At 53.5% G+C, this 57,671-nt stretch carries 49 protein-coding genes and 2 tRNA genes (2 of these 51 only partly in view); 6 read left to right on the forward strand and 45 right to left on the reverse strand.

Annotated features, from left to right (window positions below; genetic code table 11):
• Both H6507_04865 and H6507_04870 read left to right on the forward strand, forming a co-directional pair.
• On the forward strand, positions 1-714 hold the end of the coding sequence (locus H6507_04865) for an MFS transporter (GenBank protein MCB9368420.1). 945 nt of this gene lie to the left of the window's left edge; the window shows 714 of its 1,659 coding nt (coding positions 946-1,659); the start codon falls outside the window, past its left edge; it ends in the stop codon at positions 712-714.
• Between the two features lie 28 nt (positions 715-742).
• Entirely contained in the window at positions 743-1,954 is a 1,212-nt protein-coding gene (locus H6507_04870) for an aminotransferase class I/II-fold pyridoxal phosphate-dependent enzyme (protein ID MCB9368421.1), read from the forward strand.
• A gap of 69 nt (positions 1,955-2,023) precedes the next feature.
• On the opposite strand, the gene H6507_04875 is transcribed toward H6507_04870, so the two are convergent.
• The 17 genes from H6507_04875 to H6507_04955 form a co-directional block, all read right to left on the reverse strand.
• Positions 2,024-3,451, reverse strand: coding sequence for an NADH-quinone oxidoreductase subunit N (locus H6507_04875; protein ID MCB9368422.1), 1,428 nt, complete (start codon positions 3,449-3,451; stop codon positions 2,024-2,026).
• A complete protein-coding gene (locus H6507_04880; GenBank protein MCB9368423.1) occupies positions 3,448-4,962 on the reverse strand; it encodes an NADH-quinone oxidoreductase subunit M in 1,515 nt (504 codons plus the stop codon). The genes H6507_04875 and H6507_04880 overlap by 4 nt, the downstream gene beginning before the upstream one ends.
• Positions 4,963-4,965: 3 nt before the next feature.
• On the reverse strand, positions 4,966-6,885 hold the full coding sequence (gene nuoL, locus H6507_04885; protein ID MCB9368424.1) for an NADH-quinone oxidoreductase subunit L: 1,920 nt from the start codon (positions 6,883-6,885) through the stop codon (positions 4,966-4,968).
• Positions 6,885-7,190: an NADH-quinone oxidoreductase subunit NuoK gene (gene nuoK / locus H6507_04890; protein MCB9368425.1), complete on the reverse strand. Its 306-nt coding sequence runs from the start codon at positions 7,188-7,190 to the stop codon at positions 6,885-6,887. The genes nuoL and nuoK overlap by 1 nt, the downstream gene beginning before the upstream one ends.
• Positions 7,180-7,698, reverse strand: coding sequence for an NADH-quinone oxidoreductase subunit J (locus tag H6507_04895; GenBank protein MCB9368426.1), 519 nt, complete (start codon positions 7,696-7,698; stop codon positions 7,180-7,182). The genes nuoK and H6507_04895 overlap by 11 nt, the downstream gene beginning before the upstream one ends.
• Before the next feature lie 212 nt (positions 7,699-7,910).
• On the reverse strand, positions 7,911-8,873 hold the full coding sequence (gene lpxK / locus H6507_04900; protein ID MCB9368427.1) for a tetraacyldisaccharide 4'-kinase: 963 nt from the start codon (positions 8,871-8,873) through the stop codon (positions 7,911-7,913).
• Positions 8,873-9,331: a transcriptional repressor NrdR gene (nrdR, locus tag H6507_04905; protein ID MCB9368428.1), complete on the reverse strand. Its 459-nt coding sequence runs from the start codon at positions 9,329-9,331 to the stop codon at positions 8,873-8,875. Before nrdR ends, lpxK begins: the two co-directional genes overlap by 1 nt.
• 8 nt (positions 9,332-9,339) lie before the next feature.
• Positions 9,340-10,653 carry a serine hydroxymethyltransferase gene (locus H6507_04910; protein MCB9368429.1) on the reverse strand — a complete coding sequence of 438 codons (1,314 nt, stop codon included), beginning with the start codon at positions 10,651-10,653 and terminating at the stop codon, positions 9,340-9,342.
• 5 nt (positions 10,654-10,658) lie between these two features.
• Positions 10,659-11,930 carry a hypothetical protein gene (locus H6507_04915; GenBank protein ID MCB9368430.1) on the reverse strand — a complete coding sequence of 424 codons (1,272 nt, stop codon included), beginning with the start codon at positions 11,928-11,930 and terminating at the stop codon, positions 10,659-10,661.
• Positions 11,927-13,132: a hypothetical protein gene (locus H6507_04920; GenBank protein ID MCB9368431.1), complete on the reverse strand. Its 1,206-nt coding sequence runs from the start codon at positions 13,130-13,132 to the stop codon at positions 11,927-11,929. The genes H6507_04915 and H6507_04920 overlap by 4 nt, the downstream gene beginning before the upstream one ends.
• Positions 13,133-13,168: 36 nt before the next feature.
• Entirely contained in the window at positions 13,169-13,468 is a 300-nt protein-coding gene (locus H6507_04925; protein MCB9368432.1) for a lipid-A-disaccharide synthase N-terminal domain-containing protein, read from the reverse strand.
• A gap of 3 nt (positions 13,469-13,471) precedes the next feature.
• A complete protein-coding gene (rho, locus tag H6507_04930) occupies positions 13,472-14,722 on the reverse strand; it encodes a transcription termination factor Rho (GenBank protein ID MCB9368433.1) in 1,251 nt (416 codons plus the stop codon).
• Between the two features lie 91 nt (positions 14,723-14,813).
• Positions 14,814-15,644 carry a glutamate racemase gene (gene murI / locus H6507_04935; GenBank protein ID MCB9368434.1) on the reverse strand — a complete coding sequence of 277 codons (831 nt, stop codon included), beginning with the start codon at positions 15,642-15,644 and terminating at the stop codon, positions 14,814-14,816.
• Positions 15,641-16,828 carry an N-acetylmuramoyl-L-alanine amidase gene (locus H6507_04940; protein ID MCB9368435.1) on the reverse strand — a complete coding sequence of 396 codons (1,188 nt, stop codon included), beginning with the start codon at positions 16,826-16,828 and terminating at the stop codon, positions 15,641-15,643. Before H6507_04940 ends, murI begins: the two co-directional genes overlap by 4 nt.
• Positions 16,825-17,652: a glycosyltransferase family 2 protein gene (locus H6507_04945; protein ID MCB9368436.1), complete on the reverse strand. Its 828-nt coding sequence runs from the start codon at positions 17,650-17,652 to the stop codon at positions 16,825-16,827. The genes H6507_04940 and H6507_04945 overlap by 4 nt, the downstream gene beginning before the upstream one ends.
• Positions 17,653-17,659: 7 nt before the next feature.
• Positions 17,660-19,291, reverse strand: coding sequence for a hypothetical protein (locus H6507_04950; GenBank protein ID MCB9368437.1), 1,632 nt, complete (start codon positions 19,289-19,291; stop codon positions 17,660-17,662).
• A 2-nt stretch (positions 19,292-19,293) separates the two neighbouring features.
• Positions 19,294-20,151, reverse strand: coding sequence for a hypothetical protein (locus H6507_04955; GenBank protein ID MCB9368438.1), 858 nt, complete (start codon positions 20,149-20,151; stop codon positions 19,294-19,296).
• Here H6507_04955 and H6507_04960 point away from each other — a divergent pair.
• Positions 20,132-20,986, forward strand: coding sequence for a DUF4835 family protein (locus H6507_04960; protein ID MCB9368439.1), 855 nt, complete (start codon positions 20,132-20,134; stop codon positions 20,984-20,986). The two genes, H6507_04955 and H6507_04960, sit on opposite strands and share 20 nt — an antisense overlap.
• Positions 20,987-21,092: 106 nt before the next feature.
• Here the strand turns inward: H6507_04960 and lexA are convergent, their stop codons facing one another.
• From lexA to H6507_05080, 24 genes are all read right to left on the reverse strand, one after another.
• The gene (gene lexA / locus H6507_04965) at positions 21,093-21,719 is read right to left on the reverse strand and encodes a transcriptional repressor LexA (protein MCB9368440.1); all 627 of its coding nucleotides are present in this window, start codon (positions 21,717-21,719) and stop codon (positions 21,093-21,095) included.
• 83 nt (positions 21,720-21,802) lie between these two features.
• On the reverse strand, positions 21,803-22,249 hold the full coding sequence (locus tag H6507_04970; protein MCB9368441.1) for a D-tyrosyl-tRNA(Tyr) deacylase: 447 nt from the start codon (positions 22,247-22,249) through the stop codon (positions 21,803-21,805).
• Positions 22,250-22,252: 3 nt separating this feature from the next.
• On the reverse strand, positions 22,253-23,215 hold the full coding sequence (locus H6507_04975) for a WD40 repeat domain-containing protein (protein MCB9368442.1): 963 nt from the start codon (positions 23,213-23,215) through the stop codon (positions 22,253-22,255).
• Positions 23,216-23,246: 31 nt separating this feature from the next.
• Positions 23,247-24,479, reverse strand: a complete 1,233-nt coding sequence (gene ribA / locus H6507_04980) for a GTP cyclohydrolase II (protein MCB9368443.1) — start codon at positions 24,477-24,479, stop codon at positions 23,247-23,249.
• Complete coding sequence (locus H6507_04985; GenBank protein ID MCB9368444.1) at positions 24,476-25,096, reverse strand: riboflavin synthase; 621 nt, start codon at positions 25,094-25,096, stop codon at positions 24,476-24,478. The genes ribA and H6507_04985 overlap by 4 nt, the downstream gene beginning before the upstream one ends.
• The gene (ribD, locus tag H6507_04990; protein MCB9368445.1) at positions 25,077-26,222 is read right to left on the reverse strand and encodes a bifunctional diaminohydroxyphosphoribosylaminopyrimidine deaminase/5-amino-6-(5-phosphoribosylamino)uracil reductase RibD; all 1,146 of its coding nucleotides are present in this window, start codon (positions 26,220-26,222) and stop codon (positions 25,077-25,079) included. Before ribD ends, H6507_04985 begins: the two co-directional genes overlap by 20 nt.
• 7 nt (positions 26,223-26,229) lie before the next feature.
• A complete protein-coding gene (locus H6507_04995; protein MCB9368446.1) occupies positions 26,230-27,267 on the reverse strand; it encodes a D-alanine--D-alanine ligase in 1,038 nt (345 codons plus the stop codon).
• Position 27,268: 1 nt separating this feature from the next.
• Positions 27,269-28,729 carry a glutamate--tRNA ligase gene (locus tag H6507_05000; protein ID MCB9368447.1) on the reverse strand — a complete coding sequence of 487 codons (1,461 nt, stop codon included), beginning with the start codon at positions 28,727-28,729 and terminating at the stop codon, positions 27,269-27,271.
• Positions 28,722-29,213, reverse strand: coding sequence for a 2-C-methyl-D-erythritol 2,4-cyclodiphosphate synthase (locus H6507_05005; GenBank protein MCB9368448.1), 492 nt, complete (start codon positions 29,211-29,213; stop codon positions 28,722-28,724). Before H6507_05005 ends, H6507_05000 begins: the two co-directional genes overlap by 8 nt.
• A gap of 60 nt (positions 29,214-29,273) precedes the next feature.
• On the reverse strand, positions 29,274-29,984 hold the full coding sequence (gene ispD / locus H6507_05010) for a 2-C-methyl-D-erythritol 4-phosphate cytidylyltransferase (GenBank protein ID MCB9368449.1): 711 nt from the start codon (positions 29,982-29,984) through the stop codon (positions 29,274-29,276).
• The gene (gene queA, locus H6507_05015) at positions 29,966-31,042 is read right to left on the reverse strand and encodes a tRNA preQ1(34) S-adenosylmethionine ribosyltransferase-isomerase QueA (GenBank protein ID MCB9368450.1); all 1,077 of its coding nucleotides are present in this window, start codon (positions 31,040-31,042) and stop codon (positions 29,966-29,968) included. Before queA ends, ispD begins: the two co-directional genes overlap by 19 nt.
• Before the next feature lie 48 nt (positions 31,043-31,090).
• The gene (gene ruvB, locus H6507_05020; GenBank protein MCB9368451.1) at positions 31,091-32,107 is read right to left on the reverse strand and encodes a Holliday junction branch migration DNA helicase RuvB; all 1,017 of its coding nucleotides are present in this window, start codon (positions 32,105-32,107) and stop codon (positions 31,091-31,093) included.
• A complete protein-coding gene (gene ruvA / locus H6507_05025) occupies positions 32,108-32,692 on the reverse strand; it encodes a Holliday junction branch migration protein RuvA (GenBank protein MCB9368452.1) in 585 nt (194 codons plus the stop codon).
• A complete protein-coding gene (ruvC, locus tag H6507_05030; GenBank protein ID MCB9368453.1) occupies positions 32,689-33,204 on the reverse strand; it encodes a crossover junction endodeoxyribonuclease RuvC in 516 nt (171 codons plus the stop codon). Before ruvC ends, ruvA begins: the two co-directional genes overlap by 4 nt.
• Positions 33,204-33,953 carry a YebC/PmpR family DNA-binding transcriptional regulator gene (locus H6507_05035; protein ID MCB9368454.1) on the reverse strand — a complete coding sequence of 250 codons (750 nt, stop codon included), beginning with the start codon at positions 33,951-33,953 and terminating at the stop codon, positions 33,204-33,206. The genes ruvC and H6507_05035 overlap by 1 nt, the downstream gene beginning before the upstream one ends.
• A gap of 32 nt (positions 33,954-33,985) precedes the next feature.
• Positions 33,986-34,393, reverse strand: coding sequence for a cobalamin B12-binding domain-containing protein (locus H6507_05040; GenBank protein MCB9368455.1), 408 nt, complete (start codon positions 34,391-34,393; stop codon positions 33,986-33,988).
• 139 nt (positions 34,394-34,532) lie between these two features.
• Positions 34,533-37,157 (reverse strand): ATP-dependent chaperone ClpB, encoded by a 2,625-nt coding sequence (gene clpB, locus H6507_05045; protein ID MCB9368456.1) that lies wholly within the window; start codon positions 37,155-37,157, stop codon positions 34,533-34,535.
• 59 nt (positions 37,158-37,216) lie between these two features.
• Positions 37,217-37,915 (reverse strand): hypothetical protein, encoded by a 699-nt coding sequence (locus tag H6507_05050; protein ID MCB9368457.1) that lies wholly within the window; start codon positions 37,913-37,915, stop codon positions 37,217-37,219.
• Positions 37,916-38,060: 145 nt separating this feature from the next.
• Complete coding sequence (locus H6507_05055) at positions 38,061-38,747, reverse strand: methyltransferase domain-containing protein (GenBank protein MCB9368458.1); 687 nt, start codon at positions 38,745-38,747, stop codon at positions 38,061-38,063.
• A gap of 292 nt (positions 38,748-39,039) precedes the next feature.
• Entirely contained in the window at positions 39,040-40,947 is a 1,908-nt protein-coding gene (gene dnaK, locus H6507_05060; protein ID MCB9368459.1) for a molecular chaperone DnaK, read from the reverse strand.
• A 153-nt stretch (positions 40,948-41,100) separates the two neighbouring features.
• Positions 41,101-41,748: a carboxymuconolactone decarboxylase family protein gene (locus tag H6507_05065; protein ID MCB9368460.1), complete on the reverse strand. Its 648-nt coding sequence runs from the start codon at positions 41,746-41,748 to the stop codon at positions 41,101-41,103.
• A 121-nt stretch (positions 41,749-41,869) separates the two neighbouring features.
• Positions 41,870-43,435 carry a histidine ammonia-lyase gene (gene hutH, locus H6507_05070; protein MCB9368461.1) on the reverse strand — a complete coding sequence of 522 codons (1,566 nt, stop codon included), beginning with the start codon at positions 43,433-43,435 and terminating at the stop codon, positions 41,870-41,872.
• A 6-nt stretch (positions 43,436-43,441) separates the two neighbouring features.
• Positions 43,442-43,834 carry an HTH domain-containing protein gene (locus tag H6507_05075; protein ID MCB9368462.1) on the reverse strand — a complete coding sequence of 131 codons (393 nt, stop codon included), beginning with the start codon at positions 43,832-43,834 and terminating at the stop codon, positions 43,442-43,444.
• Positions 43,835-43,875: 41 nt separating this feature from the next.
• Positions 43,876-47,574, reverse strand: coding sequence for a T9SS type A sorting domain-containing protein (locus H6507_05080; GenBank protein ID MCB9368463.1), 3,699 nt, complete (start codon positions 47,572-47,574; stop codon positions 43,876-43,878).
• Positions 47,575-48,022: 448 nt separating this feature from the next.
• On the opposite strand from H6507_05080, the gene H6507_05085 reads away from it, so the two are divergent.
• Entirely contained in the window at positions 48,023-49,138 is a 1,116-nt protein-coding gene (locus H6507_05085; protein MCB9368464.1) for a hypothetical protein, read from the forward strand.
• A 73-nt stretch (positions 49,139-49,211) separates the two neighbouring features.
• On the opposite strand, the gene sppA is transcribed toward H6507_05085, so the two are convergent.
• The gene (gene sppA / locus H6507_05090) at positions 49,212-50,999 is read right to left on the reverse strand and encodes a signal peptide peptidase SppA (protein ID MCB9368465.1); all 1,788 of its coding nucleotides are present in this window, start codon (positions 50,997-50,999) and stop codon (positions 49,212-49,214) included.
• 159 nt (positions 51,000-51,158) lie between these two features.
• Between sppA and H6507_05095 the strand changes: the two genes are divergently transcribed.
• Complete coding sequence (locus H6507_05095; GenBank protein MCB9368466.1) at positions 51,159-52,655, forward strand: hypothetical protein; 1,497 nt, start codon at positions 51,159-51,161, stop codon at positions 52,653-52,655.
• 87 nt (positions 52,656-52,742) lie between these two features.
• Here H6507_05095 and H6507_05100 read toward each other — a convergent pair.
• The 3 genes from H6507_05100 to H6507_05110 all read right to left on the reverse strand — a co-directional run bounded on the left by H6507_05100 (position 52,743) and on the right by H6507_05110 (position 56,940).
• A tRNA-Glu gene (locus tag H6507_05100) sits at positions 52,743-52,814 on the reverse strand.
• 34 nt (positions 52,815-52,848) lie between these two features.
• A tRNA-His gene (locus H6507_05105) sits at positions 52,849-52,922 on the reverse strand.
• 157 nt (positions 52,923-53,079) lie between these two features.
• Positions 53,080-56,940, reverse strand: a complete 3,861-nt coding sequence (locus tag H6507_05110; GenBank protein ID MCB9368467.1) for a PAS domain S-box protein — start codon at positions 56,938-56,940, stop codon at positions 53,080-53,082.
• 404 nt (positions 56,941-57,344) lie between these two features.
• On the opposite strand from H6507_05110, the gene H6507_05115 reads away from it, so the two are divergent.
• On the forward strand, positions 57,345-57,671 hold the start of the coding sequence (locus H6507_05115; protein ID MCB9368468.1) for an immune inhibitor A. Its footprint extends 4,146 nt past the window's final position; only the first 327 of its 4,473 coding nucleotides appear in the window; the start codon lies at positions 57,345-57,347; its stop codon lies beyond the right edge, outside the window.

The raw sequence follows: 57,671 nt of genomic DNA on the forward strand, positions 1-57,671 counted from the left end.
GGCACGATGATTACACAGGAATGGATGATCAACGCGAACGCCGGCTTGATTGTTATTTGCGTGGTATTCGTTTCTTACCTCGTTCACAAGATGCGTCGATTGACGTCGATTCTGATGGGCATGACTATCGCGGCGGGCGGATTGGTCGCGGCGGGTTTTACGATGTCGGGATATCTTTGCTTGCTGGGAATTTTGTGCTTCAGTATCGGCGAAATGCTGGCAAGCCCGAAGATGAACGAGTATCTCGGCGTAATTGCTCCAGAAGGGCAAAAAGCTCTGTACATGGGCTACGCCAATATTCCCTTGGCGATCGGTTGGAGCTACGGCTCACTCCGTGGCGGTGAAGTTTACGACAAACTTGGTGACAAGGCAAACCTCGCACTGCGATATCTTGCGGAAAAGTTCGATATCACGGGGGGAATGTCGCGGGAAGCGATTCAAGCGAAGATTCAAACGTTGGGGGTGGATTCAACCAGCGTTTCAAACGCGCTGACCGACGCATACGTTCAAGGCGAAGGCATTGCGCGAACCCATGCGACTGAGTTTTTGGGCGTCGTGATGCAATCGAACGCCGCAAAAGTTACAGAAACGCTGTGGCACACGTACCATCCCTACAAACTCTGGTACCAGTTCGCGGCAATTGGAATAGCCTCGGCCATTGGTGTCGGTATTTATTCGTACTTCGCACACAAGTGGCAAGAGAAAGATGTTTAGTCTTTAAAGTGACCTTTGAGAAACTACAATGAGCGGTTCAACAAAAATAACTCCGGCAAAACGCACAGCGAACGTGACATATGCAGTACGCGACGTGGTCGTGCTGGCACAGCAAGTCGCGGCGACGGGCAGGGAGATGCTGTATTTGAATATCGGCGATCCGAATCTGTTTGATTTCGCGACGCCGGACCACGTCGTAGATGCGACGGCGAAGGCGATGCGGGACAATCGCAACGGTTATGCGCCGTCTTCAGGAATTCCTGACGCTATCAAGGCGATCCGGCACGACGCGGAGCGCAACGGGATTACGAATATTCAGGATATTTTCGTAACGACCGGCGCGAGCGAAGCGATTGAAGTTTGCATGTCGGCGCTGGTCAATGCGGGAGAGAACGTCCTCACCCCCACTCCGGGATATCCGCTGTATACGGCAGTGCTGGCGAAACTGGAAGCGCAGGAAGTTCCGTATTATCTCGACGAGAGCAACGGCTGGCAGCCGGACATTGAAGACATCGCGAGCAAGATTAACAGCAAGACGCGCGCGATAGTCTTGATAAATCCGAACAATCCAACTGGGTCGGTGTGCGACCGGGCCACTCTGCTGGGAATTTTGGAACTTGCGCGCAAGCACAATTTGATGATTTTCGCCGATGAGATTTACGACAAACTGATTCTGGACGGCGGAGAACATATCTCAATAGCTTCGCTCGATCCGCAACAGCCGGTGATCACGTTTAACGGACTCTCGAAAGCGTATGTCGCGCCGGGATTTCGTATCGGCTGGGGTGTAGTCTCGGGAGATAAGGCGAGAGTGGGTGATTATGTAGAAGCCATCAACAAACTTCTGCGCGCGCGACTTTCGGCCAATCATCCTGAGCAATACGCGATTGCGCCCGCGTTAGACGGAGATCAATCACACTTGACGGTGATCAAAGAGAAGCTGTCGCGCCGCCGGGATATATCGGTGGAAATGCTGAATGCGATCCCGGGAGTTTCGTGTGTCGCGCCGACGGGAGCTTTTTATGCTTTTCCGAAATTGACTATCGAGATGGCCGACGAGAAATTTGTGCAGGAGTTGATCAAAGCAACCGGAGTGGTGACCGTGCATGGTTCTGGATTTGGGCAGCGGCCCGAAACGAAGCACTTGCGCATCGTGTTCCTGCCGCCGGAAGAAACTCTGAAGAAGGCCTACGGATTGATCGGCGAATTCATCGGACAATTCGCGACTGTCGACGTGTAGTTACAAAAGCACCGAAAAAAGAAAAACCCTTGCAGAAATGCAAGGGTTTTTTCGTGAAGCAAATTTTGCTTATGGAACCGCGTTCAACATCGCATTGACCAATTGATCGGGAAACAAGCCGATCACGATAATCAAGATAGATGAAACCGCCAGCGCGAATTTGTAGGGCATCGGTTGCGGCACGGTGACGTCGCCTTCGGGCTTGGTCATATACATCGTCGAAATGACTTTCAAATAGTAGTAGGCCGCGACCGCGCTGTTTAAGAAACCGATCACCGCAAGCAGAATGTGACCTTCTTTTATGGCGGCAGAAAAGACATACAACTTTCCGAAGAAGCCGGCGGTCGGCGGAATGCCGATCAAAGACAACATAAAGACCGTCATCGTCAGCCCCAGCACCGGATGTACCGTGCCCATGCCGCGCAGTGAGTCGAACGAATAGTCACCTTTGCCGCGCTGGTTCAGAAGCATCAGCACACCGAACGCGCCGAGGTTCATCAGCGCGTAGCCGATCAGATAGAAGCCCGAAGCGGCGAACGCTTCGCGCGTTCCGGCTACGATACCGACCAACAGGTAGCCTGCATGCGCAACGGACGAATAGGCCAACATGCGCTTAACGCTCACTTGACGCAAGGCCGTAAAGTTGCCGATAGTCATCGTCAACGCGGCGATAATCGACAGCGCCGTGATCCAATGATGCGACGTCGTAGCGAGTGATTGTCCGAAAACTCGAATCAGTCCAATGAAGGCCGCGGCTTTTGCACCCGTGGACATGAAGGCCGTGATTGAAGTCGGAGCGCCGTCATAAACATCAGGCGACCAGAAATGGAACGGCACGGCGGAAACTTTGAATGCAAAGCCGACCAAGAGAAGCGCGATACCGCTGGCGGTCATGGGGCCGATGCCTTCGCTGTCCAACAATGTCTGTGAGATTGCGGCGTAGTCAAGGGATCCGATGCCGCCGTAGATCAGGGCCATGCCATAGAGCAAAAAGGCCGACGAAAACGCGCCGAGTACGAGGTACTTCATGCCGCCTTCGATGGACGAAGCATCGTTGCGGCGCAGGCCGACCAACACGTAGAGCGCGATCGACATCGTTTCGAGGCCGACGAAGAACAACAGTAGATTCGCGGCGGTGGCCATCACCATCATGCCGAAGACACACATCGACAGCAGGGAATAGTATTCGCCCAAGCGAATGTTGCGGAAACGGAGATAGAGCGGCGAATAAATTGCCGTGACCATTCCGACAAACGCAAACAGCGCACGGAACCATTCGGAAAAACCGTCATTGAAAACCTGACCGGACATCAACATGCCGGGCTCGGAGGGCGAGAAGAGCGCGATGATTCCCGTCACGGCAAGACCGATGATGGTAACCCCCTGCGACGCGGACGCATTCTTCTCTTTGTTGCGAACGTCGACGACAATCGCAACGAGCGCCGTTAGGACGACGATCAGTTCTGGAATGATGCCCAAGAAATCGTTCGAGTTCATTGCGGCAGGACTCCCAGAAGCATCGAGAAATCACCTTGCTGGAAGCGGTCAAGTACCAACTGCAGCGAAGGTTCCATGCGGACAATCAGCGGTTCAGGATAGACGCCGATCCAAATCGCCAGAAGCACAAGCACGACGATGGGCAGAGCCTCGACGAGAGTTATGTCCTTAAGTTTCGAGTTCTCTTCATGTACGACCTGTCCGTAGAACACACGCTGGTACATCCACAAGAGATAAACCGCAGCCAAAATCACACCTGACGTGGCAATGACGCCATAGAGAGTGTTGGAAGAAAACGTGCCGAGCAAGATCAGAAATTCACCGACGAACCCGTTGGTTGTGGGCAAGCCGATCGATGACAGGGCAATAATTAGGAAAAGCGTGGCGTAGACCGGCATGAATTTGGCGATGCCGCCGTAATCCGCAATCAGTCGCGTGTGCCGACGTTCGTAGACCACACCGACCAAAAGGAACAGCGCGCCTGTTGAAATACCGTGGTTGATCTGCTGAAGCAGCGAGCCGGTTAGGCCTTGTTGATTCAGAGCAAACGTGCCGAGCATGACAAAGCCCAAGTGTGCGACGGACGAATAGGCCACGAGTTTCTTCATGTCCTTTTGCACCATTGCCACCAAAGCACCGTAAACGATGCCGATCAAGGCAAGCCAGCTAATCCACGGGACGAACTCAAGTGTAGCCTGAGGGAACATGGGAAGACAGAATCTTAGGAAGCCATAAGTTCCCATCTTGAGCAGAACACCCGCAAGGATTACGGAACCGGCTGTGGGTGCCTCAGTGTGCGCATCGGGCAACCACGTATGCAAGGGGAAGAGCGGGACCTTTATGGCAAAGGCCAATCCAAAGGCCAAGAACAGCCAGCGCTGGACGTTAAGCGCAAAGTCCGATTGCTGGGTGGCCAACAAAAGGTCAAACGTGTGCTTACCGGTTTCAGGATCGAGCGTGTTGAAATAAACATACAGGATTCCGGCCAGCATGAGCACGGACCCCGCCATGGTGAACAGGAAGAACTTGATCGTCGCGTAAAGCCTGCGTTGTCCACCCCAGACGCCGATCAAGAAGAACATCGGGACCAGCATCACTTCCCACATAACATAAAAGACAAACAGATCGAGCGCGACAAACACGCCGATCATTCCCGCTTCAAGCAGCAGAAAGAAGAAATGGTAGTCACGGACCCTGTCGGTGATCGAATGCCAACTGCTGATTATGCAGAGCACCGTCAACAGAGTGGTTAGCACGACCAAGAACAAACTAATGCCGTCGACACCGAGATGCCAGTCAGCTCCGATAGATGGAACCCACGGAACTTTCTCGACCATTTGGAAACCGGCTTCGCCGACTTGGAAATTAATCAGGACGACCAGCGAAACGAAGAACGCGGCCAATGACGCAAGCAACGCCGTCCAACGAATCGTGTTGGGGGAGGTGCGCGGCAAGAACAACACCAGTAAACTGGCGACAGCGGGGATGGCTATGCAGAGACTCAGAATCATCGCTTAGCCCAGCACCGTCCAAATTAAGAAACCCAAGAGGGCAACCGTTCCCGCGCCCATCATCACGGCATAGTTCTGAGTCACGCCGGTCTGGACTTTGCGCAAGATGCCGCCGATTCCCGTGACCGTCGAGCCTACTCCATTGACTGCTCCGTCGACCGTGCCTTGGTCGATGTAGCGAGCCATAAACTCGGACGCTTTGACCAGCGGTTGGGAAATCACAGTGTCGTAAATTTGGTCGACCCAATATTTATTGTAGAGCAGGGTGCGCATACCGGATTTTCCGAGCGACTCGACCAAGGAAGACTTGCCCATGTACCAACTACGGGCGAGCAATAGACCGACAATGGCAATAAATACCGAAACGAACATCAGGACGTACTCGGCGGTGGGAACTCCATAGTGCTCGCCGCCGTGGGAAGGGCCGTGTTCCGAAATCAGCGGCGCAAGCCACTCATTGAAGATGTTGTGCCCACCGAGTGCGTGGGGAACGCCGATGTAGCCGCCGATGGCCGACAGCACCGCCAACACTATCAGCGGAACAGTCATCAGCTTGGGCGACTCATGGAGATGATGTTCTTGGGCTTTTGATCCGCGGAATTTTCCGTAGAAGGTGAGGATCAAAAGACGGAACATATAGAAGGACGTGCAGAATGCCGCGGTGATGCCGATCACCCAAAGGATGGTATGATGGGATTCGTAGGTCTTCCACAGGATTTCATCTTTGGAAAAGAATCCGGCCAGTCCGGGAATACCCGCGATGGCCAGAGTGCCGATCAAGAACGTCAAGTGCGTGACGGGCATTTTGCTCTTAAGACCGCCCATTACGCGGATATCCTGTTCATTGGACATGCCGTGAATAACGGAGCCTGACCCCAAGAACAGCAGGCCTTTGAAGAACGCGTGCGTCATCAAGTGGAAAACGGCCGCCGTGTAGGCGCCAACACCGCAGGCTAAGAACATGTATCCCAATTGGCTGACGGTCGAGTACGCGAGAACCTTTTTGATGTCCGTTTGAACAAGTCCAATCGTCGCGGCAAACAAAGCCGTGATGCCACCGACCCACGCGACAACGAGCATCGCATCGGGGGAAAGCGAGAACAAGAAATTCGAACGGACGATCATATAGACTCCAGCCGTGACCATCGTCGCGGCATGGATCAACGCGGAAACGGGAGTCGGACCGGCCATGGCATCCGGAAGCCACGTATAGAGCGGCAACTGCGCGGACTTGCCGGTCGCGCCCATGAACAACAGCAAGCAGATCGCGGTGATGACGCCGGAACCGATTGGATAGGCCTGGGCCATCGGCTCAATTTCGCTGAAATTGATCGAACCGAACGTGGTCCAGATCAGGAAGATTGCGAGCAGGAAGCCAAAGTCACCGATACGGTTCATGATGAAGGCCTTCTTACCTGCGGAAGCCTTCAGCTCATCAGTATACCAGAAGCCGATCAAGAGATAGGAACAGAGTCCCACACCTTCCCAACCGACAAACATGACGAGGTAGTTGTTCCCCATGACCAAAAGGAGCATGAAGAATACAAACAGATTAAGGTAGATGAAGAATTTGCGGAATCCTTCATCTCCGTGCATGTAGCCAATGGAATAGATGTGGATTAGACCGGAGACTCCGGTGACGATCAACATCATGATCATCGAAAGCGGATCGGCCAAGAACCCGGCCTGGGCCGAGAAATCTCCGACGATGATCCAGCGGAAGAGGTCAAGCTCAAAATGGCGGCTCTCGGCAGGCATTCCCATAAGCTGGAACAGACCGCCCAGCACGACCACGAAGCTGGCCCAGATCATCAGCGACGCAAGTCCGCCGATGAGCTTCTCGGATTGTCCGCGCGTAACAAACGTGTTGAGAAGGACACCCAACAGCGGGAAGAGCGGGATCAAATAGAAGAGGTCCAGCATCAGCCTTTTAGCGCGCTGAGCGCGTCAATGTTCATGGTGCCGCGTTTGCGCCACACGGAAATCAATATTGCGAGACCGACCGCGACTTCGGCGGCGGCCACACATAAGACGAAAAACACAACAACCTGCCCCTCTTGGTCGGCGGCATGGCGAGCCAGCGACACGAAGGTCAGGTTGACAGAGTTGAGCATCAGCTCAACGGACATCAGAATAATGATGAGGTTCTTGCGGGTCAGAACACCCATCGCGCCGATGCCAAAGAGAACCGCGGCCAGAAGCAGGTAATGAGCAAGTTCAACTTGCATTCTTGCCTCCTTCGCCGCCTTCTTTGCGCACGAGAGCCACAGCTCCGATCATTGCGGCCAGCAATAATACGGAAGTGGCTTCAAATGCATAAAGATATTTTGAAAACAGGATTTTGCCGAGTTCTTTGACTTTGCCGAACTGTTCACCGACGGCGGGCATGTCTGGAAGCACCGAACTGCCGCGCACGATGGCAATAAAGAGGGCGAAGAGAGTCAATCCTGCGACCACCAAGCCCGCAAACCTCCAGAATTTGGGGAGCGCCTCGTCGATGCGCCGCAGATTCAGAAGCATAATAACAAAAAGCAGGAGCACAATAATGGCTCCTGCATAGACAATGATCTGGATGGCAGCAAGGAACGGAGCGTTCAGCAGGACATAGAGGCCAGCCAAACAGAACATCGTTCCCACGAGGTACAACGCGGAACCGATGGGCGACGGTGACGTAACGACAAGCAAAGCGGACAGGATTGCTCCGGCCGCTAAGACAAGAAAAAGAATCGTCTCCAGACCCATACCAGTTAGTTACTACGCGGGTACTCTATAACATCCATAGATTGCTGAATATAGCTATATCTCCACAAAGAGTCAATCATTTTGTGAAGGTTTACGCAAGGTCTGTCACTCAGAAGATTAGGCAAATCAGCAAGTTAGTAGAACAAGCATTGTTGCTACGTTCCAAAACACGACTCTTTACAATTTGAGAGGCAATAACAACCGTGTCATAACAACCCCTCCACCCGACTCAGTAATTGATCAGACTCAGCAAGTGAAATTCTGAAGGGAATTTCAAAGAGAGGTAAATTACCATGCCATGAGGGGATACGAATCATGTCTTTAGATGTAGTCAAAATAGCGGATGCGCCTAATTTTCGCGCCGTTTGGTCTGCCGTATCAAGTTCTTTGCCCGAAAAAGCGTGGTGGTCGCGAAAACGAGCATGGCCGACGACATTCAGCTTCATGTCTTCAGCCGTTTGGCGGACGCGCGAAGAACGGGCGATCGCTGTAAGCAAGTAGACTGGTCCCATGCGGGAAGCCAATCCCTCCGGCACAGACGTGTTAGTAGTTGCATGCATAAGCGGCTTACCAATCTTCAGGGCAATCGCTTCCGCCGCTCCCTCCTGCCCCACTGAGACAATCAAGTCTGTCCGATTCAAGGCGGCGGGACGCTCGCGTAACCTACCAGCCGGCAACAGGTGGCCGTTTCCAAGCGGACGCTCAGAATCGAGTAAGACAATATCGAGGTCGCGCGCCAGTGGGCGGTGCTGAAACCCGTCATCCAAGATGATAAGTTTCGCTCCGAAATGTTCCACCGCAAAGCGTGCCGACTCGACTCGGTTGGCATATGCGATCACTAAGGCCGAAGGAGAATTCCGTTTGATTAAGAGCGGCTCATCGCCGCTCTCCTTGAAATCTGCATCTGTTTGTACTACGCACAGATCTTTTGCTCTCCTTCCATACCCCCGGCTCAAGATCGCGATGCCGTTCTCTCCGCGCAAACTCTCAAAACGATCGGACAGCAAGCGCACAAGCTCGATTGTGAACGGAGTCTTGCCGTTACCCCCAACAGTAATGTTGCCTACAGATATGACAGGAACAGGCGCTTTCCATCCACCCCGTTTGTCCCACTTGCGATGATAGGAGCCCGACAGCGAGCCGTAGATCTTCTCGGCAAGTGTCAGCATCACGCGTGCGTGCTCCGAATTCCTTTGAGTTCATCAAGGAATTCATCAACGGACGCATACCGTTTGTAGACCGATGCGAAGCGAACGTAAGCAACTTCATCGGCCTTGGAGAGTTCTTCCAGAATCCACTGGCCGATCTGCGCCGCTGTAACTTCACGTTCGGCAAGTGCGAAGACGTGAGCCTCGATAGAATCCGTCATATTCTCAATCATTTCGGCGGTAACGGGCCGTTTGATACATGCAATCGAAAGCCCGCGATACACCTTTTCGCGGTCGAAAGGCTCGCGGGCTCCGTCGGATTTGATAACTTGTATCGTCCGTACTTCAATTGACTCATAAGTCGTGAAGCGGTGACCGCATTTCAGACATTCACGGCGACGGCGAATCGCACGGCCTTCCTTCGCCGGACGAGAGTCAATGACGCGGTCATCATCGGTGCTGCAAAATGGGCAGCGCAAAGTTGCTCCTAAAGTGTGTAACGGAACGCGTGCTGATAGAGCGGGAATCCGCGCGTCAGCTCGTGGACTTGCGACTTGACATTCGCAATAACTTCGTCGCTGTCGAGATTTTGGATGACCTGATCGATCAAAGATACGATCTTTTTCATCTCAACGATACCCATTCCCCGCGACGTGACGGCGGGCGACCCGATGCGCACGCCAGAGGTGATGAGCGGCTTTTGCGGATCATAAGGAACCATATTCTTGTTGACCGTAATGTCAGCGCGTTCGAGTGCTTTCTCAGCGGCCTTGCCGGTCTTGCCCATGGGCGACAAGTCGATCAGCACGAGATGCGTGTCCGTGCCGCCGGAAACGACTTTGTAGCCGAGCGACATAAACTCTCCTGCGAGAGTTTTCGCATTCTCGACGACTTTCTTTGCATAGTCGCGGAACTCGGGTTTCAGAGCTTCGCCGAACGCGACGGCTTTGGCTGCAATGACGTGCTCCAACGGTCCGCCCTGCACACCGGGGAACACCCACGAATCGAAGGCTTCCCAATAGGTTTTGGGTTTGGGCATGCCGGAGAGCAGCAACTCACCGCCTTCTTCACAAGACAAAATGATTCCGCCGCGAGGTCCGCGGAGAGTTTTGTGCGTGGTTGAGGTGACTGCATGAGCATAGGGTAAAACATCCGGGTGGACTTTTCCGGCGACGAGTCCAGAGAAGTGCGACATATCACAAATCAGATACGCGCCGATTTCGTCAGCGATTTCGCGGAACTTGGCAAGCTCCCATTTGCGCGGATAGGCCGACGAACCGGTCATGATCAACTTGGGTTTGTGCTCGCGCGCCTTGGCGGCAACGTCATCCATATCGATGAAGTTCGTGTCGCGGGTGACGCCGTAGCTGACGACTTCAAACATGCGGCCCGAGAAATTCACGGGTGAACCGTGTGTCAGATGGCCGCCATGGGCGAGGTCCATTCCAAGAATCTTGTCGCCGGGTTTCAGCAGTGTGAAGTAAACTGCCATGTTGGCTTGCGCACCGGAGTGCGGCTGCACGTTGGCCCACTTTGCGCCAAAAAGTTCTTTCGCGCGCTCGATGGCAAGAGTTTCGACTTCGTCGACGACTTTGCAGCCACCGTAGTAACGTTTTCCGGGAAGTCCTTCAGCATATTTGTTTGTCATCACGTTGCCCATCGCTTCGAGGACAGCGGGCGAGACAAAGTTTTCGGATGCGATCAGTTCCAGACCTTCGTTCTGCCGCAGACGTTCACGCTCGATGATCGCGGAAACGTCTGGATCGGAAGCGGCTAAGAGATTCTTAAGATGTGCGCTCATGTGAATTAATCCCGCAGCTTACGTTGTTCGCGCTTGAACCATTGTTCGTGCATGTCAAGCTGCAAATAGAATCTTGCAAAAGTTTCTGTTATGTCAGCGTCCGAAGCGGATCGCTGACCAAATTCGAATGCTGTATGTACTTTTCCGACTTGCTGTGCAAGCGGAATGGAAACTCCAAGCGAGAGAGCCGTTTCGGTAACGTCTCCCGTGCCGGAAGGAGTTATGACTTGCCAAGGTTGTTTTCTAAAGGCGACGCCAGCGCGGTAGTCCCAGCGGTCAAACCCTTCATCGGTGATACGCGTGCCGCCGAGTTTTTCGGCGCCTAACATAACCGCAAAGGCATCGGTTTTGTCAAGACCTTTGTCTTCGTAGAGTGGACCAAATTGTTTGACTTTCCAGCTCTGTTGTTTGACATCGACGTAGGAAGCCCACTGGCGAGTCCAACGATAACCAACTCCGACGCCGAACTCACCGGGACGGCTTCCGCTCGTGTTGTCGGTCGAAAACTCCCTACCGTTGTTGATCGTCTGTTCGGTTTGCCAGTTTCCTCCGGCTTGCGAGTTCCAATAGGCTCCGATTGACAATTTCTCGGTCGGCGCGGCAAGCAGCGACAGACCGCCCCAGAATCCTTTGAAGCGCTGTACATCGTGGTAATAGACGTCACGGCCGCGTTGAACGCTGTCTGCTTTTGCTTCGTCGGGATCAAGCGGATAGAAATCCAGCGTGTTGTTGATTTCCCGGTAGTTGGTCAGGAACGCTGCGGTTGCGCCGATGGCGAGTTTGTTGGAAATCTTCAGCGCATGATCCCAGCGGATGTTTACGCTGCTGCCTTTCCAAAAAGCGCGATCTTCGTAGATTTCATATTCCGTGCCCGAATCACCCAGATAAGACAACGTGTCGCGCCGGTAGGTTCTGAAGTCGGTCGTCGAAACAGGATCAATACCGAATCCCATTTTGTAACGCGAATGAATATTCAAATACAAACGAAAGGCCTGCCAACCGAATTCAGTGTCGCTGTCTGACTTATCTTTGTCGGATACCGTGTAAAGACCGGACTGCACACCGGCACGCAGCACCGTTCCGGTCAAATTGACCGCTGCGGCGGCATTGTCAGAGTGAATTCCAAGGCTGTCTTGAATAGCAAGACCCGCCCCCCCCAGACCGACAACGCGGACGCCGCCGGTTACCGCAGGCACACCGGTAGGTTGCGGCCCAAATACCGATCCCCCCGCAATCACTGCTTGAAAAGAGAGCAGCAGAATGGCTATAATTCTCATTGTTCCACCCACCAAATCTCCAAGCGCGGGCGCAAGGAATCTACTTCGCCGTCGTGACCGTAGAAATACTGTCTGGACAGAACGTCATTCTCGAGAGTCGCTTGAATGGAAAACCCTCCATTGGTCTCCGGTTGCCCGACCATGCCGACCAGACTGTTCGTCACTTCGAATCTGATCTCTCGGTTGTCCGTTTCGAATTCGGATGAAGAGAGCGCGATGAAATTCTGCAATACGCTGTCAGGCGACGCAAACCACGTGGTATCCACAAGCGACGCGTCTTTATACAGGAAGTTTTGTCCGGTATAGGTCAACGTGTTGGGCGCATCAACGTCGGCATACAAGTGAATCCATGCGCGGACGACCGAACGGAAAGGATGTGCGGTGACTTCATCGAGCGGGAAATAGAGCAGTGCGCGGCGATGAACGCCTTGGCTGATACGCAGCCTTCCCGCCAGCGAATCGCTTTGATCGACGGCCAAGTAACCGTCGTCAACGGCATACAGTGCTTCACTCCAGTCGTAGGCCGCGAAGCCCGAGTCTTCGGGAAACTCCTGGCCAATCAGTTCCAACTGAGTGACGTAGTCCGTGGCGCCCTCTGCCGATTGCAAACTTACGATGACATTCGGATTGTCCGCCTCGAGCAAGATTCCGAAATTAGCGGAATCCGGTCCGCGCCAAATTTCGAAAATCGAATCCGGAACATACCAGTAGACCGCCGGAGGTACCGACGTTGCCGTATCCAGCACGGACGTCGGCAGAAGGAGCGTGTCGATAACGGGATAGGAGTCCCGGTTGGGAAGTGACTCACTAAAGAGTGAATCTTCACTCCAGTATTCGGTAATCCGTTTGATCAACATACGCAAATCGGGAGCTTCACCGCGACCGGGATAGACTTGGTCGACGCGAAAACGAATGCGCACGGTGTCGAGGTGAAAGCTGTCAGGCAAAATTTCGTTGGGGAGGTAGCGCAGAGCTGTGACTGCCTTGAACGCGGCATCTTCACCGACTTGCATCGTTGCACTCGAACCGTTGGAGAGGTTTCTTGTCCATTCGGCGGAACGAGTGGCTGCGATCAACGTTTGGCCTTCGTAGTCCACAGGTTTGACGGGAATCGCATCGGAACCGGCGTCAGTGTCCCGCTGCGCACAGCCGAGCGCCAGCAACAACAGAGCCGGAACAAGCAGACGGACGTAACTTGTCAAAGTCAATAGAGTTTTGGTTGGTAGGAATGAAAGAGATTAGTCCGGCAAGTTCACAGATTCCGGACGAAGCGCGAAACGGAGGTTTCGAAAGTAGATGACCATCGCGAGCAAATAGCCGGCGATGAAAACGGGGTCTTTTCGGATAAAGGAGTAAAACAGCAATACCATCGCTCCGGCAATAGAGAAAAACCAGAACGATTTTGGGATCACTGTGCGGCGCGCCTTTTCAGTGGCAATCCACTGAATGATAAAACGCATGAAGAACAAGACCTGTCCGATCAGGCCGAGAGCCGTCCAGCCGTCGACGTTGACCTGTCCGACTATCGGAAGCGTCATCGATTAGGACTTGGTCATGAGTTCGAAGAACTCAGCATTTGAACGCGTGTCACGCATCTTGTCGAGAATGAACTTCATCGACTCGACCGAATTGTTGTGGTCCAGCACGCTTCGCAAGGCATACATTTTTTGCAGGACCATGGGCGAAAGCAGTTGTTCCTCGCGGCGCGTTCCCGAGCGCAAAACGTCGATCGCCGGGAAAATACGGAATTCAGCCAAACGGCGGTCAAGTACAAGTTCGAGGTTTCCCGTACCCTTGAATTCTTCGAAGATGACTTCGTCGGCACGAGATCCAGTCTCGATCAGGGCCGTGGCCAAAATCGTGAGACTTCCCCCCTCTTCGATATTACGCGCGGCACCGAAAAATCGTTTCGGCTCGTAGAGCGCACTCGCATCGATACCTCCGGACAGTACTCGGCCGGAGTGCGGCATGACGGCGTTGTGCGCGCGTGCCAGACGCGTAATCGAATCGAGCAGAATCACCACGTTTTTACCCATTTCGACCATTCGCTTGGCACGTTCGAGAACCATATTGGCCACTTGAACATGCCGTTCCGCCTTTTCATCAAAGGTCGATGAGACGACTTCTCCTCTCACAGATCTTTCCATGTCAGTGACTTCTTCCGGACGCTCGTCAATCAAAAGCACGAGCAGCTCGATGTCAGGATGGTTAGTCGTAATGGCATTTGCGATCTTTTGGAGTATGATCGTTTTGCCTGTGCGCGGCGGCGCGACAACGAGGCCGCGCTGCCCCATTCCCACGGGCGAAAAGATGTCAATGACACGCAAAGTGAGATCTTTGGAATCCATCTCCATCCGGAATTTTGAATTCGGATAGATCGGAGTCAAGTCATCAAAATGGACAATTTCTTTGGCAACGTCTGGATTTGCACCGTTGACGTTGTGGACTTTCAAGAGCGCGAAGAAGCGCTCCCCTTCTTTGGGTGGGCGAACTTGGCCGGAGATCAGGTGTCCGGTTCTTAGACCGAACCGTTTGATTTGCGACGGTGAGACATAGACGTCGTCGGGGCTGGGTAAGTACGACGCGTGCGCACTGCGCAGAAAACCGTAGCCGTCGGGCAAAATTTCAAGAACGCCACTGGCGGTCAAGACTTCATCACGAGAAGATTGCCGCGCAAGTATCTTGAAGATCAGTTCGTGCTTGGGCAATCCGGACGTTTCTTGCACCTCGAGCTGTTTGCCCAAGGAAATCAAGTCCGGTACCGTCATGGCTTGAAGTGTTGAAATATCCATAATTTGAAGGGAAAGAAAGAGGTTAGAGATCAGGTGGGACGTGTTCGGGAGAATGATACAGCAAACACTGTGTCAAACTCCAGAAGCGGGATTAGGTCGGAAGGAAAACGGTTTTGCTCAAGTGTTCCAAAGAAACCGAGTCTATGCTGATTTTTGCATTGCTGGGGAAGAGCGACTCAACGACCCGATAAAGCGCGTCGGTGACGTCGCTGCTGAAAACTCTGACGCTGCCTTCACCGCTGGTCTTCAGTTCATGGTTTGCGGAAAGCCAATGGTCAAGCGCCGCCGCAGTCGCTGCGGGTGTATCGATCAAAGTGACGTCCGGCCCCATAGCTTGCTGGATATGTTCGCGAAAGTACTCGTAGTGCGTACATCCGAGCACGACCGTATCGACGTTGGCTTCGATCAGCTTGTCCAAATAGTGTTCGACGATGGAACGTGGGATATCGCCTTCGCGCCAGCCTTCTTCAACCAAAGGTACCAACAAAGGGCAGCCTTGAGACGTTACTTCGACTCCCGGGAGCAACTCGTTCAGGACGAGCGAATACGTATTCCGCTTAACGGTTGCCGAAGTTGCCAGAACTCCAACTTTGCGGCTTTTTGTGACCCGCGCGGCGACGCCCGCCGTCGGATGCAGGACATTTATGACCGGTACAGCGAAGATTTTTTCGACTTCACTCAGAGCAACAGACGAGACCGTGTTGCATGCGATAACGGCGGCCTTGGGATCGTGTTCCTTAAGAAAAGCGGCGGACTCGCAAGCGTAGCGGGTAATCAACGCGGGGCTAAGCGAGGCATACGGCACGCGCGCGCGATCGGCAAAGAACACGAAATGCTCGTGCGGCATCAGCTTGTAAAGCGCTGAGACTACGGTTAGTCCGCCAAGTCCCGAATCAAAAACGGCAATGGGACGGTCGCTCATCTGGCGGCCGATTCCATTTCCGTTTTCATCTGCGTAATCGACATGGCCACGGCATCGGCAACTCTTTGGCGCCCGCGTTCGGAGCCCAAGATTCGAACATCGTCAGGATTGGTGACATAGCCGCACTCTAAGAGAATCGCCGGCATGGACGCACCCATCAGCACATAAAAGCCTGCTTGATCAATTCCGCGAGTGTTCATTTGAGCGGAGTTCTTGAGTTCGTTCAACACAATCTCCGCCCATTGCTCGCTGTCATGCAAGTATTGACTCGTGGCCATGGACAACAGAATGTAGTTTTCTTCTGTCAGGGCTTCGTATTGCTCGGAGTCTCGTTCAAGATCAACAACGCGGTTTTCCGCCGCGGCGACGCCAATGGCGCGCTCGGAACGCGCGGGTTTCAAGATATAGCACTCTGCACCGCCGATAGTCGGGTCTTCGTAGCTGTTGCAATGCAAAGAAATGAAGAGATCACCGGCTTCGGCATTGGCCATTCTCGTGCGGCCGGACAAGGTCAAGAACTTGTCGTCTCTGCGAGTCATCACGGACGGGATGCCATTGGCGGTCAAGGCCGACTCAAGCCGGCGGGCGATGTCCAGAGCGATGTCTTTCTCGTCCATGTCAATCAATCCGCGGCAACCGGGGTCCTTACCTCCGTGACCGGGATCGATAATTACTTTGCCGAGTTTCCATCCGGTGGTATCAGGTTTGGGTTGCTCGAGCGGTTTGACAACTCCGTCCGTAGAGTCCGCAATTCCCAAGAGACGAATCACGTCGCCCGTTTCGCTCAGTTCAACCGTCGTGGGAAAAAGATCATCGAGGTGGTCATAGGGCAACCAAAGTGAACCATCCCATGTTTCGACAGGAACAGGAAGCTGGACAAAAGATCCGTTGACCTCGCCGAAACTATTCTTTGGTTCGAGATATGTAATGCAACCCGGTGAAACGACTTTTTGACGCTGTTTTTCGTTTGTGAATTCGAACCCAGCATACTTGCCAAGCATTGAGAGCGGAATTATGCGAATTTCGCCTCTGTTCATAAACGGCAAACGCGCGACGGGAGTTCCGGCTAAATCAGTCAGGAGAATAGTCTGCGCGGCGAATCCTTGTGTCGCCAAAAGGAAACACAACGCGACGAGAGCCGCTGCTCTCGCGCATGATTTGCCGGATTTGCGTGTTGAAGTCATCGGGAAATGAGACTAAACAGTTTTGCGAAGAGTGCGCGCAGCGGGTCGAGAAAAAGCATATTCAAATACGCACCGAAGATGACGACGGGAGACGCCTCGATTTTTTCAAGCATTAAGCCGAGACTGTTCAGTTTGCGGCGTTGTTTCTTGAATGTACCGTGCCCGCCGAGAGAAGAAGAAACTTTGTGCCAGACTCTTGAAGACGGAACGTACGTGGTTTCGATACCGTTAGCCTTGCAGCGAATGCAAAATTCAACGTCTTCGTAGTAGAGCTTGAATTCGTCATCCAGCATTCCGACTTGGTCGATTGCGCCTCGGGGAATCCACAACGCGCAGCCGGTTCCCCATGCCGTTTGTTCTTCGCGGTTGTATTGGCCGTAATCGAGTTCGCGGATACCGCGATGGGCGATGCGGCCGCCCTTCCAGAGTCCTCCGGCATACCAGAGCCGCTTGGCGTCGGACGCGTAAAGAATCTTCGGGCACAGCAACGACTCGGGATGCCGGTTCGCTGCTTCATAGAGCATTTGCAGTGTCGACACTTCGACGAACGTGTCATTGTTCAGAAGCAGCACGGCATCGCATCCGGAATCCAACGCCGCTTGCACGCCTACGTTGTTTCCTCCGGCAAAAAGCAGATTGGCGCCGGTTTCGATCAGCGTGATTTGCGATCCGAATTCGGCCCGGAGTTGTGCGACGCTGTCGTCCGACGATCCGTTGTCGACGACCATGACTTGCGCCCACGACGGCGCAGGAAGAAGCGACTGCAAGCACTCGCGCGTATCGGCCAAACCGTTCCAGTTGAGAATGATGACGCCGACTTTCACACGCGGACTACTGATGATATCCAATTCCTATGGCAAACTCGAGTAAACTTTGTTCTGACGCGCGTCTGAGTTGAGCAATCTTGGCGACGGCCCGCCACTTTCCGAACTGGGCGCGGCACCATCCGGCGATTCGGGAACCACTCCCGGACAATGTTTCAAGCGGATACGCGCCGTCCACCGTTGGCTCGTAGACGAGCATGGGAAGATCAAGTTCATCGAGACTAAAGAATGCGACTCTGGCACCCGGCCTCACCTTTCCCGAACGTTTCACGACCTGCAAATGCAGATACTGACCGTCGCCTGAAGGTTCACGGAGATAGTCCGTGTTGCGCAGTTCGGCACGCATTGACCATGTCGCTGATTGATACCAGACCGGTTCAAAGCGGAAACTGCGGCTGAAGCGTTCTTGACCACTTCCTAAGTCGCGGACCGAAAAAGAAGCCCGGTTGTTCAAATCTACTGTGGCAGACGCCTTGAAGAGCCAGTTGACCAACAGGTCTTCACTTTTTCGATACGGCGCCGCCGTCGAAGTAGAGCCCGGCGTTCGATTGACGCGCGTGTCCAAAGAAATGCCGTGTCGGCCTTGGTTGACTGCGAGCCGGAGCCCGAAGATTCTCGAGTTTTGGAATTCTTCTCCAAAGCTAAAGGGGCTTTGGCTGCGCGGAGCAAAGTACTCGGGCGAGGCATACATGGCATAGAACGCACTGCGCAGGCGTCCCGTTCCATGCGACAAGATTGCGGACCACGCGGATTCCGCTCCCGACCGGGCCAATTCAGCAACGGCGCTGACGGGACCTGTGGCTGTGGAACCGGTGAGCGAAGCAGACCAAAGCCTGCGGCCAGTGTCCCCAACTTCCGGCTCGAATTCGTTGGCCTGTGTCAAGAGTCCAATCGTAGATTTGCTGCGCGACCACTTTAGTGCGCCGCCGACGGACTGCTCTTCGATTTTGTCCCGCCGCTCCAGTGCCGTCGCTGATGAAGTCGAGAGAACTCCGGTCAGACGGGCCGGTTCTGACGAGACATCACCATTCCAGTCACGTCTGTTTCCCCACAGCGCGACGAAAAAACCGTGCGAGGTTTTAGACACGGCTGCACCACGCAACCAACTTTCTTCGCGGGACGTTGTGCGCGAGATAATGCCTGATCCCGGCGATGCAACCGTGTTTGCAATGTATGCAAACTTGCGCGCCGCACCGAAAGACGAGCTGTTTAGAACTCCAAGCCCCCAATCGAGCTGAAAACTTCCGACAGCGAATTGAACATCAGCCGGTTGGTATGTTCCGGAAACCAAGATGTGAACTTCATCGACTGTACGAGGGTCATCAATCCGTCGAACGAGCAGACTTTCCGAACGAGTTCGGGAACCGAGCCCCGTAGCGAGTTTCGTTCGAGCCCACGTGCCGGGCCATCCAAGGGGCAAATCACGCCGTTCATTCCAAGCAAATGACGAAACGAAGCGCACGCGTTGCCGGGAACCGGAAACAGCTCTTGCCTGTTCAAAAAGCGAGTCGGCTGTCCATTCGGCGGGCAAAGGAGATTCTTGATCGGACGAAGCAGCAACGTCTTCAATCAAATCGTCGTACTCTTGTGCAAAGAGCGTCGACGCGCAGACCAACAAGATAAGCGTTGCGGCACGCATGATCAGGGAATCAAAACGCCAAGCCCCGCCGTGTGAGTCGCACCGAGATCTCTGTGCCAGAGCAGCGCGTAGTGAATTTGCACGGCCTGGTACTTCAAAGTAAAACCTGCCGAATACTCGGAAGGATTGAATCTCGATCCGGCGCGAATCGTAAGCGGCTTCAGGATTTGAGTCGCGACACCGATACGCACTTCAGTGGGCCAGCCGGACTGCTGCTCCAGATCAAGCGTTGCCAATGTTCGTTCGTCGGCTTGAAAGAGAATGGCTGCGGCCAGCGACTGCGGCAGGTCATCTTCGTAGTTGCTCAGGCCCGCTCCCAGGATATTATTCCAGACGGCGCCGACGCGGACATCCGGGCTGACCTGACCGATGACGCCGAGGTTGGCGACACCTGAGCTTCCGTTTGGAAATTCGTTGATCGCTAAACGGTACCACGCGAGCGACAGGCCAGCGCGAATGTTCGGCGATACCGTGTAGCCGGCGGAAACCGTGGAACGGGACTCGGAGTATGCTTCGTCTCCGCTCTGTGCGTAGCCCGCACCAAATGAGAAATCGTTGTAGGGCAGACTGACCACGGCTTGTTTGTTTGTCAACTCCGCTAAGCCATATGGACGGTCCCACCAAAGTCCAAAAGAACGACTGACAGGGAGAGCCGGATTTGCCAAGAAACCACCTGATCGTGCAACCAGCAAACCGGCGCGACCCATTCCCGCAGAAACGGGATCAGGTGCAAGCGCTTCAAAGGCGGCAAATCCGTCCGAAAACACGTAAAGCAGCATAAGGAGCGCAATGGACGCCTCAGCCTTGACAATCCGCCTGCCAATCCGTATACTCTTCGGCATGAAGCACACTTTTTTCATATGGACCGCCGCATTGTTGCTGCTTGGCGCGACGATTCGTCCGGTGCACGGGCAATTGCTGTATCCCGAAGTTACCGTGGACCTGCAGCGGCTTCCGGAAGAAGCACAGGCAAAACTTCAGGGTTTGGACTCGATCTTAACAAGGTATATCGAGGAAGCGCGGCAACCTTGGAATCGTGACGCCGGCCAGTACGACCTGCCGGTTCAGATCAGCATCTATTTTACGGAATATACTCCAAATCCGCAGGAAGACAAATTCAAGGCGAACTTGATTGTCACAAACAAGCGGGACGCTCGCTACGACGACAAGCGGCTTGAGTTTGGTATGCGCACGCCGTATCAACCCGGACAACAGAACTACGATCCCTTTTTCAGTATCATCGAGTTCTATTTGTGGATAGTGATTGCGAACGAAGAGGATAAGTATGAGAAGTTTGGCGGGAATCCTTACTTCGACAGAGCGAAGCAAGTGCAATTGTCGAGCACGTCGTCGATCTACTTTTATGGCTGGGACAAGCGCAAGGACTTACTTAACGAACTAACCAGCGACAACAACAAGTTGTACCGGGAATTTGAGTTCTTCTATCACACGGGGATCTACTTTGACGAAGAACGTCAGTATGAGGATTCGAAGGCCTATCTGCACTATGCGCTGCTGAAGCTGGAATTGCTGCCAATCGACAAACGCAACGAACTTTTGGACACGGAACACCAGACGCTGGCGATGGCCTTGAAGAACTGCGGCTATGACCGCGGCATCGAAGCCCTGCGGCGGATGGACCCGTCTCACAAGGCTGACTACGACGAGATATTCAACGAACAGAAAACGCCTTAGGGAATATAGAGAAACCGCTTCGGTTTGTCAAGCCAAACCGACCCTATCTTAAACAGAATCCGGCTCTTCGAGCCGGATTCTGCATTTTGGGGAGGTTCGGAACTGGTCAGAATTTCCTCATAAGGCCGACCACTTTCCCAAGTATTTGGAAGCCGGGAGTCCCGGTCTCAACGATAATTGGTTTGAAGCGGCTATTGGCAGGTTCGAGCAGAATTCGGCTTCCGACCGGTTTGTAGTACTTCACGGTGGCTTCTTCGCCGATCATGGCCACGACAATATCGCCGGAATCAGCAGTACGCTGCGGACGGGCGAAGATAACGTCACCTTCGTGAATACCCGCTTCAATCATGGATTCACCACGAACTCGGAGGGCAAACGTGTCATCTGTAGGGGCAATGGAACGGTCGACCGTAACCCGGCCTTCGTGGTTTTCCGTTGCCGTGATGGGAATACCAGCAGCAATTCGGCCTAAGATCGGGACATCTCGGACCCCTGACTTAAGGCTGGGCTTAATGGAGCGGTCCGTCAGCTCGATTCCGCGGGAGAGCATTGGACTACGTTCGAGGTAGCCCTTGCGAACCAGTGCATCCAGCACATAGCGGACTCCGTTTGTGGACGAGACTCCGATTTCGCCGCCGATTTCTCTGAGCGTGGGCGGGCGTCCACGGTCGACAATTTCCGACTGGATAAACTCCAGTGCGCGCTGCTGTTTTTCTGTAAGTTGCATTCCCATTATAATACCCTTGACTTGGAATTGAACAAATATACAAAACATTTGTTCATGAGTCAAGTGCTATAGGGCAATCAGGGAATTAATCACTTTGCGGACTTTTCGAGAATGATCGTTACCGGCCCGTCATTGACCAAGTGGACAGCCATTTTGGCTCCGAACAGGCCAGTTTGGACTTCAGTTCCTTTTTCCCTTAGCTTTCTCACAAACAACTCGTAAAGCGGGATGGCAACTTCCGGGGGAGCGGCTGAAACGAAACTCGGTCTCCTCCCCTTTTGGGCATCACCTAGAAGAGTAAACTGACTGACGACCAAAGCGTCGCCGCTAACCTCATCGAGACTTAAATTGAATTTGCCCTCGCTGTCCGAGAAGATGCGCAGATCGCGCACTTTGGCCACTCCCCATTCAATCTCGGACGGAGTGTCGTTTTGAGCGATACCCAAAAGGATCAGCAGGCCATGATTAATCCTGCCTACGACCTCACCATCGATTTCGACTCTTGCTTCGGTAACGCGCTGCAAAACGATCTTCACAGACTACTCCAAGAACGACAGGCATTGAGGAATCGGATCGACATCAAGCGTATCCGTAACACGCGGAGGCGAGACGAACGGATCGAGTCTCAAAACGCGGCTTTCCGCCGGACAAATGACAAAGAACGCATGTGATGAAACTGAGAAACCGGGTCGGATTGCGCTGTCGCCGAAATTCATAGATTCGTCGATACCATGCTCCAAGTCGAACAGCTTAGCATCTCCATCCGCCGAATCGACCGCGAGCAGGTAATGTCCTTGCTGAGACATACACAAGTCAACAATTGTGCTGTTGAAATTCAAAGAGTCAACAAAGATACCTGTGCCCGCATCGAGGACATAAATCGCGTCATTGCCGGGAACGGCACAATATGCAAGGAGACCGTCAGGTGAGAAAGCGACGTCCGTGCAGGGTGACGGAAACGAGATGCTCATTTCTTCAAAGAAGCCCTGTTCTTTGATTGCGCGAACCGTACTGTCTCCGCGGCAGGCAATCCACGCGGACTGGTCACCAATCGGCCGCATACGAATCCTGCGCGGATTTTCTCCCGTGAACATCGTATCGGGATCGAAAGTTGAGAGCGGAAAACGGTAGTACCGAGAGTTGTTGGTAATGAGATGACCTGTCGCGGACGAACGCGCGACGCGCAAGTCGGTGGGAGTGCCCGCAATCGAGACGTGCGTCAGCAGCCCGAACTCGCTCAGGCCGTAGAGCAGGAGTGCTCCCGATTCATTGTCGGCAACCAGCAGTCCGTTCCCGGAGGGTACAAGTTCACACGCGGTCGCCCAACCGAGCAAAGATTCTTTTTGAATGAGGTGGAGGTCCCGCAGATCAAAAAAAGCCAACTCACCGTGCACCGCACTTCCCACGACGAGAAACGGTGGCGTAAGTTGGCCACAACTGTTACAGCCATCTCCTTTTTCGCGGCATGCGACGAACAAAAGTCCGACCAGCAGCCAGCACAATTTCCAGTGATTTCTCAGCAGGAACCCCTCCCTACTTCAATTCGATCAGATGGCCAAGTTTGTCGCGCTTGGCCGCAAGATATTTTCGATTCGCATTAGTTGGTTCACTGAGCGCGGGAACACGCTCGACAATCTCCATGCCGTACTTTCTCAAATCATCCAGTTTCGCCGGATTGTTGGTAATCAAGCGAACCTGTTTTACACCGAGCAGTTTGAGGATTTGCGCGCAAGCCGCGTAGCCTCTCAAGTCAGCCTTAAACCCGAGCTTCAAATTCGCTTCGACGGTGTCCAAGCCGTTGTCTTGCAATTTATATGCTTGCAGTTTTGCGGCTAATCCGATACCACGGCCTTCTTGCCGCAGATAGACCAGAACACCCGATCCTTCATCCTCCATTCGGCGCAATGCGGCTTCAAGTTGGGCACCGCAGTCACATCTCCCACTGCCAAATACATCTCCTGTTAAGCACTCGGAATGGGCCCGAACCAAGACGGGTTTGGTGAGATCGAGCGGTTCCTTGATGATCGCCAAATGATCGTCGCCTTTGATTGAATCCACAAAATGCGCAAGGGTGAAACGGCCGAACTTGTTCGGAAACGGCACACGCACGCGCTCTTCCATAAATATCTCATTTTGGGCACGATGTATGGCGATTTGCTCGACCGAAATAATCTTCAGTCCGTGTTTATCGGCATAGGCTCGCAACTCATTGCCGCGCAGCATTTTGCCGTCGTCGCCCATCACTTCACAGAGCACGCCGGACGGAATAAGTCCGGCCAAGCGCGCCAAATCCACGGTTGCTTCAGTTTGGCCGGGACGTGCAAGCACGCCGCCGGGATGCGCACGAAGAGGATGAATGTGTCCGGGACGGCCCAGATCGGAAGGTTTGGTCGACGGATCGATCAAAGCGTGGATGGTTTTGGCCCGGTCAAAAGCGGAAATCCCCGTCGTCGTACCATACAAATAATCGACCGATTCGGTGAAAGCCGTACCGAGCTTCGCCGTGTTTTCGGCAACCTGCTGTCGCAGATTCAACGCGCGACACCGTTCATCGGTCAAGCACGCGCAGATCATTCCGCGGCCGTGCGCGGCCATGAAATTCACGGATTCCGGAGTGATGAAGACGCTGGCTTGAACCAGATCGCCTTCATTTTCACGGTCTTCATCGTCGACGACGATGACCATTTTTCCATTTGCTATGTCGCGCAGTCCATCTTCGAACGAATCGAGAAAGGCGCGGTTGCCGTTCAAATTATTTTCGCTCATACTATGCCTCGTGCTTCCGCGACTCGCAGTTTATCGGGCAACAACTTCTCAATGTACTTCCCCACCATATCGACCTCAATATTGACGAGATCGCCGACTTGATAGTTGTGGAACACGGTATTTTGATACGTGTGCGGAATGATTCCGATGACAACACTTGTTGTGCGCACTTCGGCAGCCGTGAGCGAAACTCCGTCCACGGAAATCGAGCCGGTGTGCACGACATATTTCATTAGTTCAGGCGGCAATTCGAATTCATAGACTCGATTGTCGCCGTCTTGACGAATCGACTTGACCTTGCCTTGGCCGTCTACATGCCCTTGCACGAGGTGTCCGCCAAGTTCAGCGCCAAATTTCAGCGGTCGTTCGAGATTTACCTCGCTGTCGATTTCAAGTTTTCCGAGCGAGGTCTTTTCCAACGTAATCCGCATCAGTTCGCAGGTGAATCCCTGTTTGTCCGATGCAATCGACGTGGTGCAGCAGCCGTTCAAGGCCAGACTTGCACCCAGCGGCAACTCGTCGATCCATTTAGGACCAACGATGCGAATTTTGCGAAACATATCGCCGTCGGAGAACTCAGCAACTTTGCCGACGGCTTCAACAATGCCCGTGAACATCTCTCTCCAAATAGTACCAATGATCTTCGTCAAACATCTCTTGACGATGAGTAGTCAGACGCGGAGCTTTTTGCAGCGTCTCCAATCCAAGCTCTCCCACGCTGGGACGACCGTCGGCTCCGATAAGCATTGGGGCGACGGCGACAATCAGTTCATCCCAAAGTCCGTCAGTCAACAGCGAAGCATGGACGGTGCCGCCACCTTCCACCAGAACAGACGTTACATCCCGGCGGGCGATTTCGCGCATAGCATGCTTCATATCGACGCGGCCATCGGGAGCCTGCCTGCAGAAAATCACGACCACTCCAAGCTGTTTGAGTCTCGCGACCTTTTGTTCGTCCACGCCGTCCGTGGTGAGAATCCAGGTCTTCGATTGATCCTTGTGCGACAAGATGTGCGAACTTTCCGGAATTCGCAGCCTCGAGTCGGCGATAACTCGAACCGGATCCCGCCCTTTTACGTGCCGCACGTTCAAGAGCGGATCATCGTCCAAAACAGTTTGGACACCAACCAAGAGTGCGTCAAGTTTCGTGCGCAGTCTGTGTACTTCGGTGCGCGACGCCTGGCCGGTAATCCATCGTGATTCCCCGTTTGCAAGTGCAATCCTGCCGTCAAGACTCTGCGCGATCTTCAAGAGTATCCACGGTCTCCCCTTCGTCATAAATGTCAGAAACGGTGCATTGAGCCGCCTTGCTTCGGCTTCGCAAACTCCAACCCGCACTTCGATACCTGAATCGGAAAGGATCGTCATGCCATTGCCGTTAACCAGTGGATTGGGATCTTGATGAGCAATGACGACTTTCTTGACGCCCGCATTCATCAATGCTGTCGTGCAGGGAGCCGTTTTGCCGACATGGCAGCACGGTTCGAGATTGACGTATACGGTAGCACCCCGGGCTTCGTCTTCGGTGAGTTTTTTCAGGAGTGCGGTTTCCGCATGCAAGTCGCCGAATTTGCGGTGATAGGCTTTGGCAAGTACTTTGCCGTTTTTGACCGCAATCGCACCAACGAGCGGATTCGGACTGACAAATCCCGCGCCCTTTTCCGCTTCCCTCAGAGCCATGCGCATGAAGCGCTCGTCTTCAGAAAGTTTCACACGCTTTTCAGACACCGGTCTATCGCTCACCACTCCCTCACGCGATCACCGATTTGACAGGAGACCAAGCCGTCTCGATAATTTTCTCGATCAATTGTTCTGGTGACCAACCGTAAGCGCGCGCGGCCTTTGGTACCAAGGAAGTCGTGGTCATTCCGGGAAGCGAGTTAAGCTCGAGGCAAATGAACATTTCTTCGCTGACGAGGAAGTCCACGCGTGCAAATCCGCGCGCACCCACCGCCACAAATACATCTTCCGCGCATTCCCGTATGGCTTCGGCAATGTCCAATGGAAGTTCCGCCGGGCAAACATACTCGGTTCGGCCTGAGGTATATTTGTTGGAATAGTCGTAGAAGCCGTCTTTGGGACGAATCTCGACTAAGGGCAGCGCAACACCGTTGACGACCGTCGCGGCAATTTCGCGGCCTTTGAAATATTGTTCGACCAACGCTCCGTCATTTTGCGAAATGATTTGGTTTAGCGCCGCAGGAAGTTCGCTGCTCGAACGAACAATTGAAAGTCCAATCGTAGAACCTCCGTTCATCGGTTTTACGACCACCGGAAAGCCAAGTGAAGATTCGATGAGCGATTCGACTATTTCAGGTGAACGGAGTTCACTGACGGGAATTTCAAACCCTTGCGCGAGCGGAATGCCTGCCTGCAGCATCAAGGACTTTGCTGTGGCTTTGTGCATTGCGACGGCACTTGCAAGGGGACCGGAACCGGTGTAAGATATCCCCACCCATTCGAGCAGGCTTTGCAGCGTTCCGTCTTCGCCGTAGCCGCCGTGCAAGATCGGAAAAACGAGGTCGATCTTCTCACGCTCAATAGTATCCAGCAATCCGCGGACGACGTGTGGGTGAAAGTCACCGGACGACTCAAATGCCGGCGCATCAAGACCGATGGCCTCGGGCGCCATTTTGTGCGTGCTCGGGTATACCTTGCCGACGTGCTCAGGATCGTACTTAAGGACGTCATGGCCAAGCCCAGCTACCCACCCTGCGACGGCATCACCCGACGCGAGAGACACAATACGCTCGGAGGTCGCGCCTCCGCACAAGACAAGTACGCGCATCTTAAGAATCTTGAGAGAGTTTAGTTGCGACAGCCAAATGTAAGCGGTTCAAAGTACCTTCCCGCCCCCACATTCCGACCAAACGGCCAAGCTCCGGTCCGTGCTCGCGACCAGTGAGCGCCTGACGCAAAGTCATCCAGATGCCTTTGCCTTTCAAACCGAATTTCGCGCCTGAAGAGTTCGCGATAGACTTAAACTCTTTGATCAGCGACTCGAAATCGTTCCAATTCCCCGCGGGAAGCGCGGCCAAACCGTCAGACACGTCGGCGATAAAATTCAGCATGTTTTCATCAAAGGGACTTGCAAACTCGTCAGCCGCAGCAAACGCCTCAACAACTTTGGTCGCAAGGTCAGCAAACGATTCGGCGCCGGGACGCAGCGACTCGACGGCATACTTGACACGAGGAGCGGCTTCCTCGAGCAGCTCTCCGGGCAAAAGCGGCGCGACGCCGTCCCAGACGGCATCGCCGCCCATCTTCGCCAGATACTCGGTGTTCATCCACTTGAGCTTCGTTTGGTCGAAGACCGCACCGGCTTTGTTTACGCGCTCAAGAGAGAACTCTTGGATCAACTCTTCGAGCGAAAAGAACTCGCGTTCGTCCTGCGGATGCCAACCAAGCAATGCCACGAAATTCAGCAACGCTTCAGGAAGAATTCCCTTTTCGCGGTAGGCTTCGACCGCCACATCGCCGGAGCGTTTGGACATCTTGGAACGGTCGGGATTCAACAGTAGGGGGAGATGCGCGAATTGGGGCACGTCCCAGCCGAAGAAATTGTAAAGCAGTACGTGCTTGGGAGTCGACGGAAGCCACTCTTCGCCGCGAATCACATGCGAAATGCGCATATCGTGATCATCGACGACATTGGCCAAGTGATAGGTTGGAAAACCGTCGCTCTTCATCAAGACTTGATCGTCAATCGTGGACGACTCAAAGCTCACGTCGCCGCGAATCACGTCGTGGATTTCGACTGTCTTTCCATCAGGAACGGCCATGCGCCAGACGTGCGATTCACCTGAGGCGATGCGCGCGGCGGACTCTACTTTGGACAAGTTTCGGCAGTGACGGTCGTACATCGGCGGCTTGCTGTTCGCTTGCTGCTCCGCGCGGACTTGATCGAGTCGCTCGGCAGAGCAGAAACACGGATAGGCATGTCCACGCTCGGCGAGGACTTTGATTGCATCGTTGTAAAGACTCAAACGCTCTGACTGCACATACGGCGCATGCGGGCCGCCGACCTTCGGGCTTTCGTCAAAGGAAATTCCAAGCCAGTCGAATACTTCGAGAAAATTCTCGACCGCGCCTTCAACTAAGCGCGTGCGATCCGTGTCCTCAACGCGCAGGAGAATCTTGCCGCCCATTTTGCGCGCGAAAAGGTAATTATAAAGAGCAGTGCGCAAACCGCCGACGTGCAAATAGCCCGTCGGACTGGGAGCGTACCGCGTGCGAACTTCTTTAGTCATCTCGTTTGATTAGTAGTACCGTCGCCATCGCAGCGATGCCTTCTTTGCGTCCTGTGAAGCCCATTTGTTCGAGCGTTGTTCCTTTGATGGATACTTGACCAATGGCAATCCCCAAGGCCGTTGCGACGGCATCGCACATTTCTTCGTGATAGGGTCCGAGCTTGGGCTCTTCGCACATAACACTGACGTCGACATTTCCAATTTCGTAACCGCGACGGCTCACGAGCATCATTGCCTCGTGAAGCAAATCCATGGAATTGGCATCTTTGAATGCCGGATCGCTGGGAGGAAAGAGCTTTCCTTTGTCACCGGCGGCCGCGGCACCAAGCAGCGCATCGAGAATTGCGTGCGCGAGCACATCGCCGTCGGAGTGGGCTTCAAGACCTTTTGCGAAAGGAATCTGAATGCCTCCGAGAATCAGCGGGCGGCCATCGACAAAGCGATGCGCGTCCACTCCAATACCAACTCTAAAAGTTGCGGCCATAGGAATAATCAGATAAAAACGGGCTTACGGCGCAGAGCCGCAAACCCGAGTCGTCATGGTTCAGGGAAGTAGTTCACCGCGCAGAATGGCTTCAGCGCGCGGCAATTCATGGGGATGAGTAATTTTCAAGTTGCGAGGATCGCCGGGAACGATTTTTACGGTCCCGAGAGAGAAAGTCTCGATCAAGGCGACGTCGTCAGTGCATTGGACAATTCGTTCGCGAGCGAGCAGGTGAGCCTTGCGGAACTCTTTTGCTCGAACTCCCTGCGGAGTTTGGACCGCGAAGAGTTTTTCGCGAGGCGGAGTTTCGACCACGGTCATAGATTTGTCGGCAATCTTGATCGTATCCGTGACGGGGATACCGGGAACAGCGGCCACGGAATTTTCGAGAGCGGAAAGGACGTTGTCAATCACTATGCGCGTAAGCAGCGGGCGGGCGGCGTCGTGGACGAGAATTTTGTCGATGTTTTCATCCACACACTCAAGTGCTTTGCCGACGGAGTCTTGCCGTGTCTCACCGCCAATGGTAAGGTGAATCACGTCTGACAGCGGATGAGTCGCAAGACTCTCTGCGAAGTCGTTGCGGTCATCCGGGGACGTGGCGACGACAATATTCTTCAACCGCGCGTCATCAACGAACGCATTCAGCGCCCACCAGACCAACGGTTTTTCATTTAGAAGAACGAGCGCCTTTGAGACGGGCGCGCCGAGCCGCTCTCCCCTGCCCGCGGCGGGAATGAGCAGCGCGTAACTCAAACGATCAACATGCAATCGCCGTAGCTATAGAAGCGGTACTTCTCTTTGACGGCGTGGCGATAGGCCTTCATAATGAACTCGCGGTCGCTGAACGCGGACACGAGCATGAGTAGCGTGGACCCCGGGAGATGGAAATTCGTCAGCAGGCGGTCGACGACTTTGAAGTGGTACGGCGGATAGATGAACTTGTCCGTCCAGCCGGCTTGCGGTTTGATGCCGCCGCTGAAGTTGGCGACTGTTTCAAGAGTTCTCGTGACCGACGTTCCGATCGCGAAGATTCGATTGCCGCGCTCGATCGCGCCGTTGATGCTGTCCACCGCACTCTGAGTCACGTCGTAGTACTCCGAGTCCATGCGATGCCGCGAGAGGTCTTCGACTTGCACGGGACGAAAAGTACCAAGTCCGACGTGCAGGCAGATGGGCACGAACTCGACGCCTTTGCGCTTCAGCTTTGTGACCATTTCTTTCGTGAAGTGCAGGCCCGCGGTCGGAGCGGCGACGGCACCGGATTCGTCGGCGAAGATCGTTTGATAGCGGTCCTTGTCGTCTGGCGTCGGCTCGCGGCGGATGTAGGGCGGCAGCGGCGGTTTGCCGTATTTCTCTACCAGTTCGGCGAAGTCGCCTTCGTAATGGAAGCGCACGACGCGGCCACCGCTGGTGGTGTTGTCGATGACTTCGCAGACGATTTCGTCCCCGATGATGATGTTGTTGCCGGTGCGGACTTTGCGCGCGGGCTTGACCAAGACTTCCCACAACTCTTCAGTGAGTTTGCGGAGCAGGAAGACTTCGATTTCGGCTTCCGTCTTTTCCTTGTAGCCGAACAGACGCGCGGGAAACACGCGCGTGGAGTTGACAACGACGACGTCGCCTTTGGTCATATAGTTGCCGATATCCGAGAACATTTCGTCGCGAATGTCTTTCGTCTCGCGGTCTACAACGAGCATGCGCGACATGTCGCGGCGCTCGAGCGGAGACTGAGCGATCAGTTTTTCCGGCAAGTTATACTTAAAATCCGAAAGACGAGGAATCGTCTGCACACCCCGGGGTTCATAGACTGCGGAAGTAACGGGCATTGATTGTCCTTAGTTCACTGGTTGCACGTGCGGAGGCAGCGTGTTGGATTACAGAAGACGAGTTTGGTCGGCGGCACTGCGCCGCACTCCGAAATGTTCAAATGCGCGAATAGTAGCCTGACGTCCGCGCGACGTCCTTTCCAAAAATCCTTGGCGAATCAGATAAGGCTCGCAGAGTTCTTCGAGCGTGCCTTCATCTTCTCCTACGGTGACTGCAAGAGTCCCCAAACCTACGGGACCGCCTCGGAATTTTTCCAAGAGAGCAAGCATCAAGCGTTTGTCGAGATCATCAAGTCCGAAGTCGTCGATCTCTAAGAGTCTCAACGCTTCGTGCGCGAGTTCGGGAGTGACGATGTCTGCACCTTTGACTTGCGCAACGTCGCGCACTCTACGCAAAAGACGGTTGGCGACTCGGGGAGTGCCGCGCGATCTCGATGCAATTTCGCGCAAGCCGTCTTCGGTGCAATTCGTGTTCAGAAGTCTGGCCGTCCTACGGAGAATTTCGACTAACTCTTCGGGTGAATAGTAGTCGAGTCTCAATGTGACACCGAATCGCGAACGCAACGGTGATGACAACAATCCCGCGCGAGTCGTGGCGCCGACCAAGGTGAACTTATTCAAGTTCAGTTGCAGAGTACGCGCGGCGGCGCCTTTGTCAATCAGAATATCCAGCCGGAAATCTTCCATGGCCGGATAGAGATATTCTTCGATGCTCGAACTCAGCCGGTGAATTTCGTCGACGAAGAGAATATCACCGTGCTGCAAATTTGTCAGCAGTCCAGCAAGATCTGCGGGGCGTTCAAGCACGGGGCCCGTAGTCACTCGCACCTGTGTACCCATTTCCTTTGCAATCAGGTGCGACAGCGTAGTTTTGCCCAAACCGGGCGGGCCATAGAACAGACAGTGGTCAAGGGCTTCGCCGCGATCGCGCGCCGCTTTCAAGAAAATCGAAAGCTGCTCTTTGACACGCTGCTGACCGACAAACTCGTTGAAGGTGTTGGGCCGAAGACTTAGCTCAACAACTTGTTCGTCTTCCTGCAAAACGGGTTCGATTAAGCGCGGCATTTAGTTCTTGCGCAAAGCAAATTTGATAATCAGTTCGACGTCGTCTATGTTCTGCGCGCGCGCAGCATCGAGGCTTTTTTCGATCTCGGCAGGCGACAGACCGAGCGCTTGCAAGGCTTGTCTTGCCTGAATCACCGCCGACGATCCGGTTGTGGAGGTGGACACGGGCCACTCGACGGATGCTCCGGCGAATTTCTTGCCAAGTTCGAGCACGATCCGATCGGCGATTTTCGCTCCGATGCCGCGGACAGCTTTCAGCCTGGCAGAATCACCGGCAGCAATGGCTTCCCGCACGTCGGTAGCGGGCATACCGGACAACATCGTCAATGCGAGCTTCGGACCGACTCCGCTGATGGAAATCAATTCGTCAAAGACCCAGCGTTCGTCTCGCGACGAAAATCCAAACAGATCGAATTGCTCTTCTCGCACAAAGAGTCTTGTAAAAATCTGCGCTTCGTTTCCAACAGAAGGCAACTTGTCATACGTGGTCAAAGAGATTCTCGCCGACAACGACAGTCCGTGAACATCGACAACGACTTCGGCAGGAGATTTCGCCGCAATGCGACCGCGAACGGAGTCAATCATGCGCGGACGGCCAACAATTTCGGATTGCGAATCGACGTAGCCGTAATTGCAATGGCGAGTGCGTCAGAAATATCTTCTTCGCCGCGGTCAAACTCGATGCCGAGCATCTGCCCTACCATGTAGCTGACTTGTTGTTTGGAACTCGCGCCGCTGCCCGTGACCGCCATCTTCACTTCGCGGGGGGCGACGTCCATGACTTGCTGCGTGGCCTGCTGAATCGCTAAGACTGCGCAGGCTCGTGCTTGTCCGAGTTTCAAGGCAGACATTGCGCCTGTTCCGACGTAGCCCGCTTCAACAGCGCCTCGAGTAACAGAGTATTTTTCACAAATCGCAGTCAGATGGTCAAACAGATAGGCCAAGCGCTCCGCCATTGGATCGGAGGGCTTTGTGCGCAGTCGGCCGCTCTCTATGTAGAGCAGTTTTGCGCCCTGTTTCTTGATCACACCCCAGCCCGTGCAGGTCAATCCCGGATCGATGCCGATAATGATTTCCACGGGGCCGGCCAGTGACATCAGGCCAAACTTTCAATCAACGCGTCGTCCATTTCGTAGTTGGAATAGACGTTTTGCGCATCGTCAATTTCTTCCAGCAACTCGATGATGGTCAAGACAGACTTAGCGGAATCGGCCGCTTCAACCTTGACGGTGTTGTTCGGAATGTAGGACAGTTCGGCGGAGTCGACGGTTTTACCGGCTGCTTCGAGCGCACCTTTGACCACATAAAGATCGCCGGTTGCGCAATAGACTTCCCAAATTTCGCCGCCGTCCTTCACATCAGTGGCACCTGCTTCGAGCGCAAGCATCATCACTTCTTCTTCTTCGCCCTGACTCTTGTCAAGGGTCAGGTAACCAAGCCGTTCAAACATCCAAGACACTGCACCGGCTTCGGCCATGGATCCGCCGCGCTTGTTGAAGATAGCGCGGATTTCGCCGACTGTGCGGTTGCGGTTGTCGGTTGCGCATTCGATGAGTATCGCGACACCGGCAGGTCCGTATCCTTCGTAAACGATCTCTTCGAGCACCTGTCCGTCGAGTTCGCCCGCGCCCTTCTTAATAGCTTTCTCAAGATTTGCGGCGGGCATGTTGGCGGCCTTAGCGGCGTCAACAGCGGTGCGCAATCTGGGGTTGCTATTGGGATCAGATCCGCCCATTCGGGAAGCGATTTGGATTTCGCGAATGAGCTTGGTAAACACTTTGCCGCGCGCGGCGTCAATCTTTTCTTTTTTGCGACGGATGGTCGCCCATTTACTATGACCGGACATGCTCTATGTTGCTAGTTGAGAATGAACTTTGTTTACGCCGCCCGGTTCTTGCCGACCCATGCTCTGATGTACTCGATGGGTTCAGTTGTTGGTGTACCGGGACCGAATAGTTTTCCGACGCCCTGTTTTTCGAGGGCTTCCATGTCGCCTTTGGGGATAATTCCGCCGCCCGTCAGCAGGACGTCGCCGATGCCCTTGTCGTTCATGAGCTTCAGCACTGCAGGGAAAAAGGTCATGTGCGCACCGGAGAGGATGGACAGTGCCACGACGTCCACGTCCTCTTGAAGGGCGGCATTGACAATCATTTCAGGGGTCTGGCGGAGGCCTGTGTAGATGACCTCCATGCCTGCATCGCGGAGAGCGGCGGCCATGACCTTGGCTCCACGGTCGTGGCCGTCCAATCCGGGTTTGGCCACTAACACTCTGATTTTTCTATCCATGTGAGAATATATGACAAGTTAAAAGCTCGATGAACTCTGACCCTCGCAAATTGCACGTTTTCATCCAGCTAAACGTCAAATATACAAAAAAAAGGGCCGGAAATCAATGACTTCCGGCCCCATGTTTGTGAAATGTAACTCAGGCGATTTCGGGGTGTTCATCACGGTTGCTGACCGTTAATGAAAGTTCTCCGTGTGCGGCTTGCGCCTCTACGGTCTGGCCGGAAAGGACGGTTCCGCCCAAGATTGCCTCGGCCAAGGGGTTCAGCAAAAGGGTCTGGATGGCTCGTTTCATGGGTCTGGCCCCGAATACGGGGTCATAACCGTTAGCGAGAATCAGATCCTTGGCACCCTGGGTCATTGACAGTTCGATATTCTGTTTGCGCAGGCGCTTTGCCGTGCGCCCGATTTGCAGATCGAGGATGCGGGTCAAATCAGATTTACCGAGCGGTCTGAAGACCAGAATTTCGTCGATGCGATTTAGGAATTCTGGGCGAATGGATCGGCGCAAGAGTTCCAGCACATCGCGGCGGACGGTTTCGTAACCGGACTCGGTTTCGAGCGATTCCGCACGCGCATTGATCAAGTCCGAACCGATATTCGACGTCATGATCACGATGGTGTTTTTGAAATCGACGGTGCGGCCTTTCGAATCAGTCAGGCGGCCGTCGTCGAGCACTTGCAAGAGAATATTCCACACGTCGGGATGCGCCTTTTCGATTTCATCGAGCAGGAGCACACTGTACGGTTTGCGGCGCACGGCTTCGGTGAGCTGTCCGCCCTCTTCGTGGCCGACGTAGCCCGGAGGCGCGCCGATCAGCCGTGAGACGGTATGGCGTTCTTGATATTCTGACATGTCAATGCGGATCATCGCCTGCTCGTCGTTGAACAGGAACTCCGAGAGCGAGCGCGCGAGTTCGGTCTTCCCTACTCCGGTCGGACCTAAGAACAAAAAGCTGCCGATGGGTTTGCTCTCTTCTGAAAGTCCCGATCTTCCTCTGCGAATTGCCGAGGCAACGGCACTTACGGCGACGTCTTGTCCAACGACGCGCTCGTGCAGACGCTCCTCGATGTGCAGAAGTTTTTCGCGTTCGCCTTCAAGCATGCGCGAAACGGGAATGCCAGTCCACTTGGACACGACCTCGGCTATGTCGTCTTCCGTCACTTCTTCTTTCAGGAGTGATTGTGACGACTGAAGTTTGTTCATGTCGGCTTGCGCGCGCTCGAGTTTTCTTTCGAGTTCACGCAAGACACCGTAGCGAATTTCCGAGACCTTGCCCAAGTCGCCCATGCGCTCGGCTTTTTGTTCGTCGAGCTTGGCTTCTTCGATCTGCTCTTTGATCTTGCGGATGTTCTGAATGACTTTCTTCTCCTGCTCCCATTGCAGGCGCAGGGTTTTCTCTTCCGATTTCAGAGCATTCAGCTCTTCGTCGATGGCTTCGAGACGCTCTTTGCTCGCGGCATCTTTTTCGCGCGCGACGGCGACTTTCTCAATTTCGAGCTGACGAATTTTGCGGACGAGTTTATCGATCTCGTCGGGCATCGAATCGATTTCCAGACGGAGTTTCGAGGCCGCTTCGTCGATTAGGTCAATCGCTTTGTCGGGCATGAAACGGTCGGTGATGTAGCGGTCGGCCAGTTGCGCGGCGGCAATCAGGGCGGCATCGGTGATGCGCACGCCGTGGTGTACTTCGTATTTTTCTTTCAGACCGCGCAAGATCGAAATCATGTCTTCGACGGACGGCTCCGTGACCATGATCGGTTGGAAGCGGCGTTCGAGCGCGGCATCTTTCTCGATGTGTTTTCTATACTCGTCAATCGTGGTCGCGCCGACACAGTGCAGTTCACCGCGAGCGAGTGCGGGTTTCAGCAAGTTCGACGCATCCATCGCGCCGTCGGTTTTGCCTGCGCCGACTAACTGGTGCATTTCGTCGATGAAGAGAATGATCGAGCCTTCGGCGCTCGTAACTTCTTTCAGCACCGCTTTCAAACGCTCTTCAAACTCGCCGCGATATTTTGCGCCTGCGACGAGGCTGCCCAAGTCGAGCGCGACGACGCGCTTGTTCTTGAGATTTTCGGGCACGTCGCCGGCGACGATGCGCTGCGCGAGACCTTCGGCGATGGCGGTTTTGCCGACGCCGGGTTCGCCGATCAGCACGGGATTGTTTTTCGTGCGGCGCGTGAGCACTTGCAGCACACGGCGAATTTCTTCGTCGCGTCCGATAACGGGATCGAGTTTGCCGCGGCGCGCGAGGTCGGTCAAGTCGCGGCCGTATTTGTCGAGCGCGCGGTATTTCTCTTCGGGTGTTTGATCTTTGACGCGCTGTCCGCCGCGCAGGTCTTTCATCGCTTTCAGAACGTCGGCGTGCGTGATGCGCGACTCTTTCAAGAATTTCGCGGCTGCGTCATCGCCCTTGGTCATCGCCAAGAGTAAGTGTTCGACGGAGAGAAATTCGTCGCCGAGATCGCTCATCTCTTTGAGAGCAGTCTCGAAGAGTCTGGAAGACTCCGGCGCGAGGTATGTGGAGCCTACCGAGCCTGTGACCTTCGGTTGTTTGGCAATTTCGATATCCACCAGACGGCGGATGTCGTCGGCGCTCTTGCCGAGTTTGGCGAGGATTTCGGAGGCAATTCCTTCGCTGTCGCGCAACATACCGCCGAGCAGATGCAACGGAGTCAGAGCCTGATGACTCTGGTCCCGCGCAATCGCCTGCGCAGCTTGCAGCGCCTCCTGCGCTTTAATGGTCCATTGATCTATGTTCATGTTTCCCCTGAGGTGCTCTTTATTCGTATGATCCAATCGGATGGTAAAATGAAATCAGTTTACTCATCGAAGGGTGCAATACGAATTCGTTTAATTGTATCAACACTATCTTCATATTCCTCGCCAAATTCGTCAACAAGTAACTTCATATACGATCGGAATTCAGAAACGCTCATCTTGTTGTGTCTGGCATCATAATGACGAGAAATGAGATTGTACACACTTCTTTTAGCTGTTATCACAAACCTCCCTTTCAGCCATCTAATTATGAGGCGGGAATCTCCAGGTAGATCTTCAGTCTCGCCTGTTCCAGGGTTATCCCATTCATCATCGTCCCACGTACAACGAGGGAAATACCCGTAAGGAGGAATCTCAACAACTTCTTCTCTTACATTATCGTCATCATAAAGCCCACTGCGCTCTAACTCACACGTTTCAACATAAAAATACGAATGGCTTGGATGGCCTTTAAATGACTCGAATCGCAGAAATTTGGGTTTCACAATGTCCGCGACTCGATCATCGGTTGCGAGCTCTATGCAGCCGTCCTCTCGAGAAAGCCTGGCAGTTTCGAGATCCAATCCGCCACCTGTCGGATAGAACATGTGATTGAGGTTAGGTCCACAGAATTCTCTAAGGACTTTTGCAATATCGCTTGAACTCCTCCACTCAGCGTTTTCTGGTACGGCAGTGCCAAAGAACACTTCTTGCCGCCGTCTCCACTCAACCAAGTTTTTCTGATGAAACTCATTGCTCATATTTGTACTACCTCGAATATTTGAGAGATTTTGCCTGCTGATTTCGCGCTATTTTTTTGAATCGCTACTTAGCGCAATACTGAACTTGCGAAAATAACAAGTGTGCTTCTGTAAATCAAGAGTGAAAAAAGTTGCGCATCATCCTCTACTCCCTCTCCCCCATCACACAAATCGCTGACACCGGGAGCATTTGTTTGTACTCGGTGCGGATGTTGGTGAAGCCTGCTTCTTTTAAGTAGTTTGCGTATTTCTCAGCGGTGGCTTTGGCGTCTTGGTTGGTGGCGCCTTTGTGTCGGGGTTGATCGGTTAGGGCGATCATGCCGCCGGGGTTCAAGCGCGCGCGCAGGATTATCAAGGCCGCGACTTTGTGGTCCCAGAACTTGAAGCAGTTGGTGTCGACGATTTTGTCGAACTGGCCCGCTTCCGGCGGCAGCTCGTGCGCGGGGCCGAGATAGAGTTTCACGCGGCCTGCGGCGATGGCTTGGCGGTTGCGCTTGCCGGCGACTTTGTACATGACATCGGAATAGTCGATGCCGACGATTTGTCCTGCGGTGACTTGTTTGCTCATCTTCTCAATCGTCAAGCCGGACCCGTAGCCGGTTTCGAGGACGCGGTCGGTCGGTTGCAGATTTAACAGACTGATCGTCCACTCGCCGCGCTCGATGTTGGACGGACGATTGGCGAGAATGTAGCCGACGATGCGACCGAGGAAGCCCGAGGGTTTGCCGAATTGTTTGAAGATGAGAGTTTGTAGGGACACGGTGTTTAAAATAGAAAATAGCAAATAGAAAATAGAAAATCGGAGAATCAGATTCCGGCGGGACGGGGACATCCTGCTCGGCGGCTGTGGCTCTCAGATTCCGGCGGGGAACCGCTGCGTGCTTGTTAAGCACTTCGCTAAATCCCCGCTCGGCGAAATTACTTGTGCGAACATTTGTTCACGGATTTCAATCCTTGAATTGCTCAAGGGTTTCGGAAGCCCCCCTTAGTCCCCCCCATTCGCGCAGACGCGAATGGGGGGAGATGGGAGAGGTCTTTCACTGCGTTTCCTTACAAAGACAGGCAGGATGACGACGCGTTTTAAATTATCGCTCTGTCATCCGTGGGCGGATTGCCATCCGCCCCTACTTCTTCTGATCGTCTACGACTTCGTAGTCGGCGGTTTCGGTTTTGCCTTCTGTGGTGTCGTCGGACGTGGCCTCGCTTGAGGGTTCACCTTGCGGTGCGCCTTGTTGGGCGTCCTGATAGAGTGACGGAGCGATTTGCTGCCAGACGCTATTCAGGTCTTCGGTCGCGCTCTTGATTTCGGAGACACTTGAACCTTTCAACGCTTCTTTCACGCGGCCGACTGCGGCTTCGAGTTTGGCCTTGTTGTCCGCGCCGAGTTTCTCTTCGAGTTCCTTCATCTGACGCTCGGTCTGGAAGACCAGAGCATCCGCGCCGTTTCTGATATCAACTTCCTCGCGGCGCTGCTTGTCTTCGTCGGCATGAGCTTTCGCGTCGGACTTCATGCGCTCGATTTCTTCTTTGGACAGACCGCTCGAGTGCGTGATTTTGATCGACTGCTCTTTACCCGTACCCTTGTCTTTCGCGCTGACGTGCATAATTCCGTTGGCGTCGATGTCGAAGGTCACTTCAATCTGCGGGACGCCGCGCGGCGCGGGCGGAATTCCGTCGAGGTTGAACCTGCCGATGGTTTTGTTGTCCATCGCCATCGGACGCTCGCCTTGCAAGACGTGAATTTCGACCGAGGGTTGACTGTCGCTGGCCGTGGAGAAGATCTCCGTACGACGTGTGGGAATCGTGGTGTTCGATTCGATCAAGTGTGTCATCACGCCGCCCATCGTTTCGATACCGAGCGACAGCGGGGTTACGTCGAGCAGGAGCACGTCTTTGACGTCGCCCGCCAAGATTCCGCCTTGGATTGCGGCACCGACGGCCACGACTTCATCGGGGTTGACCCCGCGGTGCGGGTCTTTGCCGAAGAACTCTTTGACGACTTCGATGATGCGCGGCATGCGGGTCGAACCGCCGACCAAAATCACTTCATCGATGTCAGAAGGTCTCATCCCCGCATCCTGCAGAGCTTTTTTCGTCGGCGTGATGCTGCGCTGCACGAGATCTTCGGTCAGCTCTTGGAATTTCGCGCGCGTAACGACGATGTCCAAGTGCTTGGGTCCGTCGGCAGTCGCGGTGATGAACGGCAAATTGACTTGCGTCTGCGACGAACCCGAAAGTTCGATCTTGGCTTTCTCGGCAGCTTCTTTCAGACGCTGCAGCGCCATCGGGTCTTTGCGCAGGTCGATACCTTCGCTCTTCTTGAACTCTTCGGCAAGGTAATCGATCAAACGCTGATCCCAATCGTCGCCGCCCAAGTGCGTGTCACCGTTGGTGGACTTCACTTCGAAGACGCCGTCGCCGAGTTCCAAAATCGAGATATCGAACGTACCGCCGCCCAAGTCATAGACCGCAATTTTTTCGTCCTTGTGATCTTTGTCAAGACCGTAAGCCAACGCAGCCGCGGTCGGCTCGTTGATGATGCGCACGACTTCGAGACCCGCGACATCGCCGGCATCTTTCGTAGCCTGACGCTGCGCGTCGTTGAAGTACGCGGGCACGGTGATGACGGCCTTGTGGACCTTTTCGCCCAAATAATCCTCGGCGGTCTGCTTCATCTTTTGCAGAATCATCGCGGAGATTTCAGCGGGCGTGTATTCCTTGTCTTCTATTTTGACTTTGGCCAGGCCTGTTCCACCGACGAGTTCGTAGGGCACGAGTTTCATTTCGTGCTCGACTTCATCGCGGCGGCGGCCCATGAAGCGCTTGATCGAGTAGATGGTCTTCTTGGGGTTGGTGACGGCCTGACGTTTGGCGGCGGCTCCGACGAGGCGCTCGCCCGTTTTGGAGAAAGCGACCACGGAGGGCGTGGTGCGCGCTCCCTCGCTGTTCGGGATCACCACGGGTTCGCCGCCTTCGATGACGGAGACGCAGGAGTTGGTGGTACCGAGGTCAATTCCAATGATTTTCGACATGATTTTATCCTTCAGATTGGTTGAACATTCAAGTTATCGTTCAACATATATGTAGGCAAGGGTCATACCAGATAGCTAAAATTATGTTTTACAAAAAGAAAGTGGCAGACTCGATTGTAAGTCTGCCACAAATTTCTGCCAATATGTCAGAGACTATTTGTCAATCCGGCGCCACATCTGCCATGCGGGCCGGAGGGTCTCGGCGGAGGTGATTAGTTCAGCTACTCTCAGAGCTGACTCGACTTCAAGAACCGTCGCACCGAGGTTTAGCGCACCTTTGAAGTGCGAGAAGAGCTGCCGGGGAAAACCTTGTACCGCCAAAACGGCAGTCTCCATCAATTCGCGCCAATGGGCTGGAATTCCGGGGCGGGACATCACCAAACCGTAGCCGATCCAGACCGTCCAGCGCGAAAGCTCGGGGCTTATCCCTTCGAGATTGTGGCGGAGTTTCTCGACATTGCCGCGATAAACTTCGGCCTGCAAGGCCCAGCCGCGCTCGAAGGTGCCCATCGGTGGAAGGTCGATCAGCTCGTTTTCGTGAGCGGGCAGCCCGTTGCCATAGACCTCCTGGATCATGAAGGCCGCTTCAAGTGACGATTGAAACCCTGCCAACAAGAAGAGCTGCAACGCCGCTTCACGCAACGCTTCAATCGAGAAGCCGCGCTCTTTATAACGAGCGACGCATTCTTTGGCCAGCGGGTCTTGCGGTTTCAGCCAAAGCACGGAGAGAGCACAAAGCAGGAGTAGCTGCTCCTGCTCGGGGTGTTCATCAAGGAATTGGGTTAGGGGGGAAGGTTCCAATTTATGATCTACAAATTCCGGTGAGATTCCGGCCGGGTTGCGGCAGCCTTAACCCAGCCCGGCAATGAATCGGATTCCGGCGGGGAACCGCGCTGACGCGCTTAATCCCCGCTCGGCAAACTCAGGTGAGCGGAACGGTCTGTTCTACGGCTTGCAAAAGTTCACCGGATTGGACTAACTCGAGGGACTTGGCGATGTCATCGGCCAAATATCGGTCACGTTCTAAGGGCTTGATGTGATTGCGGATGAACGAGCGGGCGGACTCTGATCCTTGGCCGAAATTCAGATCGGGAGATTTTTTCTTACGCATGTCCAGAGCTTGAGCGCCGCACAGCAATTCAATCGCGATGATCTTCTGAACGTTTTTCAATATCTCGGCAGCTTGACGCGCACCGTGAGTGCCCATCGAAACGATGTCTTCCTGATTCTCTGAGGTGGGAATCGTGTCGACCGATGCGGGATGCGCGAGGACTTTGTTTTCGCTGGCGAGCGCGGCGGCCGTGTAGCTTGCCATCATCATTCCGGACTCGATACCGGGCTTGTTAGCAAGATATGGGGGCAATCCAAAATTCAAGTGTCGGTCCATCAATCGCGACACACGTCTTTCTGATAGATTGCCCAACTCTGTCAAGAGAATCTTCATGTAGTCGACCGGAAGACCGACTGGGTCTCCGTGGAAGTTTCCACCGGAAATGACTTGATCATCTGCGGCGAAGACCAACGGATTGTCGGTGACGGAGTTGATTTCGATCTCCAAGCCTGCGCGAACGTGCTTGAGTCCGTCGCGCACTGCCCCGGCGATTTGGGGCGAACAACGCAAGCTGTAGGCATCTTGAATACGAGTCGGATCGCTGTCGGCGCAGGTGCTGCCTTCGAGAAGGTTAAGAACATTTTGCGCGACAGTGCGATGACCTGAATACTTGCGCAAGTTTGCGATCCGGACGTCAAATGCAGTTCGCACACCGCACGCCGCATCCAGATGCATCGCCAGTGCAACATCGTGAAGCTTTAGCAACCGCTCTGCATCCAAGAGCGTTAAGCATGACAGCGCGCACATGAACTGAACGCCGTTGTTGAGGGCGAGTCCCTCTTTGGCCTCAAGGATCAAACGAGGAATGCCCGCGCGGCGCATAGCCTCCGCCCCACTCACGCATTCGCCTCCGAACCACGCTTCGCCGCTTGACTCATCGCTTTCCACATCGGGGTCACGAGTGATCACGGCTGCAAGATGTGACAAAGGTGCGAGATCGCCGCTGGCTCCAAGCGAGCCTTGCGAGGGGACAACGGGAACAACTTTGCGATTGATCAGCTCGAGCAGAGTCTCAATCACAACGGGACGCGCGCCGGAACGACCTTGAGCAAGAGCATTCGCGCGCAAAAGAGTCGCGGCACGAACGACTCTTTCAGGAAAAGGGTCACCCGTGCCGCAGCAATGCGAGATGATCAGGTTTCGCGACACGCGACGCGCGTCGCTGACCGAAAAACGTTCGCTTTTCAGGCTGCCAAAGCCCGTGTTTATTCCATACACGCTGGGTGCATTCGCGCCAGCTTGTTCGAGCCGCGCGATCCACGCGCGGGATTCTTCTATTTGTGGTCTTGCGGAGTCCGCAAGAGTTGCATTCGCGCCATTGCTGACTCGTTCAAGTTGTTCGAGCGTCAGCGAAAGACCGTCAATCGAGATTGCCACAGGAACTTACCGCGTCACTCTCTTTTTTTCGACCATCAGCGGCTGCCACCCTTGTTCGGTGCGCACCACGTTTGTCGTTGCGGCCATGGTCGCCGATTCAACAATCGAAACATTTTCGATTTGCGGCTGGGCAATCACACCGATCAGCGGAACTTTGCGCGGATTGGCGCCACCGGTCTGCGGGACTTTTTCATTGAGTTGAGCCTGCCTGCGCTGGCGGGCGGAAGCTCGCTCCCGCGCACCGACTGGATCAATGCCGTGGGTTTGGCGCAGTTTATCGAGTTTGGCGCTAATTGCCTTGCGAGTCACGCCGAAACGATCGGCGAGTTCGGCCATGGGAACTTTGCCGTAGTTTTCCAGCAGGTATTTCTCTTCTGAAGGGGTCCACTTCTTAGCCATTGCGAAACAGTCCTATGTAAGATATAAGTTTGTTGTGGGGATTAGCGCATTAACAACATGCGCTTAGTTTGAACGAATTCCCGGGTGACCAAACGATAGAAGTAAATGCCACTTGGAATGGAAACACCGGCACTGCTCTTTCCGTCCCAATGAATGCTGTAGCGGCCCGCATCGCGAACGTTGTCCGCGAGGGTGGCGACTTTGCGTCCCAAAACGTCGAAAATTTCGAGTTTCACGTTCGTACGGGACGGAAGCGAAAAGCCGATAGTGGTCTCGGGATTGAAAGGGTTCGGGTAGTTTTGATACAGCGCGTACTCGGACGGAAGCTGTACGGGTACATCGGGGACATCAGAAATCGTCGGCGAAGATGTGGTTAAGCGAATCGCCAAGCCAGCTTCCAACGGTGCGGACGTCACCGGGAAATTTTGGTCATAGTAGTACGTAGCACCTTCGGTCTCATCGGGGGATTCATAGCCGATAGTCGCTCCGAGCGCGGCATCCGAAACTAAGCTCAAGTCCTGATACAGGAAGAGCCATTCTGCGTCACCGCTTGGGGTCGGGTGCGTGGCAGGATTTAGCAGTTGTACCTGAAACGTGTTCAGAAGTTCTGAGTTGTTCCAAGCGCTGGTTTGATACCATTCGACGATGAAACGGTCTCCAACGGAATCGTAGTAATAGCAAATCTGTCCGTCGTCGCCGAACCAATACCATAAGTCAAACCACAGCACGGCGATCATGCCATTCACGAAATCGGGTGCATAGGGCAAAGCTCGGTTGTCATAGTTAGTCGCAGAAGTGACTCCGGGAGCGACCCATCCGTCGGTTGAAATGGAAAGATCGGAATATGAATCTCCGAAATAGCCGTAGCTGAAAGGCACCGTGACCGACAGTGTCTGTTGACTGTGGTCATAGGCAAGCGCGGTTCCAGGCCCGCCGGCATCGGGCGCAATTTCAACCCAATCATACACGGCAACTTGATCGTAGTCCACGTCCAGATTATCATACAAGAAGTACAATTGATCAGAGCCCATTTGTGGGTCCGCTTGACCAACTTGTCCAAGCACGATCGGAAGAGTCAAAACTTGATCGAAATCATACGTCGCCATATTGGCCGTGAACCGGGCGCCAATCGTGGCCTGGATTCCAGTCGGCGCGTTCCACGCACCGGATATCCGCACAGCGCTTTCGGGAATCGTGAAGCTTTGGCCGGGAGCGAGTTCAGGAATAGTGGTTGTGCCGTCGACAATATTAATGTAGGGACTCTGCTGTTCCAACGTCAAAGTCGATGCGGGAAGTGTTTCATTGCCGTCGTTTCGTACCGTGAACACAAGTCCAGCTTGTTCGTAGCGTTCGAGCAGGCCATTGTTGCCATCTTCAACACTGAGCTCCGAATACTCAAGCTCAGGCATGTAAATCGTCAAATAGAACTGGCTGTCACGCGGATCGATACCGCTCGCGGCATAGCTTACGTTCATCGGAAGGCTGTTGCCGCGAAAATCAGGTGTTACCGAGAAAGTGTAGGCGGGAGTTCCCGCGACGACTTGACCTGTCGCCACGTTGCCGTAGTCCGACTGCGAGTTCACAATGTTCAAGCCTACTGCCTCGGACGAATATTCGCCTGTAACCGAGAACGCGGCATCGGCACCGAAATTTGTGACCGTGTCAATAATTGAAATCTGCTCTCCGGGTTGAATGCGCCCGTCTCCATTGCCTGAAGCATCAGAAATACTGCGGCCCTCATGAACCAAAAAGGTCCCGGAGGGATCCACTGTCACGGTCCATTGTCGTGCCAGGATATTCTGCCCTGACATTGTGACGGTAACGTCTTCAGAACTTTCAAAGTCGATGGGAACAGGATAGTCCCCGGCTTGGGCTGGCAAACGAACAAGTTGGAAATTACCGGCAGTTGGCGACCAAAAACTGAACTGCAGAGAATCTGTTTCCGTAGAAAATCCGGAAGCAACTTCAATGCGCATCGTGGAGGGCGTAGAAAGAGCAACAGTCGGCACAACGACCGGAATTCTCATTGGATTGTCGGTATAGACCATCAACGACGGGTCACTAAGCACAAGGTACTGCCGCATCATGACCGTCGAAACTTCAAGCACGGGATTCTCGTCGAGGAAATCCGCGAACGTCGCCCAAGCGTACATCTTGCCAGCAACCAGAGCCGCGGCAAGTGAATTTATGTCATAGTCCAAAAATGCTTTGTAGAGACACGTATCAAGCACATTGTTGTATATAGTGTGGGTGTTCCAGCACGGACCGATGAAACCCACGGCTCCCATGGGATTGGACGGATTTCCGTGAGTCATCCACGCTTCACCAAAACACTGGCCGTCGGCCGCGTCAAACTTGGCGACACCGCAACCAATACCGGTTACTATCGGCAACTTCCCAGAGTTTGAGATCTGGTCCACAGTCCAGTAATAGAAGTTGATACCGGCCCAGCCTTGGTTCCAACCTGATCCTCGGTGGTTAACAAACGTTGCACCCTGATTGACCAAATTGATCATAAATTGAGGACTCGGATGATCGTCGGCCCAAACGGTGTCCACTTGTTCGAATCCAGCATCTAACAGCATGAGACGCGAGTAGGCAATGGTCTCACGCTGTGAATCGACACTGTTATCGGCAGACACGATACAACGATCGAAGCGCGTAGAGTCTAAAACGAAGGGCGTCTTTTCGTGCTGAATGATCCTATTGGCCACGGTCAAGAACTCAGGTTGTTCGTTGATCGGCCAACGTCCAAGAAAAACGTCCGGAAAGGGATCCGAACCTTCAAGTTCAGTGTAGTGTGCTTCCTCCGTGAAATCACCGGGGAACGACGCGTCGCTAAATCTGGTTACGGGATCTTCGGTGTTCAGCATATGTACCGGAATCATTGTCTCATCACCGGCAAGCAGAACGTAATCTACCCGGTAATCTCCGGCATACAATTCACTAATGATGCGATTGCGCAAGTTGTTTCCGCCGGCACCGGCAATTTCACTGGACGGCACGACGGTCACTTCAAAACCAAGCTGCCTTTTCCAATCTATGAAAGCATCGGCCAGAGACATAAAGGCATTCGGCACAATGAACAAAATATGCGAAGGCTCGGTGATAGACAGGAAAGGTATGTCCTGCCAATTCATGACCACGGACTTCAGGACTTTTTGCCACATCTCAGAATAAGCCGGACGAATGGAAACCAACGCATTTTGCCCTTGTTGATCGTCAATATCAATGCGAATCACTGCATGCTGCATAACATCACAGCTTGCCGTATTGTTCGTATAGGTCACAGGCTTGACAGTAACGGGAACGATACGAACGCCGCCGAAAATGCCGACGTCTTCCAAGGAAACACGCGGAACTGACGGGGTATTCTCGGGTATGGATGACTGTGGCGATACCGTTCGTGCCAGAGTCGACCACTCTTCGATTGTCACCGTCGGATTTCCGGTTGCCGGCAAGCATAGATAGAATGTGACCCGCGGCATGAGTGCGCCGGTGGAGTCCATTTCACCCATGGTTCCGGGCAGGTGCTGGCGGAGATCGATGCTTCCCGTAGACAGCAAACGGGACATGTCGAGGCTGAACCTGATCACATCCTGGTTGGATTCGAGGAGTTCGAAGTCAGGTGAGAATTCGGCTTCGGGATAGAGGCCGATTGGGACAGTTTGGGCGACAGCGGGTGCAATCGCGCAGACCAATGCGAACAAGGCTGCTAAGAAGTTGTGCTTAGGATGCATGTGACACCTTACTTTTCTTGACCCCAGACTGTAGTAAATATGTTGGTTTTGTGACAAAATGACTCGTCAGGTCTCTGATTTACTGGAATCGGAGCTTGACGAGCCGATAAGAAGTATGTATTTTGTAAAGGCTTGCCTCTAAAAAGGGAGTTTGACCCACGCTTAGCATGTTAGTGTCTTGAATTTTGGAAGATAGCTGTTTGGAGAGGCGGAGTCAAGAGAGGCGCAATAAATATCCGAGACTTGTAAGTTGGAGCAGGTTTTGCCATAGAGTCTCACAGCCGTTTGCCTGGGTTAGGGTTCGACGTACCGATCTTCTTTAAGAACTGTTTTTCAGTTGTTTAAGTTCCATAGGTTGGAACGAGGAATCTAGAAAATGTATGTTGGACTGGGCAAATAGGCAAGAAATGTCAAATTGAGTTACCCGTAGATACAGGAATTGTAAGAGATGAAGAACTTTATATTGATTCTCGTAGTAGTCGCGAGTTTGTCGGTGATCGGCTTTGCGCAGCAGACGCAGTCTCCGGAAAGCCCAGAATCCGCTGAACTCTGGCAGGTATTTCAGCAGATCACCGATTTGAAGGCAGCGGATCAGGATATTCCCACTTCGCTTTACGACCGCTATTTCGAATTGGACAGGATCGTGAACCCCGACCAGCACGAACGCGTCGAGATGTCTCCGCTGGATCAGTTGACGAATCTGTGCCCGGGCGGTCTCATTGTGGGACCGGATTCCGGAATGACCTACATCTTCGCAACGAGCGGCGCAACAAATACTTCCACGAACGGCTGCAGCTATCCAAACTGCCGCCTTGGGCGTGACCAGTTCATAAGATTGGAAGTTTTGTACCGGGACAGCGTCACGATTACGACGTGCGGATCCGGTTTTGATACGTACCTTTGCGTGTTCACAGGCGGATGCTGCGGCGAAACGGGTTCGGTTCCGTATGTCAGCAATGACAACAATCCGCAAGTTTGCGGCGTGGCCACGACACTTCAGGCCGGAATTTCACAGTGCTTTGAGCCGGGTATTTATTACATCGTATTGGACGGATATGGTCCCGCATCTTTTGGCCAGTACCGGTTCTCGATTATCTTCCACGGCAACTCGTGTATAAATCCGAACCCCGAACCAGAATGTCCCGCAGACTATCTGATACATGAAGAGTCGTTCCCCGAGGGCTGCGACGACTTCTCGAATACGATTCATTGTAATCAAGGTTACTGCGGACAGATTGACGAGACCGGCGATCTCGACGTTTACGCCTTGACGATCGACGATTGTCCGCGCGACGTTACGATCAGTGTTTGGGCCGATGATACCCCCGGACGCACGGGATTCGAAGGTGGTTTGGATTCGTATTTGCGCGTATGGCCCGTAACATGCGAGGCACCCTTGGCCGTGAACAACGACAACAACGGTGCGGACGAGCAACCGAACGGCACGGATAGTCAGTTGACAGTGACATTGGTTCCGGGCACGTACTTCTTCGAAATTTCAGGCAATAACGGCACGACCGGACCGTACGAGGTGTTCGTCGATTGTACGTCCTGCGAACAATAGCCCTTTGCAGTATTTTGCAATGAGAACGACCCCGCCGATTGGCGGGGTCGTTTTTCGTTTCTGAGCTTGGTGCTTAAATATCCAAGCTAAAGGGCACGAGAGTTTGCAGAAACTCCGTCCGTTCATAGAAGTTCTTTAGGTATTTGGCGAGTTTACCCGGATCATTCACGGATTGCAGCGATTCGCCCAATAGGTGAAAGTCGGAAATCTGCGTGGCAAACTTTTCAACGAAGAATTTGAAGATGTCTTTCTTTTCAGGATAGTACTCAATAGAATACTCCTCCTTGCCTAACTCAGCCTCCTTCGCGGCAAGGGCAATGGCCACGTCGACTCCTCCCAGCGTGTCGACAAGTCCTCTGCTCAAGGCTTGCGTTCCTGTCCACACCTGGCCTTCCGCGATGGAATCCAAGCCGCTCATGCTTAGCTCGCGGCCTGCGATCACGTCTTCCTTGAATTCAAGGTAAATGGAATCCATCAGGCTGTTCAGCACGGCAAATTGTTCTTCTCCGAGAGTTTTGTCAAACCGGAAGAAGTTCGCCCAGCGGCCCATGGAAATCGTCTCTTCGCGAGCGCCGATCTTATTGTAAAGTTCTTCTCCCGTGGGAATTGCCGAGACGACGCCGATTGAGCCTGTGATCGTAGTTGGCTGTGCGACAATCTTATTTGCAGCAAGTGAGATGTAATATCCTCCGGACGCCGCCACCCTGCCCATCGACACGACAAGTGGTTTCTTGTCCTTCAACCTAAGTGCAGCGGCAAGGATTTGCTTGGAGGCGAGCGCGGAGCCACCGGGTGAATTTACACGCATAACCACGGCTTTGACATCTTCGTCTTCCGCGAGGTCATCGAGCTGCTTAGTGAGTTTCGCGGCAGTGATACCACTTCCGCCGAATCCGCTGTTATCATCGTCAAAGGTAATCTCGCCTTGCGCGAAGAGAACTGCGACTTGGTTCTTCTCTTCTCCTATGTCTACCATTCTCTTGGTCGACACGTAAGAACGAGGAGAAATACTTTCGAAGTCCTCAGAGTCACCTTGCAGGCGTTTTCTCAGCACCGGCCAATCAACCAGCGCGTCAACGTAGTGCTTTGACAGGCACTCTTGTCCCGCGACAAGGAAGCTCTTTCCATTTTTGTATTCTTCGTCGATAGCTTGGAACGAGATAGCACCGCGCCCAGCCGCCATTTCACGGACGAAAGTGCCATAAACATCTTCGTAGAGAGTGGTGATGTTGGAGCGCAATTCCGATGACATGCTGTCACGCCCAAGCTCCTCAAACGCGCCTTTGTAAGCACCGGCATGGATAACGTGAAATTTCAACCCGACTTTCTCAAAGGTCTTTTTCAAGTATGTCGAGCTGAAGGCAAGGCCACCAAAATTGATCCCTCCCAGCCTTCCGGGCATCATGAAGATACTGTCGGCGACGCTGGCGAGGTAATAGTCCCGGTCACTGGCGACTTCGATGTGGGCCAAGACTGGTTTCCCTGAGGACTTAAAGTCCAAGATGGCTTCACGCAACTCCCGCAGCGAGGCGAAGCCGTTCGATCCCATAGGTCTGAGGATGATACCCGAAATATTCGGGTCCTCTTTGGCGTACTCCAGTGCGCGCAACATATCATTTAAGGACGAGCCGCTTTCACCGCCTAAGAAACCGAGATCAGGGTCTTCATTATAGTCCGGCATGACGCCAGAAACCCTCATCATTAGCCAAGTATTGGGCTCCACCTTGATTTTGGATCCCAAATCTGCTTGGAAACCACCACTCATCGCGCGTGAGATGCCCCACCCCACGATGAGCATTGTGAGGACGAACCCACCTGCGAGGATACCGAGGATCCAGCAGCAGGCTTTGTTTCCGCTCATATTTTGCTCCGTTTAATGTTCAAGCCCAAAGGCCACTTGTTTTCCATAGGAATCTTCTTAATTTACGATAATCTTCTGAGAAATGTATACGGCTTGCCCCGCGCCTTGAGAGGCACGGTCTTTGCCGTCATATGTTGCTTAATAAACTGGAGTTAGTGTTTGAATCTCGACAAAGCACTCATGGCATTGATGGCGGGTGGAGTAGCTGTCCTCTACACAGCCATCATATTTGCCTTCTTTGAGGGGACGGATCCCGAGAACCGCATACTTTATCTTGCGGCCGTGGGTGTGCCATTGGCCATCGGTTTTTTTGCCGCGCCAAAAGTCGCCCTCTATGCTCTCGGGGTTCTTGTCTATTCTTCGGACTGGTTGTCCGAATATTGGCAACTAATCCCCCGCGAAGCCACATGGCTGATTGACCTTTTGATCGTCCTTTTTGCCTTGCGTTACGGCCTGACGTTTTTCACGGCCAAACATAAGGTATTTGGTATCGAAAAGATGATATTGGCGCTGTTGGTTTTCGCCATTTTGTCAGCTCTAATGAACGGTGAAGCCGTTTCTACAACTTTGGTCGGTATTCGTGTCGGGTTCCGCTACTTGCTGCTCTTCCTTGCGGCCGTGGGTTTGCATCCCAAGGATGATTTCGCGTCAAAGTTCATTCGCTTTTTGTTTATCGTGGGACTGGTTCAGACTCCGGTGATTCTTTGGCAATGGAGATTCACAAGCTGGATATCCGAAGACGATCTCAACGGCACATTTGGTCGCAACCAGACTCCGGGGATCGCCTTGTTTCTGCTTGTCCTCTATACATACCTGATTTCCAAAATGATCGAAGAGCGTCGCGTGCACGGTTGGTATCTATTTGCGATGGTCTGGATGGTTATTTGCCCGATTCTCGGTGAAGCAAAGTTCTTTTTCCTGTTGCTGCCGTTGTACATTTTGTTTATGGTGCGGGCCGAGTTCATCAGGCGGCCGGGAATGGCAATCATGCTAAGTATTCTGGGAGCGGGAATGTTCGTCGCCGTCGACTATGTGATTGTCGAAACGGGGTACTGGCGGGAAGGTCGAAACCCGCTTACGTACATAACCAAACTCCCTGAAGTCTTCGAAACCGAAATAAGCCGTCCACAAGGGGAGCATAAGGAACGGTCTTACCAAATTTTGAGTGCATTTGTGCTTGCGGCCGACAACGCCAAATCGATGTGGTTCGGCCACGGGCCGGGATCAATCACTCTTTCCTATGTATCGGACTCGCGCACCGCGACAGCGGAGTATTTCGCGAGTTTTGGTCTTTCGTCAAGTTCGCCATCGATTGCATGGATGCTCATTGAGTACGGATATTTCGGAACGATCTTGATGTTCCTTCTTCTGTACATGATTTATCACAGGGGGCGCGTGCTGCGGCGATCAACGTCGTTTGACCACCGTGTGTATGGCAGGATGCTTGAAGGCATCACGTTTCTGTACTGTGCGTGGTTATTCTATCAGTCCGCGTGGCAATCCGACTCGATGAACTATATATATTGGACCGTAGCTGCGATTTTCGTGAGACTCAGTTACATCGAACAGGGAGATCCCGAGTATTCAGCGGCCGTGAAACGCGCGAATGAACTCCGCGGCGGCGTGCGCCCGGCACTTGCCCAAATGGGGTCTTAGGATTGTGGGTGCCACTATATAGATAGACTGAAGAACCGGAGAAAAAGTTGAGCAAAAAGCCCTCGCCAAATGACGAGGGCTTTGTTGTGACCCCAGGGAGGATCGAACTCCCATTGCGAGAATGAAAATCTCGAGTCCTAACCATTAGACGATGGGGCCACGAAATCTAAAAAAGGAATAGAGTATCGTGGTGGGTGGCTGAGGGGATTCGAACCCCCGACCCTTGGAACCACAATCCAATGCTCTAACCAACTGAGCTACAGCCACCATAACGACTTAGCAAGCTGAACCTACAAGCCGTAAGAACCCTAACAATATGGATTTGCAAAATTAAAATCAAGCCCCTCTATCAGGAACTGACCAAGCACTCGCGTTGATAATTAACGAGTTATGAGATTTGGAAGGAATGCAAAGCCGAGGAGTCTTAGAGACTTGAGTGGTCAAGCACCTCTCGAACGGCCCCGAGGAGCTCGGAGGGCCGATAGGGTTTCTGAATGAAAGCTACGGAGCCCAGGCTGATTTTTCTGCGGCGAGAAGCTGCATCAGGCAGGCCGCTTGAGAGAATTACAGGCAGGTTTTCTCGCTGCGACAACATTTCCGCTACCGCTTCGTCTCCGCTCATCACAGGCAGAGAAACATCCATGATAACGAGGTTAATCTCATGGATATTTTGTTCGAATACTTCAATGGCCTGTTTTCCATCTCTTGCGACAAGCACTTTGTAGCCTGCGGATTCAAGCACTTCTTTGCCAAGATCAATGATCACCGGTTCATCGTCAACGAGCAGCACAATTTCGGATCCACCGCGGACATTCGCAAACTTCTGAACCACTGAGTCTGGCGCTGTGCTTTCGCTGGACTTCGGAAGCATGATTCGGAAGGTTGTCCCCTTACCTTCTTCTGATTCAAGCTCAATATGGCCGCCAAGGAGATCAACCAGTTCGTTTACGATCGAAAGACCCAAGCCCGTCCCGCGGTTTTCGGACTTTGTGGTAAAAAACGCGTCAAAGACCTTTTGTTGAATTTGATGCGGCATACCGCATCCATTGTCCCGCACAACGATGGCGACGGAATCAAATGTGACTCGTTTGCCCTCACGGTTAATGAACGAGTATCCTGCCACATTGGTCGTTTGTATTTGAATAGCCGGGCTTTCTTCCGCCATTTTCGAACTTAGTACCCGTTCGACAATCGCATCGGCGGCATTCACACCGAGGTTCATGAGTACCTGTTCAAGTTGGTGCGGATCGGCGGACACCGGCCACACTTCCGTTTGCAGTTCTTCTCGAACCTCAATTCTGCGATCAATTGTACGAGCCAACATACGAACGACCGTTGAACAGACGGCATTAGGATCGAGCGGACGAGGTTTCTCCGAGGACTTGCGGCTGTAATTGAGAAGCTGTTTGACTAGAACGGACGCGCGTTCGGCCGCTTGAGCCGCTTCGCGTGCGCAACTGCGCGAGTCTTCCGTTCCAACATGTCCGCGCTCCAACAATTCAAGATTTCCCATGATAGCCGTCAAGAGATTGTTGAAATCGTGTGCAATTCCCCCGGCAAGTCGGCCAACGGCTTCCAGTTTCTGCGCGTGCCGCAGTTTTTCCTGAAGCTCGCGCACCTCGGTCACGTCATGCAGCTCAACAATCCGCATATGCTCGACCGTAACCGTCGAATACCATTTCCAAACCCGGGAAAGGTGCTGGGTTTCGAATTGAATTTTTTCGAGCGGAGTTTTTTGCGCGAGGATGTCGCCCCAGAACTTGTCCTCCAAGAGATCGCGCAAGGTAGTTGCACCGTAATTTTCAAGCAGGCTTTGAGCGGCACTGCTGCGAGAGACGGTGTTGCCTGCAGCATCAATAATCCAAACGGGAGAAGTCAGCGCACTCGAAACGGCCTTTTCGAGATTTCGTTCATCGCAATGGCTACCCCCGTCGGCAGGCAGCTCGACACCATAGACCTGTACTTGTCCCACGGACGTTCGGCAATAGGTCCACATCAGGTGTGCCGATTGCGTCCATTTGTCGCGTTTCGCGGTCTTAGACTCACTTGAGATCAAATCCCTGATCGTATCAACGTGATTATCGGGAAGCAGCGTTAGGATGTTTCTCGAGTCAGACATTGCAGCCAAGCGGTCGGCAGACGGATTCATGTAGAGCACCTTGCCCGAAGAGTCACAGGCCAACACCGGGAATGGATTCTCGGTCGGCAATTGTCTCATCAAACTCTGTTCTTGTTCCCAGAGCTTCGTATCCGTAATATCCAAGCCATAGCCAATTACGTACTCGACCTTTCCCGCGGCGTTAAGCACAGGGCTAATTGCCCGCAAGTAGTACCTTTCTCGATCACGAGCGTCGCGGGCGCGTTCTTCAAACGCCACAATCTGCCGCTCTCGCGTGGCTTCCATGATCGCGTCAACTCGTTTGCGACCGACTTCGCTGGGTGCTCCCAGTTTTTCTTGAAGATCAATATCGCTTTGACCGATGGCCCATTCCCGCATGGATTCATCTTCAATGCAGGAGCGATTGACGTATTTGTAGTTTCCATTGGGATCATAAACCGCGACCTGAGCGGGCAAGTTGTCAAGCAGATTCTCGAAGAATTGTTTTAGATCAAAAAGTTCTTCTTCGGCGCGTTGCCGGTCAATCGCCTGAGCAAGATAGTTGGCGATAATGTTCAGGGGGATAAGAGTTTGGTTCAGTTCCTGCGTCGCATGCTCAAGGGACGGCGCGTGCTGCGTATTTCCCAGCCAAATGACACCGATAACTTGGTCACGAACTCTCAAGGGAACACAAACGATTCTTTGTAGTCCGACACGTCTGAGGCTCGCATGCGCATAGTCGGGCCTGCGGCCGGTTTGGGCATCGACCACGGGTTCGCCGGTATGAACAACGGTCCCGGAAACGGACATTCCGATAGGGATTCTGAACCCCAACGGCAGTCCGGTGTTTTCTTCACCGACCAAGACCATTTCGTCCGTGGTGGGATCAAACAGTTCGACGGCCGCGATGTCCAGCGGGAATCTGGAAGTGAGAATTTTGGGTAACTGCGAGTAGATCAGCTCCATGGATCGCGCCGACAAGAAGAGCTGTGAGGCCACGGCGGTAGTTTCCTTGTCGTGGGCTGTGCGCTTTCGCTCAGTGTGGTCACGCACGATAGCCATGATCATGGACTTGCCGCCGACTTCGATTTGTGCCAGCGAAACTTCGCAATTCAACTCGGCGCCGTCTTTGCGCATATGGACCCACTCAAAATTCTGAGGGATGCCGTTGCGGGCTCGATTGATGTGTTCTGCAGCAAGTTTGTCTGAGCGTTGTCCGTCGGGCTGGTACTTGGGCGAGAATTCTGCCGGGGAGTGAGTAATGATGTCGTCTCTGTCGCAGCCAAAGAGCTGCAAGGCGGCGTCATTGCACTCGCGGAAAAGGTCATCCATTAAGAAGAAACCGTCGGCGGAGCGGTCAAAAATCGTGCGGTACTTCTTCTCGCTTTCACGCAATTGACGTTCAATCTGCACCTGTTTGTTGAGCAGTTGCACGGTTTCTACTTTTCGAGCGGCAAGGTCTGCGAAGATTTCAAGGTACTGGAAAACTTCTGCATTGGGTCGTTTGCCGTTTACCGGGTCGTCGCAGTTGATCGATCCGAGCACTTTGCCGGTACTGGAGTACATCGGCACATAGACCAAGTCCATGGGATCCCAATCGTCACCGGGCAACGACTCTCTCCGTCCGGGTACAACGTACTCTGTTTTGATGAACTCGTGGATTCGTTGCGCGGGAACAAAGTAGGAACGGCTGACTCTAAACTGATCGAGTTCAGCCGAGAACATACGTTTGCGTTCTTCGGGCGGCCTGCGGCTGCTTTCCAGCTCGCGAATGTCCTCATCGCATACGCCGTAATAGGCTGATTCAACGATTTCGAATTCTTCCAAGAGATACACGACTGCAGAAGCCCAGCCTGCCGCGCCGACGGCATCGGCCGCCGTTTGCAGGATTTCGTGAGTTGAGCGGGCTTCTTCGATAGCGACACCTGCTCGGAGCAGATGGGCGAGTTTGTCACGGCTTTCTTCAAGCTGTTGGGCATACTCATCCAAGACGTTGAGAGAATCAAACCTCTCCTGCTCCTCGGAGATTCTTCGAACTTCATGGTCCTCAAGGTCCGCCAGACGATCTCGCAATGACTCAAGCTCGGCAAGCAATTCCTCCCGTTCGGAAATGGGGCAAGACACGTCCGGGGTGGTATTGGATGCTTGTGAATCGTCTGGCTGCAACTCGTTGAAATCAGTTGGCATTGAAGAATGGGACCTTCGTTTTCAGATACGTTAGCAATCGTATTCGTGACAGCGCCGTTAAGTGCAAAATCAGTTCCGTTAGTCGCGCTCCTTCCCAAGTACGCGAAAGCTAAAGAGAAGCCTTAAGTTTTCCGGGGCAGTTGGCTTCAAAAGAACCGCTTACTATCAAAGTTACATGCAAATTTTTTTTCGCATGGGAAAGAAAATTCTTGCACTCGCTAAGCAATCGGCCTATATTTTCAGATTATCAGTAATTTGAGACGTTTGTCTTTGCCTTCGCATTTTTGGTTTCAAAGGAGCTTCGTATGTATTTGCGGCAATTTGTTTTAGCTACATTGGTTTTGGTCATTGGGTCAGCAGGATTTGCGGCCGGGATCGCAAGTCCGTCCCAAAGCCTCTCCCCTTTGCCCTCGATCCCAAGCCGCTTTGCTGGACCGCAGGATTTGGACTTCGCGACCGTTTCTGTCCTGAATTCCGACCTTCGGAACATAGATTTGGCCTTTACCCTTCCGTCCGTTGAGTTTGTCGATCAAGAACTGGACGGCAATCAGTTCAGCGCGATTGTGATGAACGGTGAAGCTGTCGAAGATATTCCGGGCGCGCCGGACATCCCTCGCATCGTGCGCATGGTGATGGTTGACAATGAAGGGAATTACGGAATTAACTTGAATAACGTTGAATTCTCGACTTCCCTCCTTCCTCATCGACCCCTCCCGTACGTGCCTTTGGCA

Source organism: Calditrichota bacterium, assembly GCA_020637445.1.
In the GTDB taxonomy this organism is placed as follows: domain Bacteria; phylum Electryoneota; class RPQS01; order RPQS01; family RPQS01; genus JABWCQ01.

What these genes read in the sequence shown, in the direction of transcription:
- H6507_04870 (MCB9368421.1), top strand. Translation starts at nt 743, where the DNA reads ATGAGCGGTTCAACAAAAATAACTCCGGCAAAACGCACAGCGAACGTG.
- H6507_04875 (MCB9368422.1), bottom strand. Translation starts at nt 3,451, where the DNA reads ATGAACTCGAACGATTTCTTGGGCATCATTCCAGAACTGATCGTCGTC.
- H6507_04880 (MCB9368423.1), bottom strand. Translation starts at nt 4,962, where the DNA reads ATGATTCTGAGTCTCTGCATAGCCATCCCCGCTGTCGCCAGTTTACTG.
- nuoL (MCB9368424.1), bottom strand. Translation starts at nt 6,885, where the DNA reads ATGCTGGACCTCTTCTATTTGATCCCGCTCTTCCCGCTGTTGGGTGTC.
- nuoK (MCB9368425.1), bottom strand. Translation starts at nt 7,190, where the DNA reads ATGCAAGTTGAACTTGCTCATTACCTGCTTCTGGCCGCGGTTCTCTTT.
- lpxK (MCB9368427.1), bottom strand. Translation starts at nt 8,873, where the DNA reads ATGCTGACACTTGCCGAGAAGATCTACGGCTCGCTGTCGGGCTCCTAT.
- H6507_04910 (MCB9368429.1), bottom strand. Translation starts at nt 10,653, where the DNA reads ATGAGCGCACATCTTAAGAATCTCTTAGCCGCTTCCGATCCAGACGTT.
- H6507_04915 (MCB9368430.1), bottom strand. Translation starts at nt 11,930, where the DNA reads ATGAGAATTATAGCCATTCTGCTGCTCTCTTTTCAAGCAGTGATTGCG.
- H6507_04925 (MCB9368432.1), bottom strand. Translation starts at nt 13,468, where the DNA reads ATGACGCTTCCGATAGTCGGACAGGTCAACGTCGACGGCTGGACGGCT.
- rho (MCB9368433.1), bottom strand. Translation starts at nt 14,722, where the DNA reads ATGGATATTTCAACACTTCAAGCCATGACGGTACCGGACTTGATTTCC.
- murI (MCB9368434.1), bottom strand. Translation starts at nt 15,644, where the DNA reads ATGAGCGACCGTCCCATTGCCGTTTTTGATTCGGGACTTGGCGGACTA.
- H6507_04940 (MCB9368435.1), bottom strand. Translation starts at nt 16,828, where the DNA reads ATGACTTCAACACGCAAATCCGGCAAATCATGCGCGAGAGCAGCGGCT.
- H6507_04950 (MCB9368437.1), bottom strand. Translation starts at nt 19,291, where the DNA reads ATGCGTGCCGCAACGCTTATCTTGTTGGTCTGCGCGTCGACGCTCTTT.
- H6507_04960 (MCB9368439.1), top strand. Translation starts at nt 20,132, where the DNA reads ATGAAGCACACTTTTTTCATATGGACCGCCGCATTGTTGCTGCTTGGC.
- H6507_04955 (MCB9368438.1), bottom strand. Translation starts at nt 20,151, where the DNA reads ATGAAAAAAGTGTGCTTCATGCCGAAGAGTATACGGATTGGCAGGCGG.
- lexA (MCB9368440.1), bottom strand. Translation starts at nt 21,719, where the DNA reads ATGGGAATGCAACTTACAGAAAAACAGCAGCGCGCACTGGAGTTTATC.
- ribA (MCB9368443.1), bottom strand. Translation starts at nt 24,479, where the DNA reads ATGAGCGAAAATAATTTGAACGGCAACCGCGCCTTTCTCGATTCGTTC.
- H6507_04985 (MCB9368444.1), bottom strand. Translation starts at nt 25,096, where the DNA reads ATGTTCACGGGCATTGTTGAAGCCGTCGGCAAAGTTGCTGAGTTCTCC.
- H6507_04995 (MCB9368446.1), bottom strand. Translation starts at nt 27,267, where the DNA reads ATGCGCGTACTTGTCTTGTGCGGAGGCGCGACCTCCGAGCGTATTGTG.
- H6507_05000 (MCB9368447.1), bottom strand. Translation starts at nt 28,729, where the DNA reads ATGACTAAAGAAGTTCGCACGCGGTACGCTCCCAGTCCGACGGGCTAT.
- H6507_05005 (MCB9368448.1), bottom strand. Translation starts at nt 29,213, where the DNA reads ATGGCCGCAACTTTTAGAGTTGGTATTGGAGTGGACGCGCATCGCTTT.
- queA (MCB9368450.1), bottom strand. Translation starts at nt 31,042, where the DNA reads ATGCCCGTTACTTCCGCAGTCTATGAACCCCGGGGTGTGCAGACGATT.
- ruvB (MCB9368451.1), bottom strand. Translation starts at nt 32,107, where the DNA reads ATGCCGCGCTTAATCGAACCCGTTTTGCAGGAAGACGAACAAGTTGTT.
- ruvA (MCB9368452.1), bottom strand. Translation starts at nt 32,692, where the DNA reads ATGATTGACTCCGTTCGCGGTCGCATTGCGGCGAAATCTCCTGCCGAA.
- ruvC (MCB9368453.1), bottom strand. Translation starts at nt 33,204, where the DNA reads ATGTCACTGGCCGGCCCCGTGGAAATCATTATCGGCATCGATCCGGGA.
- H6507_05035 (MCB9368454.1), bottom strand. Translation starts at nt 33,953, where the DNA reads ATGTCCGGTCATAGTAAATGGGCGACCATCCGTCGCAAAAAAGAAAAG.
- H6507_05040 (MCB9368455.1), bottom strand. Translation starts at nt 34,393, where the DNA reads ATGGATAGAAAAATCAGAGTGTTAGTGGCCAAACCCGGATTGGACGGC.
- clpB (MCB9368456.1), bottom strand. Translation starts at nt 37,157, where the DNA reads ATGAACATAGATCAATGGACCATTAAAGCGCAGGAGGCGCTGCAAGCT.
- H6507_05050 (MCB9368457.1), bottom strand. Translation starts at nt 37,915, where the DNA reads ATGAGCAATGAGTTTCATCAGAAAAACTTGGTTGAGTGGAGACGGCGG.
- H6507_05055 (MCB9368458.1), bottom strand. Translation starts at nt 38,747, where the DNA reads ATGTCCCCGTCCCGCCGGAATCTGATTCTCCGATTTTCTATTTTCTAT.
- dnaK (MCB9368459.1), bottom strand. Translation starts at nt 40,947, where the DNA reads ATGTCGAAAATCATTGGAATTGACCTCGGTACCACCAACTCCTGCGTC.
- H6507_05075 (MCB9368462.1), bottom strand. Translation starts at nt 43,834, where the DNA reads ATGGCTAAGAAGTGGACCCCTTCAGAAGAGAAATACCTGCTGGAAAAC.
- H6507_05080 (MCB9368463.1), bottom strand. Translation starts at nt 47,574, where the DNA reads ATGCATCCTAAGCACAACTTCTTAGCAGCCTTGTTCGCATTGGTCTGC.
- H6507_05085 (MCB9368464.1), top strand. Translation starts at nt 48,023, where the DNA reads ATGAAGAACTTTATATTGATTCTCGTAGTAGTCGCGAGTTTGTCGGTG.
- sppA (MCB9368465.1), bottom strand. Translation starts at nt 50,999, where the DNA reads ATGAGCGGAAACAAAGCCTGCTGCTGGATCCTCGGTATCCTCGCAGGT.
- H6507_05110 (MCB9368467.1), bottom strand. Translation starts at nt 56,940, where the DNA reads ATGCCAACTGATTTCAACGAGTTGCAGCCAGACGATTCACAAGCATCC.